Origin of the sequence: Streptomyces sp. NPDC016562 (assembly GCF_043076955.1) — a bacterium.
Lineage (GTDB): Bacteria > Actinomycetota > Actinomycetes > Streptomycetales > Streptomycetaceae > Streptomyces.
Genome location: NZ_JBIBRZ010000003.1, coordinates 57,672 through 114,229 on the forward strand (window position 1 = coordinate 57,672; position 56,558 = coordinate 114,229).

Annotated in this window: 53 protein-coding genes and 1 tRNA gene (1 of these 54 only partly in view); 41 read left to right on the top strand and 13 right to left on the bottom strand. The window is 71.2% G+C overall.

What is annotated here, in order from left to right:
• The first annotated feature begins 394 nt into the window (after positions 1-394).
• Positions 395-1,798, top strand: coding sequence for an NAD-dependent malic enzyme (locus ACF059_RS15365; protein WP_366867492.1), 1,404 nt, complete (start codon positions 395-397; stop codon positions 1,796-1,798).
• A 363-nt stretch (positions 1,799-2,161) separates the two neighbouring features.
• Positions 2,162-2,443, top strand: coding sequence for an HU family DNA-binding protein (locus ACF059_RS15370; RefSeq protein ID WP_007264399.1), 282 nt, complete (start codon positions 2,162-2,164; stop codon positions 2,441-2,443).
• A 291-nt stretch (positions 2,444-2,734) separates the two neighbouring features.
• On the opposite strand, the gene murA is transcribed toward ACF059_RS15370, so the two are convergent.
• Entirely contained in the window at positions 2,735-4,075 is a 1,341-nt protein-coding gene (gene murA, locus ACF059_RS15375; protein WP_361948421.1) for a UDP-N-acetylglucosamine 1-carboxyvinyltransferase, read from the bottom strand.
• 275 nt (positions 4,076-4,350) lie between these two features.
• Between murA and ACF059_RS15380 the strand changes: the two genes are divergently transcribed.
• The 16 genes from ACF059_RS15380 (at position 4,351) to ACF059_RS15455 (ending at position 23,562) form a co-directional block, all read left to right on the top strand.
• Positions 4,351-4,911 (top strand): YqgE/AlgH family protein, encoded by a 561-nt coding sequence (locus tag ACF059_RS15380; protein WP_366867491.1) that lies wholly within the window; start codon positions 4,351-4,353, stop codon positions 4,909-4,911.
• A gap of 28 nt (positions 4,912-4,939) precedes the next feature.
• Entirely contained in the window at positions 4,940-5,224 is a 285-nt protein-coding gene (locus ACF059_RS15385) for a DUF3039 domain-containing protein (RefSeq protein ID WP_030010729.1), read from the top strand.
• 209 nt (positions 5,225-5,433) lie between these two features.
• Positions 5,434-7,071: a beta-N-acetylhexosaminidase gene (locus ACF059_RS15390; RefSeq protein WP_392056818.1), complete on the top strand. Its 1,638-nt coding sequence runs from the start codon at positions 5,434-5,436 to the stop codon at positions 7,069-7,071.
• Between the two features lie 227 nt (positions 7,072-7,298).
• Positions 7,299-8,216: an FAD binding domain-containing protein gene (locus ACF059_RS15395; protein ID WP_392056821.1), complete on the top strand. Its 918-nt coding sequence runs from the start codon at positions 7,299-7,301 to the stop codon at positions 8,214-8,216.
• Positions 8,213-10,294 carry a (2Fe-2S)-binding protein gene (locus ACF059_RS15400; RefSeq protein ID WP_392056823.1) on the top strand — a complete coding sequence of 694 codons (2,082 nt, stop codon included), beginning with the start codon at positions 8,213-8,215 and terminating at the stop codon, positions 10,292-10,294. Before ACF059_RS15395 ends, ACF059_RS15400 begins: the two co-directional genes overlap by 4 nt.
• A gap of 44 nt (positions 10,295-10,338) precedes the next feature.
• Complete coding sequence (locus ACF059_RS15405) at positions 10,339-12,633, top strand: xanthine dehydrogenase family protein molybdopterin-binding subunit (RefSeq protein WP_361948472.1); 2,295 nt, start codon at positions 10,339-10,341, stop codon at positions 12,631-12,633.
• 190 nt (positions 12,634-12,823) lie between these two features.
• On the top strand, positions 12,824-13,375 hold the full coding sequence (locus tag ACF059_RS15410) for a hypothetical protein (protein ID WP_392056826.1): 552 nt from the start codon (positions 12,824-12,826) through the stop codon (positions 13,373-13,375).
• Positions 13,372-14,826: a WXG100 family type VII secretion target gene (locus ACF059_RS15415; protein ID WP_392056829.1), complete on the top strand. Its 1,455-nt coding sequence runs from the start codon at positions 13,372-13,374 to the stop codon at positions 14,824-14,826. The genes ACF059_RS15410 and ACF059_RS15415 overlap by 4 nt, the downstream gene beginning before the upstream one ends.
• 21 nt (positions 14,827-14,847) lie before the next feature.
• On the top strand, positions 14,848-16,020 hold the full coding sequence (gene mycP / locus ACF059_RS15420; RefSeq protein ID WP_392056832.1) for a type VII secretion-associated serine protease mycosin: 1,173 nt from the start codon (positions 14,848-14,850) through the stop codon (positions 16,018-16,020).
• Between the two features lie 60 nt (positions 16,021-16,080).
• Positions 16,081-16,506, top strand: coding sequence for a hypothetical protein (locus tag ACF059_RS15425; RefSeq protein WP_392056835.1), 426 nt, complete (start codon positions 16,081-16,083; stop codon positions 16,504-16,506).
• A 10-nt stretch (positions 16,507-16,516) separates the two neighbouring features.
• Complete coding sequence (locus ACF059_RS15430) at positions 16,517-18,799, top strand: hypothetical protein (protein WP_392056838.1); 2,283 nt, start codon at positions 16,517-16,519, stop codon at positions 18,797-18,799.
• Complete coding sequence (locus ACF059_RS15435; RefSeq protein WP_392056841.1) at positions 18,800-19,348, top strand: hypothetical protein; 549 nt, start codon at positions 18,800-18,802, stop codon at positions 19,346-19,348.
• A gap of 64 nt (positions 19,349-19,412) precedes the next feature.
• Positions 19,413-19,913, top strand: coding sequence for a hypothetical protein (locus tag ACF059_RS15440; protein WP_392056844.1), 501 nt, complete (start codon positions 19,413-19,415; stop codon positions 19,911-19,913).
• 166 nt (positions 19,914-20,079) lie between these two features.
• On the top strand, positions 20,080-20,508 hold the full coding sequence (locus ACF059_RS15445) for a hypothetical protein (RefSeq protein WP_392056846.1): 429 nt from the start codon (positions 20,080-20,082) through the stop codon (positions 20,506-20,508).
• A gap of 10 nt (positions 20,509-20,518) precedes the next feature.
• The gene (locus tag ACF059_RS15450; protein ID WP_392056849.1) at positions 20,519-22,873 is read left to right on the top strand and encodes a hypothetical protein; all 2,355 of its coding nucleotides are present in this window, start codon (positions 20,519-20,521) and stop codon (positions 22,871-22,873) included.
• 131 nt (positions 22,874-23,004) lie between these two features.
• Entirely contained in the window at positions 23,005-23,562 is a 558-nt protein-coding gene (locus ACF059_RS15455) for a hypothetical protein (protein ID WP_392056852.1), read from the top strand.
• A 61-nt stretch (positions 23,563-23,623) separates the two neighbouring features.
• On the opposite strand, the gene ACF059_RS15460 is transcribed toward ACF059_RS15455, so the two are convergent.
• Positions 23,624-23,695: transfer RNA gene (locus ACF059_RS15460), tRNA-Cys, on the bottom strand.
• Positions 23,696-23,871: 176 nt separating this feature from the next.
• On the opposite strand from ACF059_RS15460, the gene ACF059_RS15465 reads away from it, so the two are divergent.
• On the top strand, positions 23,872-25,341 hold the full coding sequence (locus ACF059_RS15465; RefSeq protein WP_392056854.1) for an MFS transporter: 1,470 nt from the start codon (positions 23,872-23,874) through the stop codon (positions 25,339-25,341).
• Positions 25,342-25,698: 357 nt separating this feature from the next.
• Positions 25,699-27,483 carry a DEAD/DEAH box helicase gene (locus ACF059_RS15470; protein WP_366867475.1) on the top strand — a complete coding sequence of 595 codons (1,785 nt, stop codon included), beginning with the start codon at positions 25,699-25,701 and terminating at the stop codon, positions 27,481-27,483.
• An 85-nt stretch (positions 27,484-27,568) separates the two neighbouring features.
• On the opposite strand, the gene ACF059_RS15475 is transcribed toward ACF059_RS15470, so the two are convergent.
• A complete protein-coding gene (locus ACF059_RS15475; protein WP_392056857.1) occupies positions 27,569-27,817 on the bottom strand; it encodes a hypothetical protein in 249 nt (82 codons plus the stop codon).
• A 323-nt stretch (positions 27,818-28,140) separates the two neighbouring features.
• Here ACF059_RS15475 and ACF059_RS15480 point away from each other — a divergent pair, with 323 nt between their 5' ends.
• Positions 28,141-28,782, top strand: coding sequence for an IclR family transcriptional regulator (locus ACF059_RS15480; RefSeq protein WP_007264382.1), 642 nt, complete (start codon positions 28,141-28,143; stop codon positions 28,780-28,782).
• 383 nt (positions 28,783-29,165) lie between these two features.
• A complete protein-coding gene (locus tag ACF059_RS15485) occupies positions 29,166-29,963 on the top strand; it encodes a S16 family serine protease (protein ID WP_392056860.1) in 798 nt (265 codons plus the stop codon).
• 9 nt (positions 29,964-29,972) lie between these two features.
• Here the strand turns inward: ACF059_RS15485 and ACF059_RS15490 are convergent, their stop codons facing one another.
• The gene (locus ACF059_RS15490; protein WP_360904693.1) at positions 29,973-30,452 is read right to left on the bottom strand and encodes an Lrp/AsnC family transcriptional regulator; all 480 of its coding nucleotides are present in this window, start codon (positions 30,450-30,452) and stop codon (positions 29,973-29,975) included.
• Positions 30,453-30,593: 141 nt separating this feature from the next.
• On the opposite strand from ACF059_RS15490, the gene hppD reads away from it, so the two are divergent.
• Positions 30,594-31,739 (top strand): 4-hydroxyphenylpyruvate dioxygenase, encoded by a 1,146-nt coding sequence (gene hppD / locus ACF059_RS15495; RefSeq protein ID WP_392056863.1) that lies wholly within the window; start codon positions 30,594-30,596, stop codon positions 31,737-31,739.
• Positions 31,740-31,880: 141 nt separating this feature from the next.
• On the opposite strand, the gene ACF059_RS15500 is transcribed toward hppD, so the two are convergent.
• Positions 31,881-33,413, bottom strand: coding sequence for a tetratricopeptide repeat protein (locus tag ACF059_RS15500; protein WP_392056866.1), 1,533 nt, complete (start codon positions 33,411-33,413; stop codon positions 31,881-31,883).
• 96 nt (positions 33,414-33,509) lie between these two features.
• Here ACF059_RS15500 and ACF059_RS15505 point away from each other — a divergent pair, with 96 nt between their 5' ends.
• Positions 33,510-34,892: an FAD-binding oxidoreductase gene (locus ACF059_RS15505; RefSeq protein ID WP_392056868.1), complete on the top strand. Its 1,383-nt coding sequence runs from the start codon at positions 33,510-33,512 to the stop codon at positions 34,890-34,892.
• 34 nt (positions 34,893-34,926) lie between these two features.
• On the opposite strand, the gene ACF059_RS15510 is transcribed toward ACF059_RS15505, so the two are convergent.
• Positions 34,927-35,406: an SsgA family sporulation/cell division regulator gene (locus tag ACF059_RS15510; RefSeq protein ID WP_392056870.1), complete on the bottom strand. Its 480-nt coding sequence runs from the start codon at positions 35,404-35,406 to the stop codon at positions 34,927-34,929.
• Positions 35,407-35,686: 280 nt separating this feature from the next.
• Between ACF059_RS15510 and ACF059_RS15515 the strand changes: the two genes are divergently transcribed.
• Positions 35,687-37,150: an RDD family protein gene (locus ACF059_RS15515; RefSeq protein ID WP_392056873.1), complete on the top strand. Its 1,464-nt coding sequence runs from the start codon at positions 35,687-35,689 to the stop codon at positions 37,148-37,150.
• A gap of 344 nt (positions 37,151-37,494) precedes the next feature.
• Entirely contained in the window at positions 37,495-37,995 is a 501-nt protein-coding gene (locus tag ACF059_RS15520) for an RDD family protein (protein WP_392056876.1), read from the top strand.
• A gap of 76 nt (positions 37,996-38,071) precedes the next feature.
• On the opposite strand, the gene ACF059_RS15525 is transcribed toward ACF059_RS15520, so the two are convergent.
• Positions 38,072-38,353: a hypothetical protein gene (locus ACF059_RS15525; protein ID WP_392056879.1), complete on the bottom strand. Its 282-nt coding sequence runs from the start codon at positions 38,351-38,353 to the stop codon at positions 38,072-38,074.
• A 472-nt stretch (positions 38,354-38,825) separates the two neighbouring features.
• Here ACF059_RS15525 and ACF059_RS15530 point away from each other — a divergent pair, with 472 nt between their 5' ends.
• Positions 38,826-41,180 carry an immune inhibitor A domain-containing protein gene (locus ACF059_RS15530; protein WP_392058102.1) on the top strand — a complete coding sequence of 785 codons (2,355 nt, stop codon included), beginning with the start codon at positions 38,826-38,828 and terminating at the stop codon, positions 41,178-41,180.
• Positions 41,181-41,292: 112 nt separating this feature from the next.
• A complete protein-coding gene (locus ACF059_RS15535) occupies positions 41,293-41,595 on the top strand; it encodes a hypothetical protein (RefSeq protein WP_361952357.1) in 303 nt (100 codons plus the stop codon).
• Between the two features lie 25 nt (positions 41,596-41,620).
• Here ACF059_RS15535 and ACF059_RS15540 read toward each other — a convergent pair whose 3' ends face one another.
• On the bottom strand, positions 41,621-42,271 hold the full coding sequence (locus tag ACF059_RS15540) for an isochorismatase family protein (RefSeq protein ID WP_392056882.1): 651 nt from the start codon (positions 42,269-42,271) through the stop codon (positions 41,621-41,623).
• Between the two features lie 146 nt (positions 42,272-42,417).
• Positions 42,418-43,746: a nicotinate phosphoribosyltransferase gene (locus ACF059_RS15545; RefSeq protein ID WP_392056885.1), complete on the bottom strand. Its 1,329-nt coding sequence runs from the start codon at positions 43,744-43,746 to the stop codon at positions 42,418-42,420.
• Positions 43,747-43,826: 80 nt separating this feature from the next.
• Between ACF059_RS15545 and clpS the strand changes: the two genes are divergently transcribed.
• The 8 genes from clpS (at position 43,827) to ACF059_RS15585 (ending at position 49,192) form a co-directional block, all read left to right on the top strand.
• Positions 43,827-44,141, top strand: coding sequence for an ATP-dependent Clp protease adapter ClpS (clpS, locus tag ACF059_RS15550; RefSeq protein ID WP_392056888.1), 315 nt, complete (start codon positions 43,827-43,829; stop codon positions 44,139-44,141).
• Positions 44,141-44,746, top strand: coding sequence for a DUF2017 domain-containing protein (locus tag ACF059_RS15555; protein WP_360900532.1), 606 nt, complete (start codon positions 44,141-44,143; stop codon positions 44,744-44,746). The genes clpS and ACF059_RS15555 overlap by 1 nt, the downstream gene beginning before the upstream one ends.
• A 340-nt stretch (positions 44,747-45,086) precedes the next feature.
• Entirely contained in the window at positions 45,087-46,532 is a 1,446-nt protein-coding gene (locus tag ACF059_RS15560; protein WP_392056891.1) for an amino acid permease, read from the top strand.
• Between the two features lie 77 nt (positions 46,533-46,609).
• On the top strand, positions 46,610-47,032 hold the full coding sequence (locus tag ACF059_RS15565; RefSeq protein ID WP_361952342.1) for a M67 family metallopeptidase: 423 nt from the start codon (positions 46,610-46,612) through the stop codon (positions 47,030-47,032).
• Between the two features lie 77 nt (positions 47,033-47,109).
• The gene (locus ACF059_RS15570) at positions 47,110-47,217 is read left to right on the top strand and encodes a putative leader peptide (protein ID WP_327168163.1); all 108 of its coding nucleotides are present in this window, start codon (positions 47,110-47,112) and stop codon (positions 47,215-47,217) included.
• A 116-nt stretch (positions 47,218-47,333) separates the two neighbouring features.
• Positions 47,334-47,612 carry a MoaD/ThiS family protein gene (locus tag ACF059_RS15575; protein WP_366867460.1) on the top strand — a complete coding sequence of 93 codons (279 nt, stop codon included), beginning with the start codon at positions 47,334-47,336 and terminating at the stop codon, positions 47,610-47,612.
• The gene (locus ACF059_RS15580) at positions 47,612-48,562 is read left to right on the top strand and encodes a cysteine synthase (protein WP_361952337.1); all 951 of its coding nucleotides are present in this window, start codon (positions 47,612-47,614) and stop codon (positions 48,560-48,562) included. The genes ACF059_RS15575 and ACF059_RS15580 overlap by 1 nt, the downstream gene beginning before the upstream one ends.
• 186 nt (positions 48,563-48,748) lie before the next feature.
• The gene (locus ACF059_RS15585; RefSeq protein WP_392056896.1) at positions 48,749-49,192 is read left to right on the top strand and encodes a hypothetical protein; all 444 of its coding nucleotides are present in this window, start codon (positions 48,749-48,751) and stop codon (positions 49,190-49,192) included.
• A gap of 143 nt (positions 49,193-49,335) precedes the next feature.
• Here ACF059_RS15585 and ACF059_RS15590 read toward each other — a convergent pair whose 3' ends face one another.
• Together ACF059_RS15590 and ACF059_RS15595 are read right to left on the bottom strand one after the other, a co-directional pair.
• Positions 49,336-49,689 (bottom strand): DUF488 domain-containing protein, encoded by a 354-nt coding sequence (locus ACF059_RS15590; protein ID WP_392056899.1) that lies wholly within the window; start codon positions 49,687-49,689, stop codon positions 49,336-49,338.
• Positions 49,686-50,117 carry a hypothetical protein gene (locus ACF059_RS15595; protein WP_392056902.1) on the bottom strand — a complete coding sequence of 144 codons (432 nt, stop codon included), beginning with the start codon at positions 50,115-50,117 and terminating at the stop codon, positions 49,686-49,688. Before ACF059_RS15595 ends, ACF059_RS15590 begins: the two co-directional genes overlap by 4 nt.
• Before the next feature lie 229 nt (positions 50,118-50,346).
• On the opposite strand from ACF059_RS15595, the gene ACF059_RS15600 reads away from it, so the two are divergent.
• A complete protein-coding gene (locus ACF059_RS15600) occupies positions 50,347-51,099 on the top strand; it encodes an MBL fold metallo-hydrolase (protein ID WP_392056906.1) in 753 nt (250 codons plus the stop codon).
• 95 nt (positions 51,100-51,194) lie between these two features.
• Here the strand turns inward: ACF059_RS15600 and ACF059_RS15605 are convergent, their stop codons facing one another.
• Positions 51,195-52,406 carry a PTS transporter subunit EIIC gene (locus ACF059_RS15605; RefSeq protein ID WP_366867526.1) on the bottom strand — a complete coding sequence of 404 codons (1,212 nt, stop codon included), beginning with the start codon at positions 52,404-52,406 and terminating at the stop codon, positions 51,195-51,197.
• 385 nt (positions 52,407-52,791) lie between these two features.
• Positions 52,792-54,093, bottom strand: coding sequence for a PTS transporter subunit EIIC (locus tag ACF059_RS15610; RefSeq protein ID WP_392056909.1), 1,302 nt, complete (start codon positions 54,091-54,093; stop codon positions 52,792-52,794).
• 230 nt (positions 54,094-54,323) lie between these two features.
• Here ACF059_RS15610 and ACF059_RS15615 point away from each other — a divergent pair, with 230 nt between their 5' ends.
• From ACF059_RS15615 to rdgB, 4 genes are all read left to right on the top strand, one after another.
• Positions 54,324-54,557 carry a PTS glucose/sucrose transporter subunit IIB gene (locus ACF059_RS15615; protein ID WP_361945811.1) on the top strand — a complete coding sequence of 78 codons (234 nt, stop codon included), beginning with the start codon at positions 54,324-54,326 and terminating at the stop codon, positions 54,555-54,557.
• Positions 54,558-54,741: 184 nt separating this feature from the next.
• Positions 54,742-55,467 (top strand): ribonuclease PH, encoded by a 726-nt coding sequence (rph, locus tag ACF059_RS15620; RefSeq protein WP_360900501.1) that lies wholly within the window; start codon positions 54,742-54,744, stop codon positions 55,465-55,467.
• Between the two features lie 89 nt (positions 55,468-55,556).
• Entirely contained in the window at positions 55,557-55,937 is a 381-nt protein-coding gene (locus tag ACF059_RS15625) for a hypothetical protein (RefSeq protein WP_366867453.1), read from the top strand.
• 76 nt (positions 55,938-56,013) lie between these two features.
• A protein-coding gene (rdgB, locus tag ACF059_RS15630) for an RdgB/HAM1 family non-canonical purine NTP pyrophosphatase (protein ID WP_392056913.1) crosses the window boundary here: on the top strand, positions 56,014-56,558 show its 5' portion. The gene runs 82 nt beyond the window's last position; 545 of the gene's 627 nt are visible here — the first part of the coding sequence; it begins with the start codon at positions 56,014-56,016; its stop codon lies off the right edge, out of view.

Consider the following 56,558-nt stretch of genomic DNA (forward strand, 5'->3'; position numbering starts at 1 on the left):
GTGGTGCTTTTGAACCGACTTCGAGCGGGGGGACCCGTTCTGGCGATCCTTTGTTAGCCTGGGTACGGCACCGACTCGATCCAAGCCCCCGGGCCCAACCTTCGTCGCCTAGAGCGACCTCTTGCCGCGAGGCGAGCATGGCGGGTCGGTGTCATATACGTGTGCATCACCAGGTCCGCGTCCTCCACCAGTGGAGGGCGCGGACCTGTTTTGTGTGGTCCCACCATTCCGAAGCTCCAGACAATCTCGTATGGTGGAAGAGTCTTTCCGAAATTTGTAGCTGGTTACCTCGTACTGGCTGGTAGGTGGGACGATCGGACAACAGGTCCCGCACCACCTGCCGTGGAGCGGGCCCCGTGTACAGCGAACCAGGGACAGAAGAGGAAACACGGCCATGGCAACGGCGCCCAGCGTCTCGTATTCGATGACGGTCCGTCTGGAAGTGCCCGCGAGCGGAACCGCGGTCTCCCAGCTCACCACCGCCGTGGAGTCCTCCGGCGGCTCGGTCACCGGCCTCGACGTGACCGCCTCCGGCCACGAGAAGCTCCGGATCGACGTCACCATCGCCGCGACCTCCACCGCGCACGCCGACGAGATCGTCGAGAAGCTGCGCGGGATCGAGGGCGTCAGCCTCGGCAAGGTCTCCGACCGCACCTTCCTGATGCACCTCGGCGGCAAGATCGAGATGGCGTCCAAGCACCCCATCCGCAACCGTGACGACCTCTCCATGATCTACACCCCGGGCGTGGCCCGCGTGTGCATGGCGATCGCCGAGAACCCCGAGGACGCCCGGCGCCTGACCATCAAGCGCAACACCGTCGCAGTCGTGACGGACGGCTCCGCCGTGCTGGGCCTCGGCAACATCGGCCCCATGGCCGCCATGCCGGTCATGGAGGGCAAGGCGGCCCTCTTCAAGCGCTTCGCCGACATCGACGCCTGGCCGATCTGCCTCGACACCCAGGACCCCGACGAGATCGTGGCCGCCGTCAAGGCGATCGCCCCCGGCTTCGCGGGCATCAACCTGGAGGACATCTCCGCGCCGCGCTGCTTCGAGATCGAGGCCCGACTGCGCGAGGCCCTCGACATCCCCGTCTTCCACGACGACCAGCACGGCACCGCGATCGTCGTGCTCGCCGCCCTGACCAACGCACTTCGCGTCGTGGGCAAGGCAGTTGGGGACGTCAAGGTCGTCATGTCGGGCGCCGGCGCGGCCGGTACCGCCATCCTCAAGCTGCTCCTCGCGGCGGGCGTCAAGAACGCCGTCAGCGCCGACATCCACGGCGTCGTGCACGCCGGGCGCCCCGACCTCGTCGACGCCGCCCCCGACTCCCCGCTGCGCTGGATCGCCGACAACACCAACCCCGAGGGCTACACGGGCACGCTGAAGGAGGCCGTGGTCGGCGCCGACGTCTTCATCGGCGTCTCGGCCCCGAACGTGCTCTCCGGCGAGGACGTCGCCGCCATGGCGGAAGGCGCGATCGTGTTCGCGCTCGCGAACCCGGACCCGGAGGTGGACCCGGCCGTGGCCCGCCAGACCGCCGCCGTCGTCGCCACCGGCCGCTCCGACTTCCCGAACCAGATCAACAACGTGCTGGTCTTCCCGGGTGTCTTCCGCGGTCTGCTGGACGCCCAGTCCCGCACGGTGAACACCGACATGATGCTGGCCGCCGCGGCGGCCCTGGCGGACGTCGTCGGCGAGGACGAGCTCAACGCGAACTACATCATCCCGTCGGTGTTCAACGACAAGGTCGCGGGCGCGGTCGCGGGCGCCGTCCGCAAGGCCGCCTCGGCGGGCTGAGAACCGCCGCGGAGCCGGTGGGGCGGGCCCTGTGACCGCCCTCACGGACTCCTGATCCCGGCGCGTCGCGAGATGCGGGCCCGGTGGGCCGCCTCTAGGGTTGCGGGGATGCCCCCGGGGTCCGCAGTCCCCAGCAGCGTGTGAGCGAAGGCGTGGACGGAGTGTCACCGCGGCGTGACTGTGGCGCTTTTCGTGTGACCCCGGAGGGTGCCGGATTGGCTTTCCCGCCGCTGGTGGGGGCAGGATGCGTAACCGGGCGAGAGGGTCTGACGTTCAGACCCGGGTCCGGGGACTGTCCTAGGGCCCTGGCAGCATCGGCTTCGATCTCACGCCTCTAAGGCAAGTTGAACACGGGAGTACAACATGAACCGCAGTGAGCTGGTGGCCGCTCTGTCCGAGCGCGCCGAGGTGACCCGCAAGGACGCCGACGCCGTTCTGGCCGCGCTCGCCGAGACCGTCGGCGAGATTGTCGCCAAGGGCGACGAGAAGGTCACCATCCCCGGCTTCCTGACCTTCGAGCGCACCCACCGTGCCGCTCGCACCGCGCGCAACCCGCAGACCGGCGACCCCATCCAGATCCCGGCCGGCTACAGCGTGAAGGTCTCCGCGGGCTCCAAGCTCAAGGAAGCCGCCAAGGGCAAGTAGTCCTGCCCCTGGCGCCGGAGGCCGCACAGGCCCCTGGAACGGCAGAGGCGCGCAGTAATACGTAGAACGGAAGGGCGGCCACCCCGGGCGGGGCGGCCGCCCTTCCGCCGTGTGCGGGCCTTCGCGGCCCCGCCAAGGCCCCCGTCAAGGCCCCCCGCAGGGCCGCGCAGGGCCCCGTAGGGCCGCGTACGCCCCGTAGCGGGTCCCCGGGTCACCCCGGGCACGGGAAAGCCCCCCGGGCCCTTGCGGCGCCCGGGGGGCTTTCGTCCGTACGGCAGGACGCGGTACGGCTCAGACGAGGTCGCCGCCCGGCAGCTCGACCTTCGCGCCGAGCTCGACGAGCTTCTCCATGAAGTTCTCGTAGCCGCGGTTGATCAGGTCGATGCCGTGCACCCGCGAGGTGCCCTCGGCCGCCAGCGCCGCGATCAGGTACGAGAACCCGCCGCGCAGGTCCGGGATGACCAGGTCGGCGCCCTGCAGCTTGGTGGGGCCGGAGACGACCGCCGAGTGCAGGAAGTTGCGCTGCCCGAAACGGCAGGCCGAGCCGCCCAGGCACTCCCGGTACAGCTGGATGTGCGCACCCATCTGGTTGAGCGCGGAGGTGAAGCCGAGGCGGGACTCGTAGACCGTCTCGTGGACGATCGACAGGCCGGTCGCCTGCGTCAGGGCCACGACGAGCGGCTGCTGCCAGTCGGTCTGGAAACCGGGGTGTACGTCGGTCTCCAGCGCGATGGCCTTGAGCGGGCCGCCCGGGTGCCAGAAGCGGATGCCGTCGTCGTCGATCTCGAACGCCCCGCCGACCCGGCGGTAGGTGTTCAGGAAGGTCATCATCGAGCGCTGCTGGGCGCCGCGCACGTAGATGTTGCCGCCGGTGGCCAGGGCCGCGGAAGCCCACGACGCGGCCTCCAGACGGTCCGGGAGGGCCTTGTGGTTGTAGCCGCCGAGGCGGTCGACACCGGTGATCCGGATGGTCCGGTCGGTGTCCATGGAGATGATCGCGCCCATCTTCTGCAGGACGCAGATGAGGTCTTCGATCTCCGGCTCCACCGCGGCGTTGCTGAGCTCGGTGACGCCCTCGGCCAGGACGGCCGTCAGCAGCACCTGCTCGGTCGAGCCGACCGAGGGGTAGGGCAGCCGGATCTTGCAGCCGCGCAGGCGCTGCGGGGCCTCCAGGTACTGACCGCCCTCGCGCTTCTCGATGGTCGCGCCGAACTGGCGGAGCACCTCGAAGTGGAAGTCGATCGGCCGGCCGCCGATGTCGCAGCCGCCCAGGCCCGGGATGAAGGCGTGGCCGAGGCGGTGCAGCAGGGGGCCGCAGAACAGGATCGGGATGCGCGACGAGCCCGCGTGGGCGTCGATGTCGGCGACGTTCGCGCTCTCGACGTGGGAGGGGTCGAGCACCAGCTCGCCCGGCTCCTCGCCGGGACGGACCGTCACGCCGTGCAGCTGGAGGAGCCCGCGCACGACCCGCACGTCACGGATGTCGGGAACGTTGCGCAGCCGGCTGGGTTCGCTGCCGAGCAGAGCGGCGACCATGGCCTTGGGCACGAGGTTCTTCGCACCGCGGACACGGATCTCGCCCTCAAGCGGGGTACCGCCGTGGACAAGCAGGACATCGTCTGTGCCGGTCATGAATCTCGCGTTCCGGAGTGGGGTGGGCAGGGGGCCAGGGAAAAGGGTAAGGGCCATCACCCCCTTGTTCGTAAGGCAGACGCGGCCGTAGGACTGTCATGAATTCGGTACAACACCCTCCGTACCGGCCAAATGGCGGAGCGTTGCCTTCCACTGGCGGACCCCTCAGGGCCGTCCGTGCGCGCTCCTTCGCGCTGACGTGCGCGTTGGACCGCGTGCGATCCGATCTTCCCGGCCGCTCCCCGCAAACGGCGAATGTGCGGGATCATGGCGGCATGACCGAGGTGTCCTCCCTCACAGGGCGGTTGCTCGTGGCCACCCCCGCCCTCGCGGATCCCAATTTCGACCGCGCGGTGGTGCTGCTGCTCGACCACGACGAGCAGGGCTCGCTCGGCGTGGTCCTCAACCGGCCCACCCCCGTGGGCGTCGGTGACGTCCTGCTGCCCTGGGCGCCCCTGGCCGGCGACCCCGGGGTGGTCTTCCAAGGCGGCCCCGTCGCGCTGGACTCGGCCCTCGGGGTGGCCGTCATCCCGGGCGAGGAGGGCCCCCTCGGCTGGCGCCGGGTGCACGGCGCGATCGGCCTGGTCGACCTGGAGACACCACCGGAGCTGCTGGCCGCGGCCCTGGGCGGACTGCGCATCTTCGCCGGCTACTCGGGCTGGGGCCCGGGCCAGCTGGAGGAAGAGGTGGGCGACGGCGCCTGGTACGTGGTGGAGTCCGAGCCCGGCGACGTGTCCTTCCCCGACCCGCAGCGGCTGTGGCGGGCGGTGCTGCGCCGCCAGCGCAGCGACCTCGCGATGGTCGCCACCTATCCGGACGACCCGTCGCTCAACTGACGGGCCCGGGGTTAAGTACCCTGGGTCCATGAGCACTCTTGAGCCCGAGCGCGGGACTGGCACGGGGACCCTCGTAGAGCCGACGCCGCAGGTGTCGCACGGTGACGGCGACCACGAGCGCTTCGCCCACTACGTCCAGAAGGACAAGATCATGGCGAGCGCGCTCGACGGGACCCCCGTCGTCGCGCTCTGCGGCAAGGTCTGGGTACCGGGCCGGGACCCGAAGAAGTACCCAGTCTGCCCCATGTGCAAGGAGATCTACGAGTCCATGGGCCCCGGCGGGGACAAGGACAAGGGCGGCAAGGACAAGTAGTCCGGCCCCCAGGTCCGGACCGCTCTCGGCCCTGCTCTGTGACCTGACCCGCCCTGTCCGCAGGCTTCACGGGCCCGAGGCCCCCGGTGCGCTCTGGCGCGTCCGGGGGCCTTTGCCGTGTCCGGGCGGCGCGTTAGGGTCGGCGCGACGAGCGCTCTGTGGAACGGGTGTTGCACAGGGTGCAACACGCTGCCGCGAAGGGCTCACGCATGGACCTGATCCCCGCACCCCGGCTCGCCGTCCTCGACGAGGACGGGCTCCGCTACGCGTTCGGCCCCGAGCCTGCGCTCGCCACCGGCCCCGGCACCCAGGGCGTCGCGCGCCTGCTGCGCCGGGAGCTCGGTGCGGCCACCGGCTGGAGCCTGCCGGCCGCCGCACCCGGCGCGGCCGCGGACCTGAGGCTGCGCCTGGACCCGGAGCACGGTGAGCGGCTGGGGCCCGAGTCGTACGGGATCACCGTCGACGCCACGGGCGTCGAACTGACGGGGGCGAGCGAGGCCGGGCTCTGCTGGGCCTTCCAGACGCTGCGTCAGCTGCTGGGACCGGACGCCTACCGCAAGGCGCCCCTGCCCGGGCGCACCTGGAGCCTGCCCCACGGACGGATCGCCGACGGCCCCCGCTTCGGCTGGCGCGGACTGATGCTCGACGTGGCCCGGCACTTCCTGCCCAAGGACGGGGTGCTGCGGTACATCGACCTGCTCGCCGCGCACAAGCTCAACGTGCTGCACCTGCACCTGACGGACGATCAGGGCTGGCGCGTCGAGATCAAGCGCCACCCGCGCCTGACCGAGGTCGGTGCGTGGCGGGCGCGCAGCCGGTGGGGCCACCGGGCCTCCCCGCTGTGGAACGAGACCCCGCACGGCGGCTTCTACACCCAGGACGACATCCGCGAGATCGTCGCGTACGCCGCCGAGCGGCACGTACGGGTGGTCCCGGAGATCGACGTACCGGGGCACTCGCAGGCCGCGATCGCCGCGTACCCGGAGCTGGGCAACAACGACGTGGTCGACACCTCCGCCCTGGAGGTGTGGGACGACTGGGGGATCTGCGAGAACGTCCTCGCGCCCACCGAGGCCGTGCTGCGGTTCTACGAGGGGGTCTTCGAGGAGGTGCTGGAGCTGTTCCCGGCGGAGGTCTCGCCGTTCGTGCACGTGGGCGGGGACGAGTGCCCCAAGACGCAGTGGAAGGCCTCACCGGCCGCGCAGGAGCGGATCCGCGAGCTGGGCGTCGACGGGGAGGACGGGCTGCAGTCCTGGTTCATCCGGCACTTCGACGGCTGGCTCGCCGAGCGCGGGCGGCGGCTGATCGGGTGGGACGAGATCCTGGAGGGCGGGCTCGCGCCGGGCGCGGCCGTGTCCTCGTGGCGCGGCTACGCGGGCGGCGTCGCCGCCGCCGAGGCCGGGCACGACGTGGTCATGTGCCCCGAGCAGCAGGTGTACTTGGACCACCGTCAGGCGGGCGGCGCGGACGAGCCGATGCCCATCGGGTACGTGCGCTCGCTCCAGGACGTCTACCGCTTCGAACCGCTCCCGCCGAAGCTGTCGGCGGAGGCGGCCCGCCATGTGCTCGGCGCGCAGGCCAACGCCTGGACCGAGGTGATGCAGGACCAGAACCGGCTGGACTACCAGGTGTTCCCGCGCCTGGCGGCCTTCGCGGAGGTGGTGTGGTCGTCGCTTCCGGAGCCGCAGGAGCGGGACTTCGCCCGGTTCGAGGGCCGGATGACCGCCCACTACGCGCGGCTGGACGCCCTGGGCGTCGGGTACCGGCCGCCGGGCGGCCCGCTGCCGTGGCAGCGGCGGCCGGGGGTCCTCGGGCGCCCGATCGAGGGTGAGCCGCCGCACGCGTGACCGAAGCGGAACTGTCGGAACTCTCTCCCGATGTCCGCTTATACGGGGAAAAACGGGCGATCAGCGGGAGCTGTGCAGGGTGGCTTCCCTCAGGGCCCGCCCGGCCGACCCTCGCGCCGGGCGGCCCGGAAGATGTGCCAGAGTTGCCACGTCCCGGCGGTGAGCACGTACCGTACGGCGGACAGGCGTGAGCGCCGGGACCGGGACATCGGGAAGGGGCAGCTGGGTTGACCACGCACGCACCGCACGCACCGCACGCACAGGATTCATCTCAGCGGGCCCAGGGGCCGCAGGCGGCGCAGTCCGTGACGCTGCCGGCCTCGCTCGACGAGGCCGTGGCGGCGCTCACCGCCATGCCCGCCGCCGTCCCCGTCGCCGGGGGCACCGACCTCATGGCCGCCGTCAACGCGGGGCTGCTGCGGCCCGCCGCACTGGTGAGCCTGGGCCGGATCAACGAGATCCGCGGCTGGCAGTACCAGGACGGCCACGCGCTGCTCGGCGCGGGCCTCACCCACGCCCGGATGGGCCGGCCGGACTTCGCCGCCCTGATCCCCGCGCTGGCGGCCGCCGCGCGCGCCGCCGGGCCCCCGCAGATCCGCAACGCCGGCACCCTCGGCGGCAACATCGCCACGGCCGCGCCCACCGGTGACGCCCTGCCCGTGCTGGCCGCGCTGGAGGCCGTCCTGGTGATCGTCGGCCCGGAGGGCCGCCGCGAGATCCCCGTGTCGCACCTGCTGGCCGGCCGCGAGATGCTGCGGCCCGGTGAGCTGATCGGCTTCGTGCGGGTCCCGCTGCTGCACGCCCCGCAGGTGTTCCTGAAGGCCACGGGGCGTACCGGGCCGGGGCGCGCGGTGGCGTCCGTGGGGCTCGTACTGGACCCCGCGCGCCGGGGTGTGCGCTGTGCGATCGGCGCGGTCGCCCCGATGCCGCTGCGGCCGCTGGAGGCCGAGCAGTGGGTGGCCTCGCTGATCGACTGGGACGACCAGCGGAGCCTGGCCCCCGAGGCGCTGGAGGCCTTCGGCGAGTACGTCGCGGCCGCCTGCGTGCCCGACCAGGGGGAACCGGTGGCTCCGGGCGTACTGCATCTGCGGCGGACGGTGGCCGTGCTGGCGCGCAGGGCCCTGGGGAGGGCACTGAGCTCATGAGCGAGAACGAGAACGAGAACCAGAACGTGACCCAGGGGAACGGCACGGCGGGCTGGGGCTGGGAACCCGTCCCGCAGGGCGGCGAGTACGACTCGGACGCCACGGCCTTCGTGAAACTGCCGCAGGACATGCTGGACGCGCTCGGCACGGGCGAGCCCCTCGCGGCGCCCGGCCACGGCTACGTGCCGCCGCCGATGATCGTGCCGCTGGGCTCGGCCAGCACGGATCCGACGGCCACCGGTACGTGGACCATGCCGGTGCAGTGGCCCGAGGCGGCGGGCTCGGCTCCGGCCGCTGGGGCGCCCGCGCCGGGCGCGGGGCCCGGGTCGGGCGGGGCGTCCGGGTCGTCGGTGGGCGGGCCGTCGGTGGGCGGGCCGATTCCGGCGTCGATCCCGATCCCGGCGTCGGTGGCCGCGGCGTTCGCCGAGGCGGAGCCGGAGCCGGCGGGTGCGCCCGTGACCGATCCGGGGGCGACGGCCGAGTGGCGGTTCCCCGGGGCGGGACAGGAGCCCGAGGCCGAGGCCGCCTCCACGGCGACCGGGCAGTGGGCCGTTTCCGACCTTCAGGGGGACTTCCGGCCGAGCGCGCTGGACGGGGACTGGAGCCAGGCCCCGGCGACGCTGCCGGGCGGCGCAGCCGCGCCCTGGGCGTACCTGACGCAGCAGCCGGCCGGGGACGCGGACCCGGGTGTGCTTCCGGGTACGGACGACGCGGCGGCGGCCGCCGCCACGGCGCACGCCGCCGGGCGGCAGCTCGGGGGCCCCGGAGCGGGCGCCCTCGGACGCGGCCCGCGGGTGCTGGGCGGGCCCGGTGTGGGCACGCCGCTCCCGGAGGGCGAGCCGGCGCATCCGGCCCCGCACGACATCGAGGCCGCGCACGGCCCGGCGGGGGAGCAGGCGGAGGACGTCCGCGCCGCCGAGCGCGGGGCGTACGGGGAGTACGCGGGGCACGCCGAGCACGTGGAGCACGCCGAGCACGCGGAGCCGGTGGGGTACGGGCCGTACGCGGGGCAGGCGGAGCACGCGGGGCACGCGGAGCACGCCGGTTCGGCGCAGGGCGGTCCGGCGCAGGGCGGGACCGACGGGCACGGCTTCATGGCGTTCGGGCACGCGGAGCCTGCCGCTCCTGCCGTCCCTGACGCGCCTGCCGTCCCTGACGCTGCGGGCGAGGCCGAGGAACCTGCCGTCGTCGCCGCCGCTGCCGGTCAGCCGGTGGCGCCCGGGGGCCTGGACCTCTTCGGCGGAGTGCGGACCGAGGCCGCGCCCGCCGCCGAGACGCCGGGCGCCGAGCCCGCGCCGGAGCCCGCGCCGGAGCATGGGGACACCGACGGGCGGGGCTTCGCCGGAGCCGGGGCGGTGCCGGGGGAGCTTCCGGCCGGCCGTACTCCGGGTGAGGACACCGCCGACAGCGCCGTGGAACTCCCGGACGCGGGGAGCGGCGAAAGTGTCCCGGCCGCGGTGCCGACGTACGAAGAAGAAGCGGCAGCCGAGGCCGTCGCCCATCACGAACACCCGCACGCCTCCTACGTCCTGCGCGTCAACGGCGCCGACCGCCCCGTCACCGGGGCCTGGATCGGCGAGTCCCTGCTCTACGTGCTGCGCGAGCGCCTCGGCCTCGCCGGCGCCAAGGACGGCTGCTCGCAGGGCGAGTGCGGCGCCTGCGCCGTGCAGGTCGACGGCCGGCTCGTCGCCTCCTGCCTGGTGCCGGCGGCCACGGCCGCGGGGAGCGAGGTCCGGACCGTCGAGGGTCTCGCGACGGGCGGGGAACTCTCGGACGTGCAGCAGGCGTTGTGCAGGTCGGGTGCGGTGCAGTGCGGATTCTGTGTGCCCGGCATGGCCATGACCATCCACGACCTGCTGGAGGGCAATCACGCCCCCAGCGAGCTGGAGACCCGCCAGGCGCTGTGCGGCAACCTCTGCCGTTGCTCCGGCTACGCGGGGGTCATCGGCGCCGTGCGCGAGGTCGTGGCCGAGCGCGCGGCGGCGGCGGCCGCCGAGCCCGCGGCTTCGCCGGAGCCCCGCATCCCGCACCAGGCAGCGCCCGGCGAGGGCGGCATCCACCACGGAGGCACGGCGTGAGCGGGCAGGACGCGGCGACGGCGACGACGACGGTCGGCACCACGGTGACGGCACTGGCCGCCCCGGCCGAGGCCTCGGAGCAGGGGGTACCGCGCGGCATCGGAGCCTCCGTCCCGGCCGCCGACAGCCGAGCCAAGGCGGAGGGCACCTTCCCCTACGCCGCCGACCTCTGGGCCGAGGGCCTCCTGTGGGCCGCCGTGCTGCGCTCCCCGCACGCCCACGCCCGGATCCTCTCCATCGATACGACCGCCGCCGCCGAGATGCCCGGCGTGCGCGCGGTCGTCACCCACGCCGACGTCCCCGGCGCCACCACGCACGGCCGCCGGATCGCCGACCGGCCGGTGTTCGCGCACGACGTCGTACGCCACCACGGCGAGCCCATCGCGGCCGTCGCCGCCGACCACCCGGACACCGCCCGCCTCGCCGCGGCCGCGATCGCCGTCGAGTACGAACTGCTCGACCCGGTCACCGACCCCGAGCAGTCCTTCGGCGCCCCCGCCCTGCACCCCGACGGCAACCTGATCCGGCACATCCCGCTCCGCTACGGCGACCCGGAGGCCACCGGCGAGGTGGTCGTCGAGGGCCTGTACCGGATCGGCCGCCAGGACCCCGCCCCCATCGGCGCCGAGGCCGGGCTGGCCGTACCGCGCCCCGACGGCGGCGTCGAGCTGTACACCGCCTCCACCGACCCGCACGTCGACCGGGACCTGGCCGCCGCCTGCTTCGGCCTGGACCCCGACCGCGTGCGCGTGGTCGTCACCGGCGTGCCGGGCGCGACGGCCGACCGCGAGGACGCCGCCTTCCAGCTCCCGCTCGGCCTGCTGGCCCTGCGTACGGGCTGCCCGGTCAAGCTGGCCGCCACCCGCGAGGAGTCCTTCCTCGGCCACACCCACCGCCACCCGACCCTGCTGCGCTACCGCCACCACGCGGACGCGGAGGGCCGGCTGGTCAAGGTCGAGGCGCAGATCCTGATGGACGCGGGCGCGTACGCCGACTCCTCCGCGGAATCCCTGGCGGCGGCGGTGGCCTTCGCCTGCGGCCCGTACGTGGTCCCGCACGCCTTCGTCGAGGGCTGGGCGGTCCGCACCAACAACCCGCCGTCCGGCCACGTCCGCGGCGAGGGCGCGATGCAGGTGTGCGCCGCGTACGAGGGCCAGATGGACAAGCTCGCGGCCGCCCTCGGCATCGACGGCGCCGAACTGCGCATGCGCAACGTCCTGGCGACGGGCGACCTGCTCCCCACCGGCCAGACGGTGACCTGCCCGGCCCCGGTGGCGGAGCTGCTGCGCGCGGTCCGCGACGTCGACCTGCCCGCCCTGCCGAAGGACACCCCGGAGGACGAGTGGCTGCTCCCCGGCGGCCCGGAGGGCGCGGGCGAGCCCGGCGCGGTACGGCGCGGGGTCGGCTACGGGGTCGGCATGGTGCACATGCTGGGCGCGGAGGGGACCGACGAGGTCTCCACGGCCACCGTGAAGGTGGTCGACGGCGTGGCGACGGTCATCTGCGCGGCCGTCGACACGGGCCAGGGCTTCGCGACGCTGGCCCGCCAGATCGTCCAGGAGGTCCTGGGCGTGGACGAGGTGGCGGTGGCCCCGGTGGACACCGACCAGCCGCCGGCGGGGCCGTCGGCGCACGGCCGGCACACGTGGGTGTCGGGCGGCGCGGTGGAGCGCGCGGCGAAGATGGTCCGTACCCAGCTCCTGCAGCCGATGGCGCACAAGCTGGGCATGTCGACGGAGCTGCTGCAGATCGCGGACGGCCGGATCACGTCGTACGACGGCGCGTTCTCGATGCCGGTCACGGAGGCGATGGCCGGTAAGGAACTCTGGGCGACGGCCCAGTGCCGCCCCCACCCGACGGAACCGCTGGACGCGGACGGCCAGGGTGACGCGTTCGTGGGCCTGGCCTTCTGCGCGATCCGCGCGGTGGTGGACGTGGACATCGAGCTGGGCTCGGTACGGGTCGTGGAGCTCGCGGTCGCCCAGGACGTGGGCCGCATCCTGAACCCCCGTCAGCTGGAGGCCCGTATCGAGGCGGGCGTCACGCAGGGCATCGGCGCGGCCCTGACGGAGAACCTCCGCACGGTCTCCGGCCTGGTCCGCCACCCGGACCTGACGGGCTACGCCCTGCCGACGTCGCTGGACGCCCCGGCGATCCGCATCGTCAAACTGGTCGAGGAGCGCGACGTGGTGGCGCCGTTCGGCGCGAAGGCGGCGAGCGCGGTCCCTGTGGTGACGACGCCCGCGGCGGTAGCCTCGGCCGTGCGCGCGGCCACGGGCCGACCGGTCAACAGGCTCCCGATCAGGCCATCGGCGGCGGTGGCTGTTCCCAACTCGTGACGGTGTGACCCGCATTGCACGTGCAACCCTGGACTTGGGACTGTCGGTACCGGTCGCTAGAGTGATCGGTGAGCATGCGCACGTGTGCGCGCGAACTCGTGCGAACGGGTGCGTACGGGTGCGAACGGGGATGGGTGGCGGCGCTTCGCGCGCCGCTGCTACGGGGAGACGGGGAGACGGGGAGGCCAACGTGGCAGACGACAACGGGGCGAGCCTGGTGGGAGCGAGCCTCGCGCTGGGGCTGGGGGGTCCGATGGGCGCGCTCGCAGGCGCTGCCTACGGGGCGGCCGCCGCGGCACTGAGGGTCCAGTACGACGACTTGAAGTCCTATCAGAAGCTGGTGAACGATCTCCTGACGAAGCTTCAGGAATCCCCGGCGCACCACGGCAAACTGGCCGACGGCACGCTGCCGGTGGGGGCCCTGGGCAAGAACTTCAAGCAGGCCGAGAAGCTCTACAACGCGTACAACACCGTCCACTCGGAGCTGCAGAAGCTGTCTAAGGGGCTGGCGGTGCAGATCGAGGCGCTCGGCATCGCCATCCAGTCGGCCGGGGGCGGCTACAGCGAGGTGGACGAGGAGACGAAGCGGCGCATGGCCCTCCTCGCTAAGCAGGCCCATGACATGTACAACGAGAAGCGTGACCCGTACGCGGAGAAGAAGTCCGACAGGCCGCAGGACACGCCGACCAGCCCGCAGCCGAACAGTCCGCAGCCGAACGGGAAGGGCGCCCCCATCCGATGAGCGAGTTTGAGGGCTACACACACGCGCAGCTGTACGCCATGGTCGCTGCGATGGACCCGGACAAGGCCCATCACTGCGCGACGCAGCTCACCGAGGCCGCCAAGGCGATCGAAGAGATCGGAAACAAGCTCAAGGACCACAAGGTCAAGGGCTGGGAGGGCGAAGCGGCCGACGCCTTCCAGAACTGGGTGAACAAGACGGGCAGCGCCACGCTGGTGCTGGCCGAGTACAGCGCCGCCGGCGGCAAGTACATGGCCGAGTCGGCCCAGATCATGCGCGAGGTCAAGCCGACCGACTACGGCGCGGGCAACATGCCCAAGTACGACGCGTCCGCGGAGGCGGCCCTCAAGCAGAACCTCGCGACGTCCCGCGAATACCACAACGACCCGGACGCGGTGAAGCTCGGCCAGGAGGCCTGGTCGAAGCTGAGCGGCGACCACGCGCGGGCCGTGGACGCGATGACGAAGCTGGCCGGGTCGTACGAGAAGTCGTCCCAGCAGATGGAACAGGCGACGATCCCGACGTTCCCGCCGCCGCCGAAGGTTCTTGTGCCGGAGGGGGTCGCAAGCGATACCGACATGGCTCGCTCGAGTTCCGCGTCGGGGAATTACACAGGAGGCTCCTCCTACGGATCGTCCTCGGGACCGAGCGGCAGTAGCTCTGCGAACGAGCCGGGCTGGGTGCCAGGGCACCAACCGAAGCCGGATGGCACGCCGCCGTCAACTTCTGTACCGCTGATCCCGGACCGTAACGTCGGCGTGAACATCGACTCCGTCGGCACGCTCCCGGACCGGACTGTGCCGCCGGTGACGACCACGCCCGGCCCGCTGCCCACAGGCCCGGGCCCCGTGGGTCCCGTCCCTGGCCCCTTCGCCCCTCCTGTGGGTCTCCCGCCGGTCGGCGGCGTGAAGGGGAAGGGCCTCGGTCCGGGCACAGGCCCCGGCCTCGGCCCGTACCCGACCCTGACCGGCCCCAACGGTCCCGGGGGTGGCAGGGTCGGCGGTATGCCGCCGGGCATGCCCCCGCGTGACACCGGCATCATGGGCGGTCGTCCCGTGAAGTCCAACGGTCCCAACGCGGGCATCCCGCGTGGCACGGTCATCGGTGAAGGTGCTCAGGCAGGCCGCGGCATGGGTGGCCCGATGGGCGGCGGCATGGGCGGTGGCGCTCACGGCGGGGCGGGCCGAGCGGCTGCAGGCCGTCGGCTGGCCTCGGAGCCGGGAGGCATCGTCGGTGGGCGTCAGTCTGCGGCCGGTCGCCCGGTCGCTGGCGGTCAGCCGTTCACCCAGGGCGGCTCGGGGCTCGTACGAAACGGTGCTGTTGGCGCCCCGGGTGCGCACGCTCCGGGTAAGCGGCGGGACGACCAGGGTGGCGAACGCCCCGACTATCTGGTCGAAGACGAAGAGACCTGGCAGGGCAACCGTCGTGTTGCTCCGCCGGTGATCGACTGAGCAGAACGGACGTTGCACGGGATGCGCATGCGTAAGGCGACCTCGGCCCTGGTGGGTCTGCTGCTGGCCGGGGTCGCCGCGACCCCGGCCCACGCGGACTCCATTCGATCGCAGCAATGGCATCTAGACGCCATGAAGGCGGACGACATCTGGAAGATCAGCACGGGTAAGGGCGTCACCGTGGCGGTGATTGACTCGGGCGTCAACCGCATTCCGGAACTGGAAGGGCAAGTTCTCGCAGGTAAGGACTTCGAACCGGACAGCGTAGAGGGTGACGAGAGGACGGACGTCAGCAGCCACGGCACGACCATGGCCGCAGTCATTGCGGGCAGCGGAAAGCATCCAAGCGGTGATGGCGCCTTTGGGCTTGCGCCCGGAGTCAAGATCCTCCCGATTCGCGTGCCCCATGAGACGAGTCGGGCAACCCCGTCGTGGGTCGCTGCCATTCGGTACGCGGCAGACTCAGAGGCCAAGGTCATCAACATTTCCCTGGCCTTGGACGGTACGCCCCAGGATGACGAAGCGCGTCGCGAAGCAGTGAAGTACGCGCTCTCGAAGGGGAAGCTGATCTTCGCTGGTACCGGGAATGACGGGAAGACCGAACTTCTCTACCCGGCTGCGACGCCGGGAGTCGTCGGCGTGGGAGCGGTGGACCCCAAGGGTGAGCCGACCAAGGAGTCGCAGCACGGCCCCCAGGTGGACATGGCAGCGCCTGGGAGCGACATCGTTACGGCTTGTGCCGGTAAGACCGGGCTCTGCAAGTCCTCTGGTACCAGCGACGCGACCGCCCTCGCCTCTGCCTCCGCTGCCCTCCTCTGGTCCGCCCACCCCGAGTGGACCAACAACCAGGTCCTCCGCGTGCTGCTGAACACCGCCGGCAAGCCCGTCGACGGCTCCCAGCGCAACGACTACGTCGGCTACGGCGTGGTCAGCCCCCGGGTCGCACTGCAGACGCCCGGCGACCCCGGTCCGGCGGACGTCTACCCCCTACCCGACCTGGCGGCGGCGGACGCGGCCAAGAAGCCCTCGGCCGGGCCCGACGGCAAAGCCTCCGGCTCGGCGGCGTCCACGCCCGCTCCGCAGGCGGAGGAGAAGAAGAGCGGCAGTTCCCTCCCCTGGATCGCCCTGGGCCTGGGAGCCTGCGTCCTCATCGGCGGAGCCGTGACCGTGGTCGTCGTGCGCCGCAACCGCTGACACCTGTTGAACCAGCTCGACCTGCATGATCTGACCGCACCTGACGGGGGAGTTCACGCGATGTCGTTCGACGAAGAGTGGTCGGCGGCGCGCGCCACGGCCACGGCCCATGTCTCGATGCGGCTCAACCAGGCTCCGGCCGATCCAGGCGGCGGAGGCGGCGGCGGTGACCTGGAGCTGAACCAGGACCACATCGGCGCGATCGGCTCGGAGGCGTACAAGCTCCACACCCGCCTCCAGACCGACGGCAAGCACGCCGCCACCTCCACCGCCGAAGCCGCAGGCGCACTCACCAAGGAGAACTTCGCCAGCGGGGCGGCACTCCTCAAGGTCAACACCACCTGGGAGACCCAGGTGAAGACCCTTGTGGCGGCCTGCGCGAACATCTCCAACGGTCTGAACTACTCCCTCTCCTCCCACGCCAAGGACGAGCAGCAGCTCCACGCAGACTTCACCGCGTCCGCGATCGACAAGTACCTGAAGTAGGGGCCGGGGCATGCTGACCTACGAGAACGTATTGCACGCACCGCTGGACAAGCTCCAGACGGCGGTCACCGACTGGACGGCGATGGCCGGCAAGCTGAACGAGATGGCCGAGGCCGCTCGCAACGGCATGAAGGCCAAGTCCGACAAAGCCGAGTGGAGCGGGGTCACCGCAGGCGTGGCCCGCGGGTTCGTCGACAAGACGGCCAAGGAGTTCGAGGACGCCGCCAAAGCGGCCAAGGGCATGCACCTGCTCCTCGCAGACGCGCACGCGACGTTCAAGGCCGCGCAGGACGAACTGAAGAAGCTCGCTGCGGAAGCCCCGGCGGCCGGCTTCCAGGTGGATGCCACGGGGCGGGTCTCCGCCATCCCGCTCCCCACCGAGGCCGAGCGGAACGCGGCCCGGCACGACCCCGACTACCAGCAGTCGCTGAACGCGAACCGCAACGCCTGGCAGTCCCGTATCAACCGCGCCGTCGAGGACGCCCAGGACGCCGACGACTCCCTGGTCCGCGCCCTCCAGGCGAACGTCACGGACGAACACGACTTCAGTGGTGCGAAGTTCAACACCCTTGACGCCGAGCAGGCGGCCCGCGCCGCCGACCTGATGAAGAAGGTCACCGGCGAGGGCGGCACCGCGCGCAACCCCGAGGCGCTGCGCGAGCTGGAGGAACTGCTCGACGACAACCGCGAGGACCCCGAGTTCTCGACGGGCTTCTACCGGACGATCGGGGCCGAGGGCACCCTGGAGATGTACTCCAGGATGTCCCTGGACGCGACGAGCCTGGGCCCGGCGGGCAAGGACCGTGCGCTCATGGTCGCGAACATCCAGAGCGACATGGGCGCGATGCTCGGCCTCGCCACGCACAAGGACGTCCCGAACCACCTCGACGCGGCCTGGACGACCCAGCTGATGAAGGCCGGCCGTAAGGAGATGGACGTCTTCGGCGGGGTGCGCCAGATCTACGGCTACCAGGCCCTCGGCGCCCTGCTGCGCGAGGGGAAGTACGACACGGAGTTCCTGACGTCGGTCGGCCGCGACATGATCGCCATGGACCGCAAGGATCCGAAGGCCTGGGAGTCCCACACCCCGTACGGCATGGAATCGGTCCTCAGCCAGGGCAAGGACGGCCGCGGCTTCTACCCGCTGACGGGACTGATGGAGGCGCTCGCCAACAACCCGGACGCGTCCACGGCGCTCTTCAACGAGCCGGTCCGCGAGGACACCAACAAGGACGGCCTCGTCACGAAGGACGACAAGCCGGTCAAGGGCCAGCACGGCCAGCCCCAGGGCATGGTCGACTACATGCTCGACAAGAAGCCGTACATGGACGGCTTCGACATGTCGCGGACCAGCGACCTGCACCCGGCGCAGCAGGCACTGGGCGACGCGCTGATGGCGGCGGTCTCCCACCGCGGCCCCGGCGACGAGGACTCCCCGCCGGTCGCGCACACCAAGGAGATGGCGGCCGTCATGGAACGGATCGTCGAGAAGATCGGCGACAAGCCGGAACTGGTCGACGCGGAGCCGGGGGACCCGGAGGGTCCGTTGAACGGCCTGTCCGGTCACTTCGGCCAGATGGCGGCGGAGTACATGCCGGACATCCAGGCGGCGGCGGAGAACGGCAGCCACCAGATCAAGGCCAACGGAGTGATGGCCGAGTTCAACAAGTCCAGCATGGCCAGTTTCATCGGGGCGGTGGGCCAGGACCCGGATGCCTACGGCGCGATGACCACGGCCCAGCGGACCTTCACCACGGCGCTCGTCAACGACGTCTTCGCCCATCGGAGCGAGTACGACGATCTCGACGCGGCAATCAAGGTCGCGGTGCACCCGGGTGGTCAGATCGCGGGCATCCTGTCCGAGGCTCGGGCCGAGGGAGTCTTCGCCGAGAACGGCCACAAGCAGGAGGAGTACGTCAAGGGCGTCGAGGACAACGCCAAGTGGGTCAACCGCGTCATCAGCGCTGCAGGCGGCAAGTACCTGGAGATGGTGCCGCTGGCCGGGGACGTCGTGGGAGCGCTTCAGGAGGACATCACCGAGAGCGTGGTCGAGAGCGCCAAGGAGGACATCGCGAAGAAGGTGGCGGACAGCAATCAGAAGGCCGGAGTCGATTACGGGGATGCGCAGCAGAACGCGGGCAAGTCGGCAGCGGATTCGGTGCGCATCGCGGCGGCAGGAACGGACCTGTCTCAACGCACGGTCGACGCTCTCGCAGGGGTCGCGTCCACCGAGACGGCGAATGCCCACTCGGTCGGCCGCGACCTGGTGGCCACGTCGAACGGCGGCTCCTGAATGTTCCGCCTTCCTGCTCTGCGCCTACTGATCGCGTTCGCCGCCGGTGCGGCGCTGCTGACCGGATGTTCTGGAGAGGACGAGTCGGCAGCCCCCGCGCTGCCCACCTCCACCTGCTACGGAGCGTTCACTCCGGAGGAACTCGCCCCCTTCATGGGCAAGGGGAAAGAGGTACGGGTGGACGGTCCGGCCGACGTCCGACTGACGGCGGACTGGAAGCGAAGTCACTGCACCATCGATGTCGACGGCCAGAGCCGCTTCACCGCATGGGCATATCGCAGGCCTGCGGGGCTGAACATCCCGTTCGGCTCCGAGACCGAGAAGCAGAATCCCGAAGCGCTGCCCTACGCGGGCAACAGCAGGCTCTGGGACAGTGGGGCTGCTGTTGTCCTCAGCTGCAAGGCACCCACGGACACCTTCGATCTCGAACTGCGCATTTCGGCCGCTGTGCCCGCCACGCTGAAGGAGGAGGACCGGCGCCCGACGTTCACCGCCCTTATGAAGAAGTTCATGGACCTGGCCAAGCAGCAGAACCAGTGCGGGATGTAGACCGGCTGCCCGAGACGAAGACCGCCCGGGCTGGCACGATCCCCCGGCGGCGGCAGGAGGGGCGTTGCTGGCCGGCTGCTCGGACAGCAAGGAGCCTGCTGCGGCCAAGCTGCCAGCGTCCACCTGCTTCGGCGCCTTCGCTCCGACCGAGCTGGAGCCCTTCATGGGCACGGGCGAGGAGGTGCGAGTAGATGCCCCGGCCGACGTCAGGCTGACCGCCGAGCGGAAGAGCGCGATCTGCACCATTGACGTCGACGGACAGCCCCGCTTCAGCGCGTTGGTGGAGCGCCTGCCGGCGGGGCAGCACTTCTTCTGGGCTCCCTCACTCGACCAGCAGAAGCCGGAGGCGCTTCCCTTCGCGGAGAACAGCAAGGTCTGGGACGGAGGGGCGGCGGTTTTCCTCACCTGCCACGGCCTTACGGATGCCTTTGAGCTGAAGGTGTGGATCGACGGCTCGGCGGAGCAGATCAAGCCCGACGAGCGGCGCCCGCTGTTCAGCGAACTCATGAACAAGTACCTGGCGTTCGCCAAGCATCAGAACCAATGCGGGATGAAAACCGGCTGACCACGGCGAAGGCGGCTCGGGGGAGCGCGATCTTTCGGCGGCCCGCCGTGACGCCTTGGCCGGTCAGCCGTTCACTCAGGGGGACCTTGACTACCGGGCCGACGACGAAGCGACGCCGCAGCACGCCCCGCTTGACCTGACCGGACCTGACGGGGGAGTTCACGCGATGTCGTTCGACGAAGAGTGGTCGGCGGCCCGCGCCACGGCCGCGGCCAATGTCTCGATGCGGCTCAATCAGGCCCCGGCCGGTCCAGTCGGTGGAGGCGGCGGCGGTGGTGGCCTGGAGCTGAACCAGGACCACATCGGTGCGATCGGCTCGGAGGCGTACAGGCTCCACGCCCGCCTGCAGACGGACGGCAAGCACGCCGCCACCTCCTCGGCGGAGGCCGCCAGTGCCCTCGCCAAGGAGGGTTTCGCGACCGGGGTGGCGCTGCTCAAGGTGAACACCACCTGGGAGAGCCAGGTGAAGACCCTTGTGGCGGCCTGCGCGAACATCTCCAACGGTCTGAACTACTCCCTCAGCTCCCACGCCAGGGACGAGCAGCAGCTCCGCGCAGACTTCACCGCGTCCGCGATCGACAAGTACCTGAGGTAGGGGCCGGGGCATGCTGACGTACGACAACGTGTTGCACGCACCGCTGGACAAGCTCCAGACGGCGGTCACCGACTGGACGGCGATGGCCGGCAAGCTGGACGAGATGGCCGAGGCCGCTCGCAACGGCATGAAGGCCAAGTCCGACAAGGCCGAGTGGAGCGGGGTCACCGCAGGCGTCGCCCGAGGATTCGTCGACAAGACGGCCAAGGAGTTCGAGGACGCCGCCAAGGCCGCCAAGGGCATCTACAAGGCCCTGGCCGAGGGCCTCGCCGTCTTCAAGTCCTCCAAGGGGCAGTTACAGAAGATCGCCACGGAGGAGGCCCCCGCAGCCGGCTTCCAGGTGGACGCGTCCGGGCGGGTCTCCGCCATTCCGCTGGCGACCGAGGCCGATCGGAACGCGGCGCGCCACGATCCCGACTACCAGCAGTCCCTGCGGGAGAACCGCGGGATGTGGCAGCAGAAGATCGACGCCATCATCGACAACTGCGACGACGTCGACCAATCACTCGCCCGAATGCTCGGCGCCAACGTCACCGACGCCCATGACTTCAGCGGGCCGAAGTACGGCAGCCTCGACGCAGAGCAGGCTGGCCGCGCCGTCGACCTCGCGAAGAAGGGGCGACAGCTCAGCCACAACGAACTCGTCGAGCTGAACGAGCTGCTGGCGGACAACGCCAAGGTGCCGCAGTTCTCGAAGGACTTCTACGAGAGGCTCGGCCCCAAGGGCGCCCTTGAGTTCTTCGGTTACATGTCGACGGATACGTACGACTACTCCAAGCTCGACGAGCAGCGCCTCAAGGACGTTCAGGAGCTCCAGAAGAATCTGGGCCTCAACCTGGCCACCGCCACCAACTCCAAGAGCGAGCCCCATCTGCCGGACAGCTACGCGCAGGAGCTGCGCAAGCTGGGCACGCAGCACATCCCGCTCGCCAAGTACGACCAGAACCCGCCGTACGGGTACCAGTTGCTCGGCGGCATCATGCGGTACGGGAACTACGACCCCAAGTTCCTGGTCCCCATCGCCGACCACGCCACCCAGATCCACGCCAAGGACCCGGACTTCTTCAACTCGACCCGCCACATCAACGTGTACGGCAGGAACTTGTTCAACCCGTCCGGAGTCAACGGCGCCGGCTACGACCCGGTGGTCAGCTTCCTTGAGGCGATGGGCCATAGCCCGGAGGCATCGGCCCAGTTCTTCGACCCCGACCGTGAACCGCGACCACCTGCGTACAACCAGGACGGCACCGTCAAGCCGGGCGAGCCCAACCTGGGGAAGGACGCCGAGGGCAAGCCGGTCACCAGCTACCTCGACTTCTTCGCCAACGAGAAATACGACTGCACCATCGACATGGAAGGCACGAACCCGGACGACCTGAAGAAGGTCCAGACGTACATGCCCGATGCCCTGGGCCACGCCTTGGAGGCAGCTGCCCTGGGACACGCCTGGGACGATCCCAAGCCGGAGCTGCACCGGACCGAGGCCGGAGCGCGGATCATGGACGCCGCTGCGGCGAAGTACGGCGGCGACGCCGGGTTGCTCAAGCATCAAGAGGTTCTGGCGGACAGCCTGGGAAACATGGCCGCCGGGTACATCGACGACCTTAATCACGCCCTGGATGAGAATGATGACCGCAGCGTCTTTGCCCCGCGTACCGGTGACAAGCAAGTACACGTGGCCTTTGGGCGCGAGGGCGCCCGTGACCTGATCGCTGCTCTCGGGCAGCACCCCGATGCCTACGCCACCGTGTCCACCGCGGAACGCCTCTACTCCGCGAGCGTCCTGGAGAGCCAGGGCGAGCACAGCGGCACGATCGACGAAGGGCGGGCCCGAGCGACGATCCGTACCACCGCCGAGATGCAGGGCATCCTCGATGAGTCCCGTGCGGAACAGGTCAAGGGGATCGGGGAGAAGAAGCACGAGGAGTACGAGAAGGCGCACGAGCAGCGGTCCGCATGGGTTGAGTTCGGGACTACGGCAGCCATCGCGGCCGGTGTGGCCTTCCTCCCCGCCACGGCTGCCGCGGCCGGTGCGGCGGCGATCATCGTCCCCTTGGCCGTGGACGTCGGCAGCGGAGGCGTGGAGCAGGCCGCCTCACAGGTCATCGGGGAGTGGTCGGACGAGGCCGTGGAAAGGCACAAGGACAAGTCCGACGGCGAGACGCATGACAGCAATAAGTCCATGTTCCAGGCCGGTGAGCACAGTGCCGAGGCGCCGATGAGGGAGTTCATGCGGCGCCACAACATCGATCCGAACAGCGACTTCGGCAACGACTTCATCGAGTCGATGCGTGTGGGATACGAGACCGGCAACACCATCGCCCGGCATCAGGGCCATGAGTCGCAGACGAAGGGCGTCAAGTGAACCTCGACCGTAGGTGGCGTCTGTTGGTGAGCTCGGCTGTCGGCTTGGGGATCCTCGGTGCGGTAGTCAGCGGCTGTTCCGCCGGGGGCCCGAAGCCGTCGGCTCAGCCCACGGCTCGGCAAAGGATCCCTGTGGGTCAGGTCTGCGCCGGGCTCTTCACGGACGAGGGCGGCAAGGCGCTGGAGCGAGCCCTCGCATCCACGCAGTTCGAGATCTGGGACGAGAAGAAAAACCCGGACGTCCGGGCCGTTGCCCAGATGATGGAGGACGCCTACCGGGCCGGTAGGAAGATCAAGAACATGCCCCAGCCGGTCTGCGAGATGGTGGGGAGGCCAACGGAAACCGGTGTCGCCACCGCGCGAGTGATGTTCACCGCATACAGCAAGCACGCTGGCGACCCGGCCGACTTTCCAGGCGTGGGCGACAGTGGTGTGCGCGTCAGGATGGAACAGAAGCGGGTCTACCTCTCCTACGACTGCGTCAGCTCCCGCGTCGGCTCGACACAGGAGATTCCCCTGCGGATCAAGCTCCTCTTCCAGGAGCGGTGGGACGCGAGCAAGGGGGAAGACGTCCTCAGGCCGGACTACCTGGCCATCACCCACTCCGCCGCCCTGGCCGTCGCCAAGGAGCTTCGGTGCGCGAACGACGGAGGCCTCCCCGCACGCGCCGTAGACCTTCCGAAGTCCTAGTGCGGGCCGGACAAGGCGAAAGCCGCCCAGGGGAGCGCCTGCCCCTGAGCGGCTCGCCGCGAAGCCGTGACCGGAATCGAACCGGCGTAACTCGCTTTGCAGGCGAGTCCCTCAACCACTCGGGCACACGGCTGTGTGGTGATGTGTAAGACCGTACGAGGGGTCGCGGGGGCCGGGAAGGGTTTCGGGGGTGGCGAAATGCGACTGCCATGTCGCGTTCACACACGGGGGGCCTAGGTCTTCGGGACCAGGGTGGGATCCGTCGAAATGACAGGGTCGAGACGTGGCTACGCACCTTACGCTGGGGCGATGAGTGCCCTCGAACCACGTGTGCCCCCGACCGTCGCGCCGGTCCCGTCCCCGCCGTCGAGCGGGATCCTCGGGCCGGCGTACCGGACGCTCAGCGTCGGGATCATCTCCGTCGTCTTCCTGATCGCCTTCGAGGCCACCGCCGTGGGCACGGCCATGCCCGTCGCCGCGCGGGAGTTGGAGGGGATCGCGCTCTACGCCTTCGCCTTCTCCGCCTACTTCACCACCAGCCTCTTCGGCATGGTCCTGTCCGGGCAGTGGGCCGACCGGCAGGGGCCGCTGCGGCCGCTGACCGTCGGCATCGCCTCTTTCGCCTCGGGGCTCGTCGTGGCCGGGACCGCCGGGGCGATGTGGGTGTTCGTGATCGGGCGGGCCGTGCAGGGCTTCGGTGGCGGGCTGGTCATCGTCGCGCTGTACGTGGTGGTCAGCCGGGCCTACGAGGAGCGGCTGCGGCCCGCGATCATGGCGGCTTTCGCCGCCAGCTGGGTGGTGCCGTCCATCGTCGGGCCGCTGGCCTCCGGGACCGTCACCGAGCACCTCGGGTGGCGGTGGGTGTTCCTCGGGATACCGGCCCTCGTGGTGGTGCCGCTGGCCGTCGCCCTGCCGGCGATCCGGCGGACCGCGTCCGGGCCGGTGGATCCCGACGCCCCGCCCGTGGCCTTCGACCGGCGGCGGATCCGGCTGGCCTTCGGGATCTCGGTCGGGGCGGGGCTGTTGCAGTACGCCGCCCAGGACGTGGGGTGGTGGTCGCTAGTGCCCGCGGCCGCCGGTGTGGCGCTGCTCGTGCCCGCCGTGCTGGGGCTGCTGCCGCGCGGGACGTACCTGGCGCGGCGCGGGCTGCCGTCCGTGGTGCTGCTGCGCGGGGTGGCCGCGGGGTCGTTCATCGCGGCGGAGAGCTTCGTACCGCTCATGCTGGTCACGCAGAGGGGACTGAGCCCCACCTTGGCCGGCTTCTCGCTCGCGCTGGGCGGGCTGACGTGGGCGGGCGGCTCGTGGGTGCAGTCGAAGGGGCGGATGGCTCCGTACCGGGAACGGCTGATGGTGGGCGGGATGGTGATGGTGGCCGTCGCCATCGCGGCGGCGCCGGCCGTGCTGATCGAGTCGGTGCCGGTGTGGACGCTGGCGCTGGCCTGGGCGGTCGGCTGCCTGGGCATGGGCCTGGTCATCGGCTCCACGAGCGTGCTGCTGCTGAAGCTGTCGGCGCCGCAGGAGGCGGGAGCCAATTCGGCGGCGCTGCAGATCTCGGACGCGCTGGCGAACGTGGTGCTGCTGGCGGGCGGGGGCGCCGCGTTCGCCGCGCTGGGCGGGGGAGCGGTGGGGGCCGCGCACACCGTCACGGCCGGCGGGACGGCCTCGCATCCCGCCGCGTTCGTGGTGGTGTTCCTGCCCATGGCGTGCGTGGCGCTGGTGGGGGCATGGGTCGCGACCCGCCTGGACCCCCGGCCGGTGCGTGAGCCCGCCGATGCGTGACCTGGCCGGTGCATGCCCCGGCCAGTCCGTGAGCCCGCCGGTCCGGGAGCCCGCCGGTCCGTGAACCGGCCGATGCGGGACCCGGCTGTCCGCGCCCCCGCCAGTCCGTGAGCCCGCCGCAGAGCCCTGGGGCCGGCGGAGCCTGCCGTGACCGCAGACTCGACGACGTCGGGCAGATCGCGCGGCGGCTGCGGGCCCTGCACGAAGCGGTGTGACGCTCGCCGCACCGGCCGAGGTCACGGGCCTGTCCCTCCGCGCGGGGTGGAGCCGTCCCGGTAGGGTGGCCCGGTTGTCCTACGGACGACTGCGACTGCCTGCCACGCGTACCCGCTACGCCGAGAGCACGAACCGGAGACCGTGACTACTACCGCCTCCCACCACCTCTCACCCGCCTTCCCCGGCCGCGCCCCTTGGGGCACCGCCAGCGCGCTGCGTGCCTGGCAGCAGGGGGCGTTGGACCGCTACATCCAGACCCAGCCGCGCGACTTCCTCGCGGTCGCGACGCCCGGCGCCGGAAAGACCACCTTCGCGCTGACCCTCGCCTCCTGGCTGCTGCACCACCACGTCGTGCAGCAGGTGACCGTGGTCGCGCCGACCGAGCACCTGAAGAAGCAGTGGGCGGAGGCGGCCGCGCGGATAGGCATCCGGCTCGACCCCGAGTACTCCGCCGGACCGCTCAGCAAGGACTACCACGGCGTCGCCGTCACCTACGCCGGTGTCGGCGTGCGGCCCATGCTGCACCGCAACCGCTGCGAGCAGCGCAAGACCCTCGTGATCCTCGACGAGATCCACCACGCCGGCGACTCGAAGTCCTGGGGCGAGGCCTGCCTGGAGGCCTTCGACCCGGCGACCCGGCGCCTGGCCCTGACCGGTACGCCCTTCCGGTCCGACACCAACCCCATTCCCTTCGTGACCTACGAGGAGGGCAACGACGGGATCCGGCGCTCGTCCGCCGACTACACCTACGGCTACGGGAACGCCCTCGGCGACGGCGTCGTGCGCCCCGTCATCTTCCTCTCCTACAGCGGCAACATGCGCTGGCGTACGAAGGCGGGCGACGAGATCGCCGCGCGGCTCGGCGAGCCGATGACCAAGGACGCCATCTCGCAGGCCTGGCGCACGGCGCTGGACCCGCGCGGCGACTGGATGCCGAACGTGCTGCGCGCCGCCGACCAGCGCCTGACCGAGGTCCGCAAGGGCATCCCGGACGCGGGCGGCCTCGTCATCGCTTCCGACCAGGACTCGGCCCGCGCCTACGCCAAGCTGCTGCGGGAGATCACCGGCAGCAAGGCGACCGTCGTCCTCTCCGACGACACCGGCGCCTCGAAGCGGATCGACGAGTTCAGTGCGGACGGCAGCCGCTGGATGGTCGCGGTCCGGATGGTGTCCGAGGGGGTCGACGTACCGCGCCTCGCGGTGGGCGTGTACGCCACGACGATCTCGACCCCGCTGTTCTTCGCGCAGGCCGTGGGGCGCTTCGTGCGCTCGCGCAGGCGCGGCGAGACGGCCTCGGTCTTCCTGCCGACCATCCCCTACCTGCTCGGCTTCGCCAGCGAGATGGAGGTCGAGCGCGACCACGTCCTCGACAAGCCGAAGAAGCAGGGCGAGGAGGACCCGTACGCCGAGTCCGAGAAGGAGATGGACGAGGCGAACCGGCAGGAGGACGAGGACACCGGCGAGGACGAGCAGATGTCCTTCGAGGCGCTGGAGTCCGACGCGGTCTTCGACCGGGTGCTGTACGACGGCGCCGAGTTCGGCATGCAGGCGCACCCGGGCAGCGAGGAGGAGCAGGACTACCTCGGCATCCCCGGGCTGCTGGAGCCGGACCAGGTGCAGATGCTGCTCCAGAAGCGGCAGTCGCGGCAGATCGCGCACAGCCGCCGCAAGCCGGACGCGGAGGCGGACCTGCTGGAGCTGCCGGCCGAGCGGCGGCCGGTGGTCTCGCACAAGGAGCTGTTGGAGCTGCGCAAGTCCCTGAACACGATGGTGGGCGCCTACGTCCACCAGAGCGGCAAGCCGCACGGGGTGATCCACACCGAGCTGCGCCGGGTCTGCGGCGGGCCGCCGAGCGCGGAGGCGACGGCGGGACAGCTGCGCGAGCGGATCAAGAAGGTGCAGGAGTGGGCCACGCGCATGCGGTGAGCCCCCCATATACAAACGGCAGAACGACGGCGGGGTCCGTGCGGAACAGCGCACGGACCCCGTTGTCGTTGTCGTCGCTTTGGACCTACGCGGTCGGGCGGCGGGGGCGGCGCCTGCCGTTGCCGACGACGAGCGCCGCACGCGTGGCCTGGGTGTCCTTGGCGGACTTCATCCGAAGCTTGCGGTCGAAGACCTCGTTCTTTTCGACATCGACGTCCGCGAGCGCGAACGGGTACACCTCTTCGGAGCCGTCCGCCTGGAGCTTGTGCCAGCCCCGGGGTTCGAGGGAGTGGTCGCCTCGGTACGGCCCCAGGTGCGCGGCGCATCCCCCCACCGGGACGAAATGACCATCGGTTTGAACATGATCAGAGTAATGGGGCGGTAAAGGGCTCCTGTGCAAATTGAGGTTACGAAATGACACCGGGGGCGATCAGGAACCGGCATAAAGGGGCAGGAGACGCCCGGATTCTGGACGAGCTCTTCCGCTGAGCGGACCCGCTCGCTACTGTCCCCGCATCGAACGCACCGTGGCAGCGCCGCCGCGGGAGCGCAGCCGGTGCCATGGCCGCTACCGGCGGCCTCTCCGTGCGCCGCCGTGGGACCGGCGGCGTGCCACCCCGAGAGTCACCGCCGCTCACCGAAAGAGGGAGAGGCGTCGTGACCGCGGAAACCTCCCAGACTCTCGACAGAGGGCTCAGAGTCCTCAAACTGCTCGCCGACACCGACCACGGTCTGACCGTCACCGAGCTCTCCAACCGCCTCGGTGTGAACCGCACCGTCGTCTACCGGCTCCTCGCCACGCTCGAACAGCACGCCCTGGTCCGCCGTGACCTCGGCGGGCGGGCCCGCGTCGGGCTGGGGGTGCTGCGGCTGGGCCGCCAGGTGCACCCGCTCGTCCGCGAGGCGGCCCTGCCCGCGCTGCGGTCCCTCGCCGAGGACATAGGTGCCACCGCGCACCTGACCCTCGTCGACGGGACCGAGGCGCTGGCCGTCGCCGTCGTGGAGCCGACCTGGACGGACTACCACGTGGCCTACCGGGCCGGCTTCCGCCACCCGCTGGACCGCGGGGCCGCCGGGCGGGCCATCCTCGCCGCCCGGCAGGGGTCGCTGATCGAGCCGGGGTACACGTTGACGCACGGCGAGCTCGAAGCCGGAGCCAGTGGGGCCGCGGCGCCGTTGGTGGGCATCACCGGGCTGGAGGGCAGTGTGGGCGTGGTGATGCTGGCCGACGCGGTGCCGGAGCGGGTGGGGCCGAGGGTGGTCGACGCGGCGCGTGAGGTGGCCGACGCCCTTCGCTAGGCCGCGGGCTTGGCGGGGTCGGGCCGGGGTCGGGCCGTGCCGCGCTGTGCCGGGGCCGTGCCGTGCGCTGCCGGGTGCGGCGCCGTTGCCGGGGGCGCTGCCCCCGGACCCCCGCGCCTCAAACGCCGGCGGGGCTGGAAGAGTGCCGGGCGTGGCTGGAGGGTGTCGGCTGGGCTGAAGGGTGCCGGGTGCGGCGCCGTTGCCGGGGGCGCTGCCCCCGGACCCCCGCGCCTCAAACGCCGGCGGGGCTGGAAGAGTGCCCGGCGGGGCTGGAGGAGTGCCGGCGGGGCTGGAAGAGCGCCGGCGCGGCTGATGTGTGCGGCTGGGGCGGAGCAGGCCGGGGCGGGGCTGGAATAGTGACGGGTCGTGGATAGATTGGGCGGGTGATCTCTCGTCTGCTGCGTCTGTCGCGTCCCGTTGCCCTGGGTGTCTGTGCCGTGCCGGTGGTCGGGGTGTTCGCTGCCGCGGCCTTCGCGCCGTTGCCGTTCGTGGTGGCCATTCCCGGGCTCACCGCCGACGTGCTGGGGGCCGATCAGGGCAAGCCCGTCATCACCGTCAGCGGGGCGCCGGTCCGGGAGACCAAGGGTGAGCTGCGGATGACCACCATCCGGGCCACCGGGCCGTCCTCGACCATGCGGCTGCACGAGCTCGTCGGTCACTGGTTCAAGACCGATGAGGCGGTCCTGCCCAAGGAGGCCGTCTACTCCTCCGGCGGTAGCGACGAAGAGATCGAGCAGCACAATCTGGAGGAAATGGCCAAGTCGCAGTCGGCCGCCGCCGAGGCCGCCCTCGGCTACCTCCACAAGGACCCCAAGGACGTGAAGGTCGAGCTCAACCTCGCCGACGTCGGCGGCCCGAGCGCCGGGCTGCTCTTCTCCCTCGGCATCGTCGACAAGCTCGACGGCGACGGCAGCGGCGGCGACCTCACGGGCGGACGCAGCATCGCCGGTACGGGCACCATCACCGCCGACGGCAAGGTCGGCGCGGTCGGCGGGGTGGCCCTGAAGACCCAGGCCGCGCGGCGCGACGGGGCGAGCGTGTTCCTCGTACCGAAGGCCGAGTGCGGGGACGCCCGCTCGGAGCTGCCCGAGGGGCTGCGGCTCGTACCCGTCACCTCGCTCGCGGACGCGGTGGACGCGCTGCGCGCGCTGAACCGGGGCGAGGACGCGCCCTCCTGCTGACCGCCCGGCTCAGCGCCGGTCGTCGTCCTCGGCCGCCTGCTCGACGAGCGGGATGATCCGCAGCGGTACGGGGTTCTCCATCACGATCGCCGTCGACGCCCGCACGATCCCCTCGAAGCCGACCACGCGGTCGATCACCCGCTGGAGGTCGGCGTTGGAGCGGGCCACGAGCCGGCACAGCATGTCCCCGTGCCCCGTGGTGGTGTGCAGCTCCAGCACCTCGGGGACCCCGTCCAGGTGGGCCCGTACGTCGGCCCCCTGCCCCTGCTTGATCTCCAGGGTGGCGAACGCGGTCACCGGATAGCCGAGGGCCGTCGGGTCGACCTGCGGGCCGAAGCCGCGGATGACCCCGTTCGACTGGAGCCGGTCGAGCCGGGCCTGCACGGTCCCGCGGGCCACGCCGAGGCGGCGCGATGCCTCCAGGACACCGATCCGCGGCTCGCGGGCGAGCAGGACGATGAGCCGGCCGTCGAGTTCGTCGATGCCCATGGACGCCTCCCGGTGCCCACCCGTGCGCGAGGGTGGTCATAGTGCACAGATGTTTCAACCATCCTCCGGCCATCCTGGGCATTTTGTATAGCCAAATAAGAAACTATTGCGCAGCTTGTGGATCGGCGGGACTCTGCGCTCATGACTGAGACCCTCGACACCACCCCGCACACCGCGCGTGAGGCCGACCCCTTCCCGGTGAAGGGCATGGACGCGGTCGTCTTCGCCGTGGGCAACGCCAAGCAGGCCGCGCACTACTACTCCTCCGCCTTCGGCATGAAGCTCGTGGCCTACTCCGGACCGGAGAACGGCAGCCGCGAGACCGCCAGCTACGTCCTGACCAACGGCGCCGCCCGCTTCGTGCTGACCTCGGTCATCAAGCCGACCACGGACCACGGCCGCTTCCTCGCCGAGCACGTCGCCGAGCACGGCGACGGCGTGATCGACCTCGCCATCGAGGTCCCGGACGTGCGCGCGGCGTACGCGTACGCCGTCGCGCAGGGCGCCCGCGGGCTGGACGAGCCGTACGAGGTCAAGGACGAGCACGGCACGGTCGTCTTGGCCGCCATCGCGACCTACGGCCAGACGCGCCACACCCTCGTCGAGCGCGGCGACTACACCGGCCCCTACCTGCCGGGCTACACCGCCGTCCAGCCGATGGTCGCGCCCCCGGCCAAGCGGACCTTCCAGGCGATCGACCACTGCGTCGGCAACGTCGAGCTCGGCCGCATGAACGAGTGGGTCGCCTTCTACAACAAGGTCATGGGCTTCACGAACATGAAGGAGTTCGTGGGCGACGACATCGCGACCGAGTACTCGGCGCTGATGTCGAAGGTGGTCGCGGACGGCACCAAGAAGGTGAAGTTCCCGATCAACGAGCCGGCGATCGCGAAGAAGAAGTCGCAGATCGACGAGTACCTGGAGTTCTACAACGGGCCCGGCGTCCAGCACATCGCGCTCGCCTCGAACGACATCGTCTCGACCGTACGCACCATGCGCGCGGCCGGCGTCGAGTTCCTCAGCGTCCCGGACACCTACTACGACACGCTCGGCGAGTGGGTCGGCGACACCCGCGTGCCGATCGACGAGCTGCGCGAGCTGAAGATCCTGGCCGACCGCGACGAGGACGGCTACCTGCTGCAGATCTTCACCAAGCCGGTGCAGGACCGTCCGACCGTCTTCTTCGAGATCATCGAGCGCCACGGCTCGATGGGCTTCGGCAAGGGCAACTTCAAGGCCCTGTTCGAGGCGATCGAGCGGGAGCAGGAGAAGCGCGGCAACCTGTAGGCCGCAGGGTCGTTCCCGGCCCCCGGCCGTTTCCGGCCCCCCAGCTGTTTCCGGCCCCCCGGCTGCCGCCGGGGGGTCCGGCGTTGCCCGCGAGGGCGCTGCAGCGGGTCGCGGCCCCGCGAGGGGAGGGCCGCGCCCCGGTCAGCGGGCGGACGGGGACGGGGACGGCGCGGGAGTCCCCGACGCGGACGGGGAAGCGGACGCGGCCGGATTCGGCGTGGCGTTCGGCTTCGGGAGGTCGGGTTCGACCCACGGAGTGACCGGCCGGAGGTGTTCCGGGCCGCCCGGCGGCGGCTGCCCGATCGACGCCAGCGCCTCCTTGGCCAGCGGCCCCCGCAGCGGCGAGAAGTACGGGTTCGTCCGCATGGCCTCCTCCAGGTGGCGCCGGGTCGCCGCCTCGTCGCCCAGACCGCGCTCGATCATCGCCCGGTGGTAGGAGAACTCCGCGCTGCGCAGGCCCTGTTCCGTGGCCTTCTTCGCGTACTCCAGAGCCGCCGAGTCCTCGCCGGCCTTGTGCAGCGCCCACCCCAGGGCGTCCGCGACCTGCACGCTCTTGTGCCGCGACCACTCCTCCGACAGCCGCCGCACCGCCGCCTGCGGATCGCCGTGGTCCGCCTCGTACAGGCCGAGCACCACGTCGTCGTCGACACCGTTCGTGCCGTCCCGCGCGGTCAGCGCGCCCAGCATGTCGTAGTGCTCGCGCGCCTCCTGCTCCCGCCCCAGCGACTCCAGCAGCTCGGCCAGTTCCCTCGCCAGCTGCGGCTCCGGAGCCCGCCCCAGCGCCAGCCGGTAGTCCCGCACGGCCTCCCCGTCGCGCCCCAGCGCGGCCAGCGCGCGGGCCCGGCCGCCGAGCGCCTGCGCGTGCGCCGGATCCGCGCGCAGCGCGCCCTCGTACTGGCGCAGGGCCTCCTGCGGGTCTCCGCGCTCCCAGGACAGCTCCCCGAGCCGGAACAGCGCGTAGGCCTTCTCCGGCGGGGTCTTCGCCGCCCCCGCCGCGTGCTCCATCGCCACCACCGCGTCCTCGCGCCAGCCGCGGTCGCGGTAGACCTGCGAGGCCCTGACGTACGCCGCCAGGCCCGGCCGCAGCTCCAGCAGCAGCTCCATCGCCTTCTGCGCGCCCTTGTAGTCGCCGAGCCCGGTGTAGGCGTCCACGAGCACCGGGTACGCCATCCACCGCCGCGGCGACTGCGCCCGGACCAGCTCGCCCCACTTCTTCCCGGTCGTGAAGTCCCGGCGGGCGTTGGCCAGTGCGCCCATCCCCGTCATCGCGTCGAAGTTGCCCTTCTCGGCCGGATGGGCCTCCAGCGAGCGCTTGAGCGCCTTCTCCGCCTTCGGGAACCAGCCCGAATCCGCCGTGCGCCGCGCCTGTTCCAGGTACGCGGCGCCCAGCACCGACCACGACGCGTGGTCGTCCGCGTGCGCCGCGAGCCACTTCTCGCGGTCAGCCACCAGCGCCGTCAGGTCCACCGCCGCCGCGGGCGCGCCCATGCCGACCGCGGACGCGGCCCGTTCGCTCGGCCCCGGCGGGCGGGCGTCGTCGTCGGTGCGCGCCGGCCGGATCAGCAGGGCCCCGGCGATCAGGACCACGGCGACCGCGGCGGCCACGAGCGTCTTGCGGCCGGTGAAGGTCACGGGCGGCGCCGGCGTCTGCGATTCCTCGTCGATACGGTCCATGGGGTCACTGTGCGTCAATATGAAGAGTTCGCCGAGGTGTCCGAAGACGGGCGCGGCCGTGTTCACACCGATGGCCCCGAGTGCCACGCTGGTCCCATGGATGACGATCTCTTCGCACGTCTGCGAGCGACCCTCCTCGAAGAGCTTCCGCCCGAGGCCGTGATCACGGACCCCGGGGTGACCACCTCCTACGCCACCGACATGGCCGGCTTCTGCGCCGCCGGCACCCCCGCCGTCGTCGTCCTGCCCCGGACCGTCGAGCAGGTCCGGCACGTCATGCGCACGGCCACCGCCCTACGCGTCCCGGTCGTCCCGCAGGGCGCCCGTACGGGCCTGTCGGGCGGCGCCAACGCCTCCGACGGCTGCATCGTGCTGTCCCTGGTGAAGATGGACCGGATCCTGGAGATCAGCGCCGTCGACCGGATCGCCGTCGTCGAACCGGGCGTGGTCAACGCCGTGCTCTCGCGCGCCGTCGCCGAACTGGGCCTGTACTACCCGCCCGACCCCTCCAGCTGGGAGCAGTGCACGATCGGCGGCAACATCGGGACCGCGTCCGGGGGCCTGTGCTGCGTCAAGTACGGGGTCACCGCCGAGTACGTGCTCGGCCTCGACGTGGTCCTGGCGGACGGGCGCCTGCTGCGCACGGGCCGGCGCACCGCCAAGGGCGTCGCCGGATACGACCTCACCCGGCTGTTCGTGGGCTCCGAGGGCAGCCTCGGCGTGGTCGTCCAGGCCGTCCTCGCCCTGCGGCCCGCGCCGCCCCGGCAGCTGGCGCTCGCGGCGGAGTTCCCCTCGGTCGCGGCCGCCTGCGAGGCGGTCTGCTCCGTCATGGAGGCCGGGCTGACCCCCTCGCTGCTGGAGCTGATGGACCGTACGACCGTCCGCGCCGTCAACGCGCTCGGCAGGATGGGCCTGCCGGAGGCCACCGAAGCGCTGCTGCTGGCCGCCTTCGACACCCCGCACGCGCCCGAGGACCTGGAGGCCGTGGGGAAGCTGTGCACGGCCGCCGGGGCCACCGCCGTCGTGCCCGCCGAGGACGAGGCGGAGTCGGAACTCCTGCTCCAGGCCCGCCGGATGTCCCTGCCGGCCATGGAGGCGCTGCGGCCCGCGACGATGATCGACGACGTGTGCGTACCGCGGTCGCGGCTCGGCGAGATGCTGGACGGTACGGCCGCCATCGCCCAGGCGCACGACCTGCTCATCGGGGTCTGCGCCCACGCGGGCGACGGCAACACCCACCCCGTCGTCTGCTTCGACCCCGCCGACGAGGACGAGACGCGGCGGGCGCGCGCGTCCTTCGACGAGATCATGGCGCTGGGGCTCTCCCTCGGCGGGACCATCACCGGCGAGCACGGGGTCGGCGTGCTGAAGAAGGAGTGGCTGGCCCGCGAACTGGGGCCGGTGGGACTGGAGATGCAGCGCGCCGTCAAGCAGGCCTTCGACCCGCTGGGGCTGCTCAACCCGGGGAAGCTCTTCTGACCGCGGGCCGCCCGGCGTGCGGTGGCGGCCCCGGTCACAGGTCCCCGTCCGCGGACTCGTCCGACGGCCACGGGTCGCGCAGCCACAGGTCGTCGGCCAGGCTCGGGGTGAGCAGCTCGGCCAGCGCCGCGTCGAGGCCGAGCCGCCCGGCCTCGGTGCCGGGCGGCACGAGGCGCAGGGTGCGCTCCAGCCACGCGGAGACCGCGCCGGCGGGGGCCTCCAGGAGGGCGTCGCCGTCGGGGGAGCTCAGCGCCATGCAGAGCACGGGCTTGCCGTCGGTCTTCGTGGGCCAGATCCGCACGTCGCCCTGGCCGGACGGGCGGAAGACGCCCTCGACGAGCAGCTCGCGGGCGAAGGTCCAGTCGACCGGGGCGCTGGAGCCGGTGTGGAAGGTGATGTGGACCGCGTACGGGTCGTCCGTCAGGTAGAGGAGCCGCGCGGGGACGGGGATGCTGCGCTCGGGGGACAGGACCAGCTTGAGTTCCAGCTCGCGCTCGATGACGGGGTGGAGCATGACGGCCTCGCTTCGGGTTCGGTGCGCGGGGCCGGATGGCGCCCCACACCCGCAGAGAGCGCCGGTGTGCCCGGGTATGACGCGACATCGGGCGTCGAACCGGAGATTGGCTGAAATCTGTTTCTGGCTGAAAACCGTGGTGGGAAGCCGCGGGGGGCGCCGCTCGGGGCGGCATTCGCCCGATCGCTTGGATTCTCCCGTTACCGGACCTGCCGGAGGGAGGTTCTTGGCTATGGTCCTCCCTTGCACAAGCCTCAAGCCACGATCGGAGTTGGGGACATTGACGGCCTCCCCTGGTGACGGCGAGCACGCGGCCCGCGAGGGCTACTACCCCGATCCGTCCATCCCGGGGTACATCCGGTACTGGAACGGTGCGGCCTGGGTCCCGGGCACGAGCCGCCCGGCCCCCGCCCAGGAGACGGGGCCGGTGTTCCTCGACGAGACCTCCGTGACCGAGGCGCTGCCGGAGCCCGCACGAGCGCCGGAGCCCGTACGGGAGCGCGAACCGGTGCGGGAACGCGAGCCCGTACGGGAACGGGAGCCCGCGCGGGAACGCGAGCCCGCACGCGCGCGGGAGCCCGAGCGCGCCGCCGAGCCCGAAGCGGCCGTCGAACCCGGGGCGTGGCAGGCCGACCCCGTGCACCAGGCCGGCTTCGGCGGGCCGCGCGACCACCGGGTCTCGTGGGGCAGCCCGGCGGAGCCCGAGGCCGGGCAGGGGTCCGCGCGGCCGGGGATCTCCCTGGCCCGTACGCCCGCCGCCGCGGCCCCCGCGCGCCTCCCCGCCCAGGCCGCGGCGGGCATCCTGTCGGCCCGCTCCCCGGCCGCCCAGGCCCCGGCACCCGCCCCGGCACCCGCCCCGGCCCCGGTCCACGCCCCGGCCCCGGCTCCGGCCCCCGCCCCGGCCTGGCCGGCAGCCCCCGGCGCGGGGGGCCCCGGCCCCTCCGGCGTCACGTCCTCCTGGCCCGAGGCGGCGGCCCCCGCCCCGGCGCCCTCCCGGCCCCAGCCCCCGGCCCTCCCCGGCCGGGAGGACCAGCCCCCGGCGGCCCCGCGGCCCGCCGCCGCCCGGTCCGGCCCGGCGCCGCGGGACGAGGTGTGGGCCCCGCGGCCCGCCGGAGTGCGCCCCACGGTCCCCGCAGGAGGCGCGGCCGCCCCCGCGGAGCCGCGGTCCACGGGCTGGGAGCCGCGCGGGTCCGAGGAGGGCCGCCCGGGCAGCCCGGCCCCCCGCCCCGCCGCCCCCAGTACGCCCCGGGCCGTCTTCGAGCGGATGGCCGAACGGGCCGCCCGCCCCGCCGGGCTGACGCGCCGGGTCGTGGCCCGCGCCCTGGACTCGCTCGTCCTCACCGCCGTCGCCGCGGCGGTCGCCCTGCCCCTCCTCCCCGGCGCCACCGCCCACCTCCAGGCCAAGGTGGACGCCGCCCGGGCGAGCGGCCGCAGCACCACGGTCTGGCTGTTCGACGGGGCCATCGCCGGCCGGCTGGGCCTGGTCCTGGGCGCCGTCCTCCTCTTCGGGATCCTGTACGAGGCGCTGCCCACCGCCCGTTGGGGCCGCACCCCGGGCAAGAAGCTGCTCGGTGTCCGCGTGCTGGCCACCGCCACCCTGCGCCCGCCCACCTTCGGCGCGGCCCTGCGCCGCTGGCTGGTGTACGCGTTCCTCGGTCTGCCCGGCAGCCTCTGGTGCCTCGTGGACCGGCCGCGCCGCCAGGCCTGGCACGACAAGGCGGCCAGGACGTACGTAGCGCGCTAGGCATGCGCGCCCCCCCGGATGGACGCGGTCCCGTTGCGGGGTCGGCGGGGCCGGGTTCGACTCGGGCCATGAGTACCGACCAGCCGCCGCCGGGCGAGCCGCCCGAGGAAGACCCGTTCCTCAAGAAACCCCAGGAACCGACACCTCCGTCGGGCGGTTCGCCGTACGACGCGCCGCCCCCCGGCCGCGGTGGTCCCCCGCCCCCGCCCCCCGGTGGCGGGGGATACCCGCCCCCGCCCCCCGGTGGCGGGGGATACCCGCCCCCGCCCCCCGGTGGCGGGGGATACCCGCCTCCGCCGCCCCCGTACGGCGGTGGGGGTGACCCCTACGGCGGCGACTACGGCATGCCCGATCCCCTCGCCGGGATGCCCCCGCTCGCCGACTTCGGCAAGCGGCTCGCCGCGCGCATCATCGACGTGCTGATCGTCGCCGTCCCGCTGTTCCTCATCCAGCTGGCCTTCGGGACGAACCGGTACACGGTCGAGACGAACCGCGGCGAGGACGTCAGCGAGGTCATCACCCGCTCCTACAGCGGCAGCGGCCTGATCATGACGCTCATCTCGATCGCCGCGTACCTCGGTTACGACTGGTGGTTCACCAAGAAGAACGGCCAGACCGTCGGCAAGAAGGCGATGGGCCTGCGCGTCGCGATGCTCAATGACGGCACCGTGCCCGAGTCCGGAGCGGCCCTGAGCCGCGCCGCCGTGCTCTGGCTCCCGACGCTGATCTGCTGCTTCTGCCTGTGGCCGATCGCGCTGGTCGTCTCGATCCTCGTCGACAAGCCCTACAAGCAGGGCCTGCACGACAAGGTCGCCAAGACCGTGGTGGTCCAGGCGGCCACCTAGGACGGGAACAGCGCGGTGCGCGGGCGGCCGTCCCTCCGGGGAGGCCGTCCGCGCCGCGTCGTGCGCCGCCGAAGTCTCAGCGGTGGACGGAGTGTTCCGACTCCGCGGGCCGAGGGTCGGACACCCGGGCGGGGGCGGTTTCCGCGGCCGCCCTCGTGTCCGTACCGGCCGCGTGGCGGCCGCGGCGCCTGGGGGCGGGCACGGTGAGGGCGACGAGCAGACCGAGGGCGAGCGCGGCGGCGGAGATGACCGCGACCCCCAGCCCCGTGCTCGTCTGCGAGAGCAGCAGCATGGCGATCGTCGACACGATGACCGTGACGGACCCGTAGGCGAGCTGTGCGGCAGTCGGACGCGGCATGGCGATATCCGTCCTCAGGGAGGGGAGGGGGAGTCGGCTCAACTGGTTCGCGCGTCAAGTGACTCTATGACGGGGATGCCCGAGAGGGACCGCCGGTAAGCGTGACCTAACACACGGTGCCGGAGCACGGGGGGCGCACGGGTTCATTTTCACGCCCTCGGGGAGGGGGAGAAAGGGGACGGGACGGACTTCGCGAGCCACCGGGACGTGTACTTCGCCCCGTATGGCCGTGGAACGTCCGGATAGCGGAACTGCCCGACCGCATAGTGCAGTTGTAAGGGTCAAGTCAAGGTCTGTCTTTTCTCGCGTCTCTCCGGTCAAATGTCGTCACTTGAGACGCGCGCCGCGCGGAACCCCCCGCTCCTATGGAGAAGTTCCGACCTACGTTGCGGCCGCGGGAGGGGAACGACATCAAGTGACCAGCAACTCCGCCAGACGGCGTGCGATCCGTGCTGCCGCCGTCACCGTGACCATGGCCGCCTGCGCGACCACCGCAACCTTCTTCACCGTCTCGGCCGCCCAGGCCGACGGCCGGGGACCGACCGCCCCCGCAGCCGACCGTCAGGACCCGACCGCGCCTTCCAAGGTGGTCGAGCACGACCTGAAGGGCCCGTTCAGCGAGCAGCAGGCCGCGCAGCGCGAGGCCGCTCTGGACCAGGTCCTGCAGGGCAAGAAGAACGTCGAGCAGCGCGGCGCCTCCAAGGTCGTCAAGCTCGACGACAAGAAGTACGTCGAGCTCGGCCGCGAGAAGACCGACAAGATCTTCACGATCCTCGTCGAGTTCGGCGACCAGGTCGACAACACGACCATGTTCGACCCGGACGGCCCCGGCCCCAAGCCGGCCGTTCCGAAGTACGGCGGCACCCCCGGCCCGCTGCACAACACGATCGCGGAGCCGGACCGCGCCAAGGACAACAGCACCGCCTGGCGCAAGGACTTCAGCCGCGACTACTTCCAGGACCTCTACTTCGCCTCCGGCGAGGGCAAGGACTCCCTGAAGACGTACTACGAGAAGACCTCCTCGGGCCGCTACTCGGTCGATGGCGAGGTCGCCGACTGGGTCAAGGTCCCGTACAACGAAGGTCGTTACGGCTCCAACTACTGCGGCCAGACCAACTGCTCCAACGTGTGGGACACCGTCAAGGACGGCGTCACCGCGTGGACGGAGGCCCAGAAGAAGGCCGGGAAGACCGACGCGCAGATCAAGGCGCAGCTGGCCCAGTACGACCAGTGGGACCGCTACGACTTCGACGGCGACGGCAACTTCAACGAGCCCGACGGCTACATCGACCACTTCCAGATCGTCCACGCGGGCGAGGACGAGTCGGCCGGCGGCGGCGTGCAGGGCACGACCGCGCTGTGGGCGCACCGCTGGTACGCCTACGGCACCGCGGCGGGCAAGACCGGCCCGGAGAACAACAAGGCCGGCGGCACCCAGATCGGTGACACCGGCATCTGGGTCGGCGACTACACGATGCAGCCCGAGAACGGCGGCCTCGGTGTCTTCGCGCACGAGTACGGTCACGACCTCGGTCTGCCGGACCTCTACGACACCTCCGGTGGCGGCGAGAACTCGGTCGGCTTCTGGTCCCTGATGTCGGCCGGCTCCTGGCTCGGCACCGGCAAGGACTCCATAGGCGACCTCCCGGGCGACATGACCGCCTGGGACAAGCTCCAGCTGGGCTGGCTGAACTACGACACGGCCAAGGCCGCGACGAAGTCCACCCACAAGCTGGGCGTCTCGGAGTTCAACACCAAGGACAAGCAGGCGCTGGTCGTCGAGCTGCCCAAGAAGCAGGTCAAGACCGACGTCGTCGCTCCCGCCGAGGGCGCCACCCAGTGGTGGAGCAACATGGGTGACGACCTCAAGAACACCCTGACCCGCTCGGTCGACCTGACCGGCAAGTCCTCCGCCGCGCTGTCCCTCAAGGGCTGGTGGGACATCGAGGCCGACTACGACTACCTCTACACCGAGGTGTCCACGGACGGCGGCGCCACCTGGACCGCTCTGGCCGGCACCGCCGACGGCACGGCCATCCCGGCCGACGCCTCCGGCAGCCCGTCGCTGACCGGTGTCTCGGAGACCTGGAAGTCGCTGAACTTCCCGCTCGACGCCTACGCGGGCAAGAAGATCGACCTCCGCTTCCGCTACCAGACGGACGGCGGCGCGGGCGGCAAGGGCTTCACCGCCGACGCCGTCACCCTGACCGCGGACGGTTCCGCGCTGTTCACCGACGGCGCCGAGAACGGCGACAACGGCTGGACCGGCAAGGGCTTCTCCCGCATCGGTGGCAGCTTCACCAAGGAGTACGCGCAGTACTACCTGGCCGAGAACCGCCGTTACGTCTCGTACGACAAGACCCTCAAGGTCGGCCCGTACAACTTCGGCTTCGGCAACACCCGTCCGGACTGGGTCGAGCACTACGCCTACCAGGACGGTCTGCTGATCTGGCAGTGGGACACCTCCCAGAAGGACAACAACACCAGCCAGCACCCGGGCCAGGGTCTGATCCTCCCGATCGACGCCAACGCCAAGCCGATGAAGTGGGCGGACGGCACCCTGCTGCGCAACAAGATCCAGCCGTACGACGCCGCGTTCAGCGCGTACTCGACGGATGCGATCACCCTGCACAAGAACGGTGAGGCGCTCTTCCTGAAGCCGAAGCCGGCCCAGCTGGTCTTCGACGACCACAAGGGCAAGTACTACTACGACGAGAACCCGACCGGATCGGTGAAGGTCACTGACACCAACACCAAGATCAAGATCCTGAAGGAGACCTACGACGGTGAGGTCATGACCGTCGAGGTGGGCCCCTCCTCGAAGTGATTCGGTAAAACCGCAGGTCAAAGCATGATCGGCCGTCGCCCTCTAGCGGGCGGCGGCCGATCGCGTTTAGATGCGCGGTACGAGTTTCTTATTGACGGGGGAGATGACAGCCATGCCAGGTGGAGGTTTCGTCAGGTTGCCGGGCGGCAGTGTGGTGGTCGCGCTCACACTGCCGCGGCCGGCCGGAGAGTGTGGAAACGTCCGCGTGCTGGTGCACGCCGCGAACCGGGCCCGCGCCCTGACCAGGCTGCGGAACCTCGGGATGCGGGCGGTGTACCTGCGGGGCAACGCGCAGCCGCCGACGCCGGACGAGGTCACGGCCGTCCTGCACCATCCGGACGGCCTGCTGTGGCGCGGGGCCCCCGACCGGGCGCAGGAGCTGTGGCACCCCATCCGGGCCCTCCTGGGCACGTAACGGCGTATGGGGGCGGCCAGGCGGGCTAGAAGGGCCCCTGGCCGTCCGGGCCCTCTTGGCCCTCTCCGCCGTCCTGGGGCTTTCTGCGGCCCGTGTGGCCCACCAGGGTCACCCCGGCCGCGCGGAGCTCCTCAAGGGCCCGTGCGGTCGTCTGGGGCGCCACCCCGGCCGTCAGGTCCAGCAGGACGCGGGTGGCGAAGCCCTCGCGGGCGGCGTCCAGGGCGGTGGCCCGTACGCAGTGGTCGGTGGCGATCCCGACGACGTCGACCTCGGTGACGTGCCGGTCCCGCAGCCACTGGGCGAGCGTCGCCCCGTTCTCGTCGGCGCCCTCGAAACCGCTGTACGCGGCCTCGTACGCGCCCTTGTCGAAGACGGCGGCGACGGCCCCCGAGGCCACGGCGGGGGCGAAGTTCGGGTGGAAGCCCACCCCCTCCGTCCCGGCGACGCAGTGGACGGGCCAGCTCGACTCGTAGTCCGGCTCGGCCGGGGGGTGCGCGAAGTGCGACCCGGGGTCGACGTGGTGGTCGCGGGTCGCGACGACGTGCCGGTAGGCGGGCGTGGCCTGACCGATGTACTCGGTGACGGCGGCGGCGACGTCGGCTCCGCCCGCGACCGCGAGGCTGCCGCCTTCGCAGAAGTCGTTCTGTACGTCGACGACGATCAGTGCGCGGTGCATTTCGCGTGCCCTTCGGCTTGGCGGTGTGGATGGTGCGGGCCGCGGCGGCTGGCTGCGGTGCGGCGAGGCCGGCTGCTGGGGGCTCTGCCCCCGCAGCCCGCGCCTCAATCGCCGGCGGGGCCGCATTCCGGCCCGCCCCGGCCCGGTTACGCGTACTCGGTCGGGATGACGGCCTCGCCGCGCGAGAGCTGCGTCGCCGACAGGGGGAGCCCGGCGCGGGCGGCTCGGTGGCGGTCCCGCGCGGCCTGGAGCGGCTCGCGGGCGACGACCTCGCCGCCCTTGACCAGCTCGACCAGCAGCTGCTCGTCCGCCAGCCCCGCGGGGACCGGCCCCACGCCCACGACCTCCGCCTCCGCGACCCCGTCGGAGTCGCGCCGCCGCGCGGCCCACTTGCGGCCGCCGATGGAGGTCTTGCCGCCCGAGGACTTCTTCGCGACCGGCACCAGCGGCGCCTTGGGGTCGGCCGAGCCGGCCCGCGCCACCAGCTTGTAGACCATCGAGCACGTCGGGTGCCCGCTGCCCGTCACCAGCTGCGTGCCCACCCCGTACGCGTCCACCGGCGCCGCCGCCAGCGAGGCGATGGCGTACTCGTCCAGGTCCGAGGTCACCACGATCCGCGTGGCCGTGGCCCCCAGCTCGTCCAGCTGCTGGCGCACCCGGTGGGCCACCAGCAGCAGGTCGCCGGAGTCGATCCGGACCGCGCCCAGCTCCGTCCCGGCGATCTCGACGGCCGTCCGGACCGCCTCGGTCACGTCGTAGGTGTCCACCAGCAGGGTCGTGCCCCGGCCCAGCGAGTCCACCTGCGCGGTGAAGGCGTCCCGTTCGCTGTCGTGGACCAGCGTGAAGGCGTGCGCGCTCGTGCCGACCGTCGGGATCCCGTAGCGGAAACCGGCCGCCAGGTCCGAGGTGGAGGAGAAGCCGCCGACGTACGCGGCCCGCGACGCGGCCACCGCCGCCAGCTCGTGGGTGCGGCGCGCGCCCATCTCGATCAGCGGGCGCTCGCCGGCCGCGGAGGACATCCGGGAGGCGGCCGCCGCGATCGCGGAGTCGTGGTTGAGGATCGACAGGATCACCGTCTCCAGCAGCACGCACTCGGCGAAGCTGCCCTCGACGCGCAGGATCGGCGACCCGGGGAAGTAGACCTCGCCCTCCGGGTAGCCCCAGATGTCGCCGGAGAAGCGGTACGAGGCCAGCCAGTCCAGGGTCCGCATGTCGACGACGGCCCGGTCGCGCAGGAACTCCAGCACCGCGCCGTCGAAGCGGAAGTTCTCCACCGCGTCCAGCACCCGCCCGGTCCCCGCGACGACCCCGTAGCGGCGCCCCTCGGGCAGTCGCCGGGTGAACACCTCGAAGACCGAGCGGCGGTCGGCGGTGCCGTTGGCCAGCGCGGCCTGCAACATCGTGAGCTCGTAATGGTCCGTGAAGAGCGCTGTCGACGGCACGTCCACCGGCAGGCCCAGGTCCGCAGGGTTCATGCGACGGATGCTAGCGCACATCTCGTCAAAGTGACGAGATGTGGGTCCCGTTTGTGCGACTGGGCCGTCGCGGTGGCAGCATGGGACAAGTGAGTGTTGCTCCCATTGAGATCGAACGCACCGAATCGGCCGAAGAGACCTTCGTCGTCCCCGAACCCGACGTCCCCTGGGTGACCCTGGTGCACAACGACCCGGTCAACCTCATGAGCTACGTGGCGTACGTGTTCCAGGCCTACTTCGGCTACTCGAAGGACGTGGCGCACAAGCTGATGCTCGATGTCCACCACAAGGGGCGGGCGGTCGTGTCCAGCGGCACCCGCGAGGAAATGGAGCGCGACGTGCAGGCCATGCACGGCTACGGCCTGTGGGCGACCCTCTCGCAGGACCGCACCTGATGGGCGGCGGGACCTTCGAGGCACTCAAGGGCGGCGGCGCCGCCATCGCGCTCGACGAGATCGAGATCTCGATCCTGCGTTCCCTGGCCGTCCAGATGCTGGAGCTGATCGGCCCCGGCGAGCCGGAGCCCGCCGAGGACGCCGACCCGCTCGCCGCGCTGTTCGCCGAGGGCCCCTCCGAGCCCCCGTCGGACCCGGCGCTGGCCCGGCTCTTCCCCGACGCCTACGGGGCGCCCGACGGCGCCGGCGACGAGGGCGTGGACCCGGCCGAGCTGGCGGCCCGCTCGGCGGAGTTCCGCCGCTTCACCGAGACCGACCTGCGCACCCGCAAGCGGGAGGACGCGCTGGCCGTCGTACGCAGCCTCGACGCGCTCACCCCGGCCGGTGACGGGGCGGCCGTGCTGGAGCTGACGGGGGAGCTGCCGCTGCGCTGGCTCGGCGCGCTCAACGACCTGCGCCTGACGATCGCGGCGCGCCTGGACATCACCGAGGACGACGAGAGCGCGGCGCTGTTCAGGCTGCCGGACGACGATCCGCGCAAGCCGATGGTGATGGCGTACCTCTGGCTGGGCGGCCTCCAGGAGACGCTCATCGAAACGCTCTGAGACGTTCCGGTGAACCCTCTGGAGATCCTCAAGGCGGGGCGCCGTTCGCTCAGCGGACGCTCAAATCCGGATAACGATCAGATCACCGCCATGCGGTGATCTGATCCTTCCGTAGGCCTTTGTCCTGAATTTTTGGTGCCCCGCGCCACATTTCTCCCCCTCCCGCGGTCGTCGGCCCGTGATAAATCTTCACGACCGCCGACGGGACGCCACCCATGTCCCCCGGCTCGCTTGAACCGGCTGACCGCCGGCGTGCAACTCCATCCGTATCCGGGGGGATCGAGGACCCGATCCGCAGCCAGTGAAGGCGCGGGTCGGCGTGGAGAAAGGCGCACCAGACATGACCTCAGTGCAGGTCGAGCAGCACGGCAAGACGCCCGGCGAGGGCACTCAGGGCGCGGGCGAGGGCGGCGAGGGTTACCACCGCACGCTCGGCGCCCGCCAGATCCAGATGATCGCGATCGGCGGAGCCATCGGCACCGGCCTGTTCCTGGGCGCCGGCAAGGCGATCTCCAAGGCCGGCCCGAGCCTGATCCTGGCCTACGCCATCGCGGGCCTGGTCATCTTCTTCATCATGCGGGCCCTGGGCGAGCTGCTCATGTACCGCCCCGTCTCCGGTTCCTTCTCGGACTACGCCCGCGAGTTCCTGGGCCCGTTCTGGGGATACGTCACCGGCTGGACCTACTGGCTGTTCTGGGTGGTCACCGGCATCACCGAGGTCACCGCGGCCGCCCAGTACATGGCGTACTGGACCCACGACAGCTTCCCGCAGTGGGCCTACGCGCTGATCTTCACGGTCATCCTCTACGCCGCCAACCTGATCTCCGTGAAGCTCTTCGGTGAGCTGGAGTTCTGGTTCTCCATGGTCAAGGTCACCGCCATCGTCGGCATGATCCTGATCTGCGCCGGCATCCTCACCATCGGCTTCTCCGACGCGGCCGACACCGCCACCGTCTCCAACCTGTGGAACGACGGCGGCTTCTTCCCCAAGGGCATCGGCGGCACGCTGATGACCCTGCAGATCGTCATGTTCGCCTTCCTCGCGGTCGAGCTGGTCGGCGTCACCGCCGGCGAGTCCAAGGACCCCGAGAAGACCCTGCCCAAGGCCATCAACACCGTGCCGTGGCGCATCGCCGTCTTCTACGTCGGCGCGCTGATCATGATCCTGTCGGTCGTCCCGTGGACGCACTTCCAGCCGGGCGTCTCGCCCTTCGTCGCCGCCTTCGAGCGCATGGGCCTCGGCGTCGGCGCCGCCATCGTCAACTTCGTCGTGCTGACCGCCGCCCTGTCCTCCTGCAACTCGGGCATGTACTCCACCGGCCGCATGCTGCGCGACCTCGCGCTCAACGGCCAGGGTCCGAAGGTCTTCACCAAGCTCACCAAGAGCGGCACCCCGCTGATCGGCACCACCGTCTCCGCCGCGCTGATGCTGGTGGGCGTCTGGATCAACTACGTCGCCCCGGGCAAGGCCTTCGACTACGTCGTCTCCTTCGCCACCATCTCCGGCATGTGGGCCTGGATCATGATCCTCGTCTGCCAGATCCGCTACCGGGCCAAGGCCGACCGCGGCGAACTGCCGCACTCCCCGTTCAAGGCCCCCGGCGCCCCGTACACGAGCTGGTTCGCGCTGCTCTTCATCGGCATGGTCATCGTCATGATGGGCGCCGACAAGGACTCCCGCGTCTCGCTGTACTGCGCCCCGCTGTGGGGACTGATCCTGGGCGTGTCCTACCTCGTCCTGAAGTCCCGCAACCCGCGCGGCGCGGCCTTCAGCAAGGCCTCGTAGCACCGTCGTATCCAGCATGCGGGCCCTTTCGTACCACTCCTCGGTACGGAAGGGCCCGTCTGCTTATCCTGTCGCTCATGCTGACCCTCACCCAGGCCCTGTATGACCAGATCGTCGAGCACGCCCGTCAGGACCACCCGGACGAGGCGTGCGGAGTCGTGGCCGGCCCGGCGGGCACCGGCCGGCCCGAGCGGTTCATCCCGATGCTCAACGCGGCCCGCTCGCCCACGTTCTACGAGTTCGACTCCAAGGACCTGCTCGCGCTCTACCGCGACATGGACGACCGCGACGAGGAGCCGGTGATCGTCTACCACTCGCACACCGCGACCCAGGCCTACCCCTCGCGCACGGACGTCACCTACGCGAACGAGCCCGGCGCGCACTACGTCCTGGTCTCCACGGCGGACAAGGACGGCCTCGGCGAGTTCCAGTTCCGCTCGTACCGGATCGTCGACGGCGAGATCACCGAGGAAGAAGTGCAGGTCGTCGAGGCCTACTGACCACCATGCGGTCGGTCACCGTCCACGATGCGGGATCACACTCCAAACCGGGGACCGGGAATCGTTAACATGACCGCATGGTTTCCCCCGACGTGAGCATCGAGACGCCCGGCAGGCTGCTGCTCGTGGCGCGGCTGCACGTCGACCTGTGCCGCCTCGCCAGCGCCATCTGTCCTGCCGCCTGAGCACCAGACCCTCCCGCGCGGAGGGCCCGACGAACCGCGCGCCCTCACGTCTCACCCTCTGCTCACCGCCGCTTACCGCTGCTTACTGCTTACGCCCTGACGACTGGAGCCCAGCCATGGCCATCGAGGTCCGCATCCCCACCATCCTCCGCACCTACACCGACGGCGCGAAGGCCGTGACCGGTGAAGGCGCCACCCTCGCCGACCTCTTCACGGACCTGGAGAGCCGCCACAAGGGCATTGAGGAGCGCATCGTCGACAACGGCCAGCTGCGCCGCTTCGTGAACGTCTACCTCAACGACGAGGACGTCCGCTTCCTCGACGGCATCTCCACCGCCCTCAAGGACGGCGACAACGTCACCATCCTCCCGGCCGTGGCCGGCGGCGCCGCCTGATGCGTTACGACTCCCCGCTGGCCGCGGTCGGCAACACGCCGCTGGTCCGGCTGCCCCGGCTGTCGCCCTCGGACGACGTCCGCATCTGGGCGAAGCTGGAGGATCGCAACCCGACCGGCTCGATCAAGGACCGCCCCGCGCTCCACATGGTCGAGCAGGCGGAGAAGGACGGCCGGCTGTACCCCGGCTGCACCATCCTGGAACCCACCTCGGGCAACACCGGCATCTCGCTGGCGATGGCGGCCAAGCTCAAGGGCTACCGCATCGTGTGCGTGATGCCGGAGAACACCAGCCAGGAGCGGCGCGACCTGCTGGCCATGTGGGGAGCCGAGATCATCCCGTCGCCGGCCGCGGGCGGTTCGAACACCGCGGTCCGGGTGGCAAAGGAACTGGCGGCCGAGCACCCCGACTGGGTGATGCTCTACCAGTACGGCAACCCCGACAACGCCGGCGCGCACTACGCCACCACCGGCCCGGAGATCCTCACCGACCTCCCGTCGATCACCCACTTCGTGGCGGGCCTCGGCACCACCGGCACCCTGATGGGCGTCGGCCGCTACCTGCGCGAGCACGTGCCCGGCGTGAAGATCGTGGCCGCCGAGCCGCGGTACGACGACCTCGTGTACGGCCTGCGCAACCTCGACGAGGGCTTCGTCCCGGAGCTGTACGACGCCTCCGTGCTCACCACCCGCTTCTCGGTGGGCTCGGCGGACGCGGTCACCCGCACCCGCGAGCTGCTCCAGCTGGAGGGCATCTTCGCCGGCGTCTCCACGGGAGCCGCCCTGCACGCGGCGATCGGCGTCGGCCGCAAGGCGGTGGCCGCGGGCGAGTCGGCGGACATCGTCTTCGTCGTGGCCGACGGCGGCTGGAAGTACCTCTCGACTGGCGTCTACACGGCCGCGACGACGGAAGAGGCCATCGAGGTCCTCCAGGGCCAGCTCTGGGCGTAGGCCGTCTCCAGCCCGCTCGGCTTCCTCCGCCCTCGAAGCCGTCCCGCGCCCGCTTCCCCTCGGGGAGGCGGGTCGCCGCGTTTCGCGCCTCGAATCACCCGAATGGCCCTCGGGAGTCGCCGGGACGGCGGTACGGGTCAACGCTGAACGTGCCCGACCTACCCCAGAAGAGAGGGTGGTGGCACGATGACGACCACTCCCAACCCCGCTGCTCCGAGCTCCTCCGGTGTCCCTCCGCCCTCGGGGGCCCGTGCCGGCTGGGCGGCGGGCGGCACGATGTTCGCCGCCGTCCTGATGATGATCAACGGCGTGTTGGCGATCTTCGAGGGGATCGCCGCGCTCGCCAAGGACGACGTCGTCTGGCGGGTCCGCGACTACACGTTCAAGTTCGACCTGACCGCCTGGGGCTGGATCCACCTGATCCTCGGCATCATCGTCCTGATCGTGGGCATCGGCGTCCTCAAGGGCACCCCCTGGGGCCGGGCCCTCGGCGTCGCCCTGACCGGCCTCATGATCGTCCTCCACTTCCTGTGGCTGCCCTACCAGCCGTTCTGGTCCCTGATCGCCATCGCGATCGGCGTGTTCGTGATCTGGGCCCTGTGCGTCGACCGCAGCCGTGACCCCTTCTGAGCCGGTCAGCCCCCGCGGGCCGGGACGCCATGGGGCGCCCCGGCCGGCAGGGGGCACGGCTCCGGTCGGCGGTGGGAGCGCAGCCTGGCCAGGCGGCCCCCTCCGCCCCCGGTCCGCCGCCTCGTGCTGACCGGCTTCCGCGGCTACCCCCGTGCGCCCAGGAGCTCCGCCAGCACCGCCGCGTGACTCGTCGCCGGGTCCTTGACCGCCGTCAGGAGCGTCACCGGCCCGGCCCCCGCCAGCTCTCGCAGGCGGGCCAGCTCCGCCGCGGCCTCCGGCTCCGCCAGCTCCGCCTCGTACCGTGCGCGGAACTCCGCGGCGGAGCCGCCCCCGTGGAACCACTTGCGCAGCTCCGTCGAGGGGGCCACGACCTTCGGCCACTCCTCCACCGCGGCCGCCTCCTTCGACAGGCCCCGCGGCCAGAGCCGGTCCACCAGGACCCGTACGCCGTCCGCCTGGGGCTCCGGCGGGTCGTACACGCGTCGCAACCGGATCACCGTCCGCCTCCCAGGCCCTTGACCTCGTCCCACACCGCCGGGTCCAGCATCCCCACCCGCGCCCGGAATTCCCACAGCGACACTTCCACCGGCCGGTCCGCCTCCAGGAAGCTCGTCCGGCCCTGGGCCCCGACCGTCCCCGGGGGCAGCGGGATCACCCCGGCGCGCCGGTCGTCGTACTTCCCGGTGATCCACGCGACCCGCGCGCGGTGCGCCCGTACCCCTCCCGCGCCCGCTCCCACCGCCAGCACCAGGCACGTGCGGCCGTCGGCCAGCGCCCACAGCTCGCCCGCCCGCGGCCGCGGCGGCGGACCGGCCCCCTGCTGCGGCGGCGCCCGGCGCGGCAGCCCGCGCCGGGCCCCGGAGGCCAGCACCACCAGCGCCACGGCCACGGCGGCGGCCAGCGCGGGCCACCAGGACGTGTCCATGCTTCGACGGTAGCCGCGCGCCCACCCCCCGGCGCGGCCACGCCCAGCACACGGCAACGCCCCGCGCACGGCAACACCCGTACGCCCTTCGCTCCGACGGGTGACACCACAGGTGATTCCCCCCACAACGGCCCGCCGCGGAGGAGCGACCCGACGTTTCGCGCCTTACGCTCGACTCCACGCACGGCCCGCATCCCGTCCACGGACCGTCCTCGGAGGTTCACGCTCCATGAAGCTCACCGTCGTCGGCTGTTCGGGGTCGTTCCCCTCCGCGGAATCGGCCTGTTCGAGCTACCTCGTCGAGGCCGACGGCTTCCGGCTGCTCCTCGACATGGGCAACGGCGCCCTCGGCGACCTGCAGCGCCACTGCGGCCTCTACGACCTCGACGCGATCTTCCTGAGCCACCTGCACGCCGATCACTGCATCGACATGTGCGCGTACTTCGTCGCCCGTTTCTACCGGCACGAGGGCGGTCGCTGCGGCACCATCCCCGTCTTCGGGCCCGAGGGCACCGAGCGGCGCCTGACCACGGCCTACGACGACGTCCCCGACGAGCGCTCGATGAGCGAGGTCTTCGACTTCCGCACGCTCAAGCCCGGGACCTTCGAGATCGGCCCCTTCCAGGTCCGCACCGAGCGGGTCGCCCACCCCGTCGAGTCGTACGGCATCCGCATCGAGCACGGCGGCCGCTCGCTCACGTACTCCGGGGACACCGGCGCCTGCCCCGAGCTGGCGCAGCTCGCCGACGGCACCGACCTCTTCCTCTGCGAAGCCTCCTTCACGCACGGCAAGGAGGACATCCCGGACCTCCACCTCAACGGCCGCGAGGCGGGCGAGTACGCGCGCGGCGGCAACGTCGGCCGGCTCGTCCTCACGCACATTCCGCCGTGGACGGACCCGGCGCAGAACCTCGCCGACGCCCGGGCGGTCTACGGCGGCCGGGTGGACCTGGCCTACGCGGGCGCGGTCTACGAGGTCTGAGGTACTGCGCGTACTGGACGCACCGGATACGACGAAGCCCCCGTCCCTCCCTTCCGGGAGAGCGGGGGCTTCGGCGTGCGTACGGGCGAGCGGGCTTACTTGGCCTCGGCCTTCGCCAGCTCGGCGAGCTCCTCGTCGGACTCGCGGCCCGGGGTGGGGAGGTTGAACTTGACGATCGCGAAGCGGAAGACGACGTAGTAGACCGCCGCGAAGCAGAGGCCGACCAGCGCCAGGCCGAACGGGTTCGTCGCCTTGCCGAGGTTCAGCAGGTAGTCGATGGCTCCGGCGGAGAAGCCGAATCCGTCCTTCATGCCGAGGGCCCAGGTCAGGGCCATGGACACACCGGTCAGGACCGCGTGGACCGCGTACAGCACCGGCGCGATGAACATGAAGGTGAACTCGATCGGCTCGGTCACACCGGTGACGAAGGAGGTGAGCGCGAGGGAGAACATCATGCCGCCGACGACCTTGCGGCGCTCGGGGCGGGCGCAGTGCACGATCGCGAGGCAGGCCGCGGGAAGGGCGAACATCATGATCGGGAAGAAGCCGGTCATGAACTGTCCGGCGGTGGGGTCGCCGGCGAGGAAGCGGGAGATGTCGCCGCTCTTGCCCTCGAACTCGCCCGCCTGGAACCACGGGAAGGAGTTGAGCAGGTGGTGCATGCCGACCGGGATCAGCGCACGGTTGGCCACACCGAAGATGCCCGCGCCGACCGCGCCGGAGCCGACCAGCCACTCACCCAGGTTGTGCAGACCGGTGCCGAGGACCGGCCAGATCAGACCGAAGACGATGCCGATCACCAGGCCGGCGAAGGCGGAGAGGATCGGGACCAGGCGGCGGCCACCGAAGAAGCCCGCCCACTCCGGCAGTTTGGTCCGGTAGAACTTCTGGTAGAGCAGGGCGACCACGATGCCCATGACGACACCGCCGAGCACCTTGGCGTCCACGGGCGCTTCCACCATGACCACCTTGCCGTCGACGGCCTTGGCGATCTTGGGCAGGTTGGAGTCGGTGAACGTGGCGAGGACGCTCTTGAAGACCAGGTAGCCGGTGACGGCGGCGAGGGCGGTGGAGCCGTCGGACTTCTTGGCGAAGCCGATCGCGATGCCCACGGCGAACAGCAGCGCCATGTTGTCGAGGATCGCGCCACCGCCGGCGGCCATGTAGCCGGCGATCTTGTTGATGAACTCCGGCATCGAGGCCGAGCCCAGCATGTCCTTGTCGCCCAGGCGCACCAGGAGTGCGGCGGCAGGCAGCACGGCGACGGGGAGCATGAGACTCCGGCCGATGCGCTGCATGACGGCCATCACGCCAGCGCCCTTCTTCTTTTCGGCCGCGGGTGCGGTAGCCGTGGACACAACTTCCTCCAGTGGGCAAGGCGACGCCAGGGGGAAACAGGGGACGGGCGACGTCTCGGGTTTGGGGGTACGCGGGCTCAGACAGGCCCGCGTGGTCTACACCAATGCGTGGTGTAGACCAGTTGTAACACGGTCGGCGTTAGATAAGGAACCTTCGATTTCCTGTGGTCTACGCCACATCCGCACGCGGCGGCCCCGCGCGCGGCGCGCCGGGGCCCGCGGGCATGGCGGCGGCCCCCGGATCCGGGATCCGGGGGCCATGGGCGACGGGCCTCAAAGGCCCGGCGCCGTACGCCTGTTGGGCCCCGAGCCGGGCGGCTCGGGCGGGGGAGGCTCAGGCCTTGGTGGTCTCCGCCTGCATGGCCGCGATCTCCTCGTCCGACTCCCGGCCGGGCGTCGGAATGTTGAACTTCGTGATCGCGAAGCGGAACACCGCGTAGTAGACGACCGCGAAACACAGGCCGATCGGGATGATCAGCCAGGGTTTGGTGGCCAGCCCCCAGTTGATGACGTAGTCGATCAGGCCCGCGGAGAAGCTGAAGCCGTCCTTCACCCCCAGCGCCCACGTCACCGCCATCGACACCCCCGTCAGCAGCGCGTGGACCGCGTACAGCGCGGGCGCCACGAAGAGGAAGGAGTACTCGATCGGCTCGGTGATGCCGGTGACGAAGGAGGTCAGGCCGACGGACAGCATCAGGCCGCCGACCTCCTTGCGCCGCTGCGGCTTCGCGCAGTGCGTGATCGCCAGCGCCGCCGCCGGGAGGGCGAACATCATGATGGGGAAGAAGCCGGAGAGGAACTGACCGGCCTGCGGGTCACCGCTCAGGAACATGTTGATGTCGCCGTGGACCACCTGGCCGTCCGGCTTGGTGAAGCTGCCGAACTGGAACCAGACCGGCACGTTCAGGAACTGGTGCAGGCCGATCACCAGCAGCGCGCGGTTCGCCACGCCGAAGACGCCCGAGCCCCAGGCGCCCAGGCCGACCAGCCAGTCGGAGAAGCTCTCCAGCGCGTCACCGATCGGCGGCCAGATCCACAGGCACACCACGGCGAACACGATCGCGACGAAGGCCATGATGATCGGGACGAGCCGGCGGCCGTTGAAGAAGCCGAGCCAGTCCACCAGCTTCACCCGGTGGTAGCGCTGCCAGAACCAGGCGGCCAGCAGACCCATGACGATGCCGCCGAACACCCCCGGATTCTGGAAGGTGTACTCCGCGAAGGCGTCGTCCTGCCCCAGGCAGCCGCCCTTGATGTCCTTGGTCCCGTCCGGGCACGCCTTCGGGAACGCGTGCAGCACCGCCCGGTAGACGAGGAAGCCCACCACCGCGGCGAGCGCCGTCGAGCCGTCGGCCTTCTTCGCCATGCCGATCGCGACGCCGACGCAGAAGAGGAGCGGCAGCCCGAGATCGGCGCTGAGCAGGGCGCCGCCCGCGCTGGCGATGACCTTGGCGACGTTCGTCCAGCCCAGCCCGTCCACGCCGAAGACGTCGGGCTGCCCGAAGCGGTTGAGGAGGCCGGCCGCGGGCAGGACGGCGATCGGCAGCTGGAGGCTGCGCCCCATCTTCTGCAGCCCCTGGAACATGCCGTTCCACCACTTCTGCCGTGGCTCTGCTGCGGCGCTGCTCGCGCTCATCGGCGTCCTCCCTGAACGGCCCCGTTTTTGGCTGCCGCAACCCGTTGCGGCACACTGGTGTAGACCAGTTGTGGGCGGGTTGCTGCTGATCGTCATCATTCGGCAGAGACCGGTCATGCGCTCGCGTAGGTGGGCCAACCGTGCGTTACCGTGCAGAAGCGGACCGCGCGGGTGGGCCTCCACGGACCGGCCGCCGAGACACGTTCTTCGAAACACCCAGGGAGAAACACATGGCCACCAAGGCTGAGAAGATCGTCGCCGGGCTCGGCGGCATCGAGAACATCGAAGAGGTCGAGGGCTGCATCACCCGCCTGCGCACCGAGGTCGTCGACCCGTCCCTGGTCGACGAAGCCGCCCTCAAGGCCGCGGGCGCCCACGGCGTCGTCAAGATGGGCACCGCGATCCAGGTCGTCATCGGCACGGACGCCGACCCGATCGCCGCCGACATCGAAGACATGATGTGATCCGGGCCCACTAGCCCGTCGCTTCCGGATCGTGCCGGCCCGCCCCCCTCGGGCCCCGCGATCCACCACCGGATCCACCGGCGGACCCCGTCCCGGACGCACCCCGAGGCGGGGTCTTCCCGTAGTAAGGCCCGGTCTTCTCACCGGGTCATGGCGCCGGGCCCGCAGGGACTAGGCTCGGAGCATGTCTCGCATTGACGGCCGTACGCCCGAACAGCTCCGCCCGGTCACCATCGAACGCGGCTGGAGCAAGCACGCCGAGGGCTCCGTCCTCATCTCCTTCGGAGACACCAAGGTCTTCTGCACCGCCTCCTTCACCGAAGGCGTCCCGCGCTGGCGCAAGGGCAGCGGCGAAGGCTGGGTCACCTCCGAGTACTCGATGCTGCCCCGCTCCACCAACACCCGCGGCGACCGCGAATCCGTCCGCGGCAAGATCGGCGGCCGCACCCACGAGATCTCCCGCCTGATCGGCCGCTCCCTGCGCGCCGTCATCGACTACAAGGCCCTCGGCGAGAACACCATCGTCCTGGACTGCGACGTCCTCCAGGCCGACGGCGGCACCCGCACCGCCGCCATCACCGGCGCCTACGTCGCCCTCGCCGACGCCGTCGCCTGGGGCCAGCAGAAGAAGCTGATCAAGGCCGGCCGCAAGCCCCTCACCGGCACCGTCGCCGCCGTCAGCGTCGGCATCGTCGACGGCGAACCGCTCCTCGACCTCTGCTACGAGGAGGACGTGCGGGCCGAGACCGACATGAACGTGGTCTGCACCGGCGACGGCCGCTTCGTCGAGGTCCAGGGCACCGCCGAGGGCGAGCCCTTCGACCGCAAGGAACTCAACGCGCTCCTCGACCTCGCGGCCGGCGGCTGCGCGGACCTGGAAGCCATCCAGCTCAGCGCGCTGGAACTGTAGGCGCGCGGATCCGCGTCTGGCAGGGTACGGGCGCACGGCGTCACCGCCGTGCGCCCGTCCACGTACCGAAGCCCTTGGGGGACCCGAAGATGAAGCTCCGCATAGTGGCCGTGGCCATGGCCGCCGCCCTCACCGTCCCGGCCCTCACGGCCTGCGACGCGATCTCCACGGCGATGGACTGTGCGAACACGGCGGTGGCCATCACGGACGGCGCCAACGACCTCCAGCAGGCGGTCTCCCAGGCCGGCAACAGCCCGCAGGACGCCCAGAACGCGCTCAACCAGATCGAGACGAACCTGAAGAAGATCGGCGACCAGACGGACAACGCCGACCTGGGCAAGGCCATCACCTCGATGAACACGGCCGTCAAGAACGTCCGCACCGCCATCGAACAGGGCAACCCCACCCCGGACATCAAGCCCGTCGCGGACGCGGCGACCGAGATCTCCAAGGTCTGCACGCCGGGCTGACGCGAGAAGACGGGGATGCCGGGCGGGCCGGGGCACGGGGCGTCGGGCGGGCCGGGGCGCGGGAAATAATGGGCGCATGACCTCCACGCCCGAGCCCACGCCCAGCCGCCTGATCCTGGCCACCCGCAACGCGGGCAAGATCGCCGAGCTCCACGCCATCCTGTCCGCCGCCGGCCTGCCGCACCAGCTGGTCGGCGCGGACGCGTACCCGGAGATCCCGGACGTCAAGGAGACCGGCGTCACCTTCGCCGAGAACGCCCTCCTCAAGGCCCACGCCCTGGCCCGGGCCACCGGCCTCCCGGCGGTCGCCGACGACTCCGGCCTGTGCGTGGACGTCATGAACGGCGCCCCGGGGATCTTCTCGGCCCGCTGGGCCGGCGCCCACGGCGACGACAAGGCCAACCTGGACCTCCTGCTGGCGCAGCTCGCCGACATCGGTCCGGAACACCGCGGCGCCCACTTCTTCTGCGCGGCGGCCCTGGCCCTGCCGGACGGCACCGAACGCGTCGTCGAGGGCCGCCTCCTGGGCACCCTGCGTCAAGCCCCGTCCGGCACGGGCGGCTTCGGCTACGACCCGATCCTCCAGCCGCTGGGCGAGACCCGCACCTGCGCGGAGCTCAC

Bases quoted from the DNA above. Each gene is read 5' to 3' on its own strand.
- ACF059_RS15365 (WP_366867492.1), top strand. From the start codon at position 395: ATGGCAACGGCGCCCAGCGTCTCGTATTCGATGACGGTCCGTCTGGAA.
- ACF059_RS15370 (WP_007264399.1), top strand. From the start codon at position 2,162: ATGAACCGCAGTGAGCTGGTGGCCGCTCTGTCCGAGCGCGCCGAGGTG.
- murA (WP_361948421.1), bottom strand. From the start codon at position 4,075: ATGACCGGCACAGACGATGTCCTGCTTGTCCACGGCGGTACCCCGCTT.
- ACF059_RS15380 (WP_366867491.1), top strand. From the start codon at position 4,351: ATGACCGAGGTGTCCTCCCTCACAGGGCGGTTGCTCGTGGCCACCCCC.
- ACF059_RS15385 (WP_030010729.1), top strand. From the start codon at position 4,940: ATGAGCACTCTTGAGCCCGAGCGCGGGACTGGCACGGGGACCCTCGTA.
- ACF059_RS15390 (WP_392056818.1), top strand. From the start codon at position 5,434: ATGGACCTGATCCCCGCACCCCGGCTCGCCGTCCTCGACGAGGACGGG.
- ACF059_RS15400 (WP_392056823.1), top strand. From the start codon at position 8,213: ATGAGCGAGAACGAGAACGAGAACCAGAACGTGACCCAGGGGAACGGC.
- ACF059_RS15415 (WP_392056829.1), top strand. From the start codon at position 13,372: ATGAGCGAGTTTGAGGGCTACACACACGCGCAGCTGTACGCCATGGTC.
- mycP (WP_392056832.1), top strand. From the start codon at position 14,848: ATGCGCATGCGTAAGGCGACCTCGGCCCTGGTGGGTCTGCTGCTGGCC.
- ACF059_RS15425 (WP_392056835.1), top strand. From the start codon at position 16,081: ATGTCGTTCGACGAAGAGTGGTCGGCGGCGCGCGCCACGGCCACGGCC.
- ACF059_RS15430 (WP_392056838.1), top strand. From the start codon at position 16,517: ATGCTGACCTACGAGAACGTATTGCACGCACCGCTGGACAAGCTCCAG.
- ACF059_RS15435 (WP_392056841.1), top strand. From the start codon at position 18,800: ATGTTCCGCCTTCCTGCTCTGCGCCTACTGATCGCGTTCGCCGCCGGT.
- ACF059_RS15445 (WP_392056846.1), top strand. From the start codon at position 20,080: ATGTCGTTCGACGAAGAGTGGTCGGCGGCCCGCGCCACGGCCGCGGCC.
- ACF059_RS15450 (WP_392056849.1), top strand. From the start codon at position 20,519: ATGCTGACGTACGACAACGTGTTGCACGCACCGCTGGACAAGCTCCAG.
- ACF059_RS15465 (WP_392056854.1), top strand. From the start codon at position 23,872: ATGAGTGCCCTCGAACCACGTGTGCCCCCGACCGTCGCGCCGGTCCCG.
- ACF059_RS15490 (WP_360904693.1), bottom strand. From the start codon at position 30,452: ATGGGCATCGACGAACTCGACGGCCGGCTCATCGTCCTGCTCGCCCGC.
- hppD (WP_392056863.1), top strand. From the start codon at position 30,594: ATGACTGAGACCCTCGACACCACCCCGCACACCGCGCGTGAGGCCGAC.
- ACF059_RS15500 (WP_392056866.1), bottom strand. From the start codon at position 33,413: ATGGACCGTATCGACGAGGAATCGCAGACGCCGGCGCCGCCCGTGACC.
- ACF059_RS15505 (WP_392056868.1), top strand. From the start codon at position 33,510: ATGGATGACGATCTCTTCGCACGTCTGCGAGCGACCCTCCTCGAAGAG.
- ACF059_RS15510 (WP_392056870.1), bottom strand. From the start codon at position 35,406: ATGCTCCACCCCGTCATCGAGCGCGAGCTGGAACTCAAGCTGGTCCTG.
- ACF059_RS15520 (WP_392056876.1), top strand. From the start codon at position 37,495: ATGCCCGATCCCCTCGCCGGGATGCCCCCGCTCGCCGACTTCGGCAAG.
- ACF059_RS15525 (WP_392056879.1), bottom strand. From the start codon at position 38,353: ATGCCGCGTCCGACTGCCGCACAGCTCGCCTACGGGTCCGTCACGGTC.
- ACF059_RS15530 (WP_392058102.1), top strand. From the start codon at position 38,826: ATGGCCGCCTGCGCGACCACCGCAACCTTCTTCACCGTCTCGGCCGCC.
- ACF059_RS15535 (WP_361952357.1), top strand. From the start codon at position 41,293: ATGCCAGGTGGAGGTTTCGTCAGGTTGCCGGGCGGCAGTGTGGTGGTC.
- ACF059_RS15540 (WP_392056882.1), bottom strand. From the start codon at position 42,271: ATGCACCGCGCACTGATCGTCGTCGACGTACAGAACGACTTCTGCGAA.
- ACF059_RS15545 (WP_392056885.1), bottom strand. From the start codon at position 43,746: ATGAACCCTGCGGACCTGGGCCTGCCGGTGGACGTGCCGTCGACAGCG.
- clpS (WP_392056888.1), top strand. From the start codon at position 43,827: ATGGGACAAGTGAGTGTTGCTCCCATTGAGATCGAACGCACCGAATCG.
- ACF059_RS15555 (WP_360900532.1), top strand. From the start codon at position 44,141: ATGGGCGGCGGGACCTTCGAGGCACTCAAGGGCGGCGGCGCCGCCATC.
- ACF059_RS15560 (WP_392056891.1), top strand. From the start codon at position 45,087: ATGACCTCAGTGCAGGTCGAGCAGCACGGCAAGACGCCCGGCGAGGGC.
- ACF059_RS15565 (WP_361952342.1), top strand. From the start codon at position 46,610: ATGCTGACCCTCACCCAGGCCCTGTATGACCAGATCGTCGAGCACGCC.
- ACF059_RS15570 (WP_327168163.1), top strand. From the start codon at position 47,110: ATGGTTTCCCCCGACGTGAGCATCGAGACGCCCGGCAGGCTGCTGCTC.
- ACF059_RS15575 (WP_366867460.1), top strand. From the start codon at position 47,334: ATGGCCATCGAGGTCCGCATCCCCACCATCCTCCGCACCTACACCGAC.
- ACF059_RS15580 (WP_361952337.1), top strand. From the start codon at position 47,612: ATGCGTTACGACTCCCCGCTGGCCGCGGTCGGCAACACGCCGCTGGTC.
- ACF059_RS15585 (WP_392056896.1), top strand. From the start codon at position 48,749: ATGACGACCACTCCCAACCCCGCTGCTCCGAGCTCCTCCGGTGTCCCT.
- ACF059_RS15595 (WP_392056902.1), bottom strand. From the start codon at position 50,117: ATGGACACGTCCTGGTGGCCCGCGCTGGCCGCCGCCGTGGCCGTGGCG.
- ACF059_RS15600 (WP_392056906.1), top strand. From the start codon at position 50,347: ATGAAGCTCACCGTCGTCGGCTGTTCGGGGTCGTTCCCCTCCGCGGAA.
- ACF059_RS15605 (WP_366867526.1), bottom strand. From the start codon at position 52,406: ATGGCCGTCATGCAGCGCATCGGCCGGAGTCTCATGCTCCCCGTCGCC.
- ACF059_RS15610 (WP_392056909.1), bottom strand. From the start codon at position 54,093: ATGAGCGCGAGCAGCGCCGCAGCAGAGCCACGGCAGAAGTGGTGGAAC.
- ACF059_RS15615 (WP_361945811.1), top strand. From the start codon at position 54,324: ATGGCCACCAAGGCTGAGAAGATCGTCGCCGGGCTCGGCGGCATCGAG.
- rph (WP_360900501.1), top strand. From the start codon at position 54,742: ATGTCTCGCATTGACGGCCGTACGCCCGAACAGCTCCGCCCGGTCACC.
- ACF059_RS15625 (WP_366867453.1), top strand. From the start codon at position 55,557: ATGAAGCTCCGCATAGTGGCCGTGGCCATGGCCGCCGCCCTCACCGTC.